This is a genomic window from Burkholderia sp. BCC1998, assembly GCF_905339875.1.
In the GTDB taxonomy this organism is placed as follows: Bacteria; Pseudomonadota; Gammaproteobacteria; order Burkholderiales; family Burkholderiaceae; genus Burkholderia.
Window position 1 is genome coordinate 283,457 of record NZ_CAJPHE010000007.1, and the last position, 57,671, is coordinate 341,127.

The following is a 57,671-nucleotide window of genomic DNA, read 5'->3' on the forward strand; positions in this document are numbered from 1 at the left end:
GCGCGGGCACGTCCGCCTCCGGCACGCCGAACAGGCGCGCGTGCAGCACGAGGTTCTGCCGGACGGTCAGTTCGCCGTAGAGCGAAAACCCTTGCGACATGTAGCCGACGCGCCGGCGCGTGTCGATGTCGTTCGCGGCGACCGGCCGGCCGCACAGCGTTGCGGTGCCTTCGGATGCGGGCAGCAGGCCGGTGAGCATCTTCATGGTCGTCGACTTGCCACAGCCGTTGGAGCCGAGAAAGCCGAAGATTTCGCCGCGGCGGATCTGCAGGCTCACGTGGTCGACCGCGACGAAATCGCCGAACCGCATCGTCAGCCCGTCCGCCTCGATCGCGTAGCCGGCCGCCCGATCGGCCTCGAACGGCGCGATCACGACCGGCTGGTGTCCGTGCCGGCGCGCCTCCGGGAGCAGCGCGATGAACGCGGCTTCCAGCGTGTCGCAACCGGTGCGCTCGAGCAGCTCGCCGGGGCTGCCGGTTGCCAGCACGCGGCCGGCGTCCATCGCGATCAGCCGGTCGAAACGCCGGGCCTCGTCCATGTACGCGGTGGCGACCAGCACGCTCATCGCCGGGCGGGCCGCCCGAATGCGGCCGATCAGCTCCCAGAACTGCGCGCGCGACAACGGATCGACGCCGGTCGTCGGCTCGTCCAGGATCAGCAGGTCGGGATCGTGGATCAACGCGCAGCACAGGCCGAGCTTCTGCTTCATGCCGCCGGACAGCTTGCCGGCCGGGCGGTCCAGGAACGGCTGCAGCCCGGTGCTGCGCGTCAGCGCGTCGATCCGTCGGCGCCGCTCCGCCGCATCGTGGCCGAACAGTCTCGCGAAGAACTGCAGGTTTTCCTCGACCGACAGCGTCGCGTACAGGTTGCGGCCGAGGCCTTGCGGCATGTAGGCGATGCGCCGGCACACGCGCGCGCGATGGCGGCGCGACGACAGGTCGCCGTCGAGCGTCCATACGCGGCCCTGCTGGATCGCGCGCGCGCCGGAAACGAGCGCGAGCAGGCTCGACTTGCCGACGCCGTCCGGCCCGATCAGCCCGATCATGCGGCCGGCCGGGATATCGAGCGTCACGTCGTCGAGCGCGGCCTTGTCGCCGTAGCGCAGCGAGACGCCGGACAGCCGTGCGACCCAGCCCGGATCGGCCGACACCGGCGCAGCGCCGGTCGCGCCGGCATCCGTCTCGACGGGCGGCGCCGCCTTCATTGCGGCACCCTGATCGCGAGACGATCCGGCCAGCCCGCGTGCGGGTCGGTCTTCAGCCACGCCACGCCCGGCAACCCGGTCTTGACGAGCTTCAGGTGGCGCTGCAACAGGTCGCGATCGATGCGTGCCTTCACCCGGAACATCAGCTTCTGCCGCTCGGTGGCCGTTTCGACCGTCTTCGGCGTGAACTGCGCGGTGCTCGACACGTAGGACACGCGGGCCGGAATCACGTATTCCGGTGCCGCATCGAGCACGATCCGCACGTCGGCGCCGAGCGGGACCCGGCCGACGACCGCTTCGGGCAGGAAGAACGTCATGTACACGTCGGACAGGTCGACGACGTTGAGCACCTTGCCGCCTGCCGGCAGGACTTCGCCCGACTCGGCGATCCGGTACTGGACGCGCCCGTCGCGCGGCGAGGTCAGTTCGCTGTCCGAGAGGTCGGCCCGCACGCGTGCCACGGTCGCCTGCGCGGCCGTCACGGCCGAGCGCGCCGCGACGAGCTGGGCCTGCGTGGCGTCGATCGCGGCCTGAGCGGCTTGCACCTGGGCCCGCGCGGCGTTCACGGTCGCGCGCAGGCTGCCGGCGCGCGCGCGATCGTCGTCCAGTTCCTGCATCGACGACGCGCCGTCGCGCGACAGCGTTTCGGACCGCGCGAGCCGCCGCGTGGCCGCGTCCAGCTCGCTTTCCCGCTGCACGACGACGGCCGCGGCCTTGTCGCTGCGGCGCTGCGCGACCTGCGCGTCGATGCTCGCCGCGGTGTTCACCGCCTGCTGCTCGCGCGCCCGTGCCTCGTCGAGCTGCGCCTGCAGGACGACGACGTCCATGCGTGCGAGCGGCTGGCCGGCCGTCACGAAGTCGCCTTCGTCGACGAGCATCGCGGTGACGCGCCCCGGCAGCTTGGTCGCGACGTCGATTTCGGTCGCCTCGATGCGGCCGTTGCCGCTGACGAGCCCCGCGTCCGCCTGGCCGTCGTGCCAGCGCGTCCACCCGTAATACGCGAGGCCGATCGCAAGCACGGCCGCACCGGCACCGATCAGAAGAGGGCGCGGGATGGTTTTCATGGTGTGTTGTCCGAGTCTGTCGAAAGGGGCGCCGTTGCCGCGGCAGTCTTGCCGGTGTCGATCACGCCGCCGCCGAGCGCGCCGTACAGCGCGACGCGGCTCGACAGCAGCGCACGACGGGTCGTGACCAGCTGCTGCTCGGCGTTCATCAGGTCCCGCTGCGCATCGAGCACCTCGAGGAAGCGGGTTGCCCCGCTGTCGTAGCGCAGCTTCGCGAGGCGCGCCCGCTCGGCCTGCGACGCCAGCGTGGCGCGCTCGATGGCGACCTGGTCGGCGAGCCAATGGCGCGCGGCGAGCGCATCCGACACGTCGCGGAACGCGCGCTGCAGCGTCTGCTCGTAGCGGGCGAGCGCTTCTTCGCGTTGGGCGCGCGCCAGTGCGAGATTCGACCGGTTGCGGCCGCCGTCGACGAGCGGCAGCGTGACGTTGGGAATCACCGACCACACGCCGGACCCCGACGACAGCAGGTCGTGCAGCGCGCTGCTTCCCGACCCGATCGCACTCGTCAACGCGATGCGCGGAAAGAATGCCGCGCGCGCCGCGCCGATGTTCGCGCGGCTCGCCTGCAGTTCGCGCTCCGCCGCGATCACGTCCGGGCGCCAGGTCAGCAGCGAGGAGGGCAGGCCGGGGGTTAGCGACGGCAGCACCGCGCCGTCGTCGAGCGCGAGCGGCGTGGCGCCCAGCGCCGGTGGCGCACCGACGAGCAACGCCAGCGCATCGGCCGCCGTCGCGCGGGCCTGCTGCAACTGCACGCCGAGCGATTCCGCCTGCTGCAGCAGGATCTCCGATTGCGTGAGATCGAGGCGCGAGATCGCGCCGGCCGCGTGACGAAGCCGGAAAATCCGCAGCGATTCGCGGCGGGTGTCGATCGTCGCGCGGGTCAGCGCGATGCGTTCGTCGATCTCGCACAGGGTCAGATACGCGTCCGCGACACCGGTGACGACGCTCAGCGTCACCGCCTGCCTGGCCGCGTCGCTCGCGAGGTAGCGCTGAAGCGCTGCTTCCTTCAGGTTGCGCACGCGGCCCCAGAAATCGATCTCCCATTGCGTCTCGGCCAGCTGGACTTGATAGACCTGGCCGATGACGGGCGCCGGAGCGAGAAAGCCGCCCGGCGTGCGAAACCGCGCGTAGGCCGCGCCCGCACCGATGGTCGGCCATTGATCCGCGCCGCGGATGCCGTACACCGCGCGCGCCTGCTCGACGCGGGCAACCGCCGCGCGCAGATCCCGGTTGTCGGCGAACGCCTGGCCGATCAGTGCGCGCAGGCGCGGGTCGACGAAGTAAGCCTGCCAGTCGGGCACGGGCGCCGCGGGTGTCGCGTCGGCGGACGGCTCCGGAAAGGACGCGGGAATCGGTGCGGCGGGACGCTCGTCCGGTGGCGCAAGCGACAGGCAGCCCGACAGCAGCCCGATGCCCGCCGCCAGCGCAATGGCACGCATGCGCCGCACGACGGCAGGATGACAGCGAACGGGAGGCGCGGCAGCGCGCATGGAATGCCTCGTCGAATACGGAAATGCGGGAATTCGGGATGGCGCCGCCCGCGGGGCGTCGCCGCTTCGGATTCACTTATATCCGACGATTACCGGGTTTCCCCTTGATCTGTGTCACTTGGGCGGGGATGCGTTTCGAGGGGCCGCTCGCTTGACGCGCGTGCCCGATCAATGCCCAGTAACCGGCATGCGCCCCATGCACCGCCGGCCCCGCTTCGCGGAATGAACCGGTTAGGTAATTTGGTGCGCCGGCGCGCGCTGCGAGGGCAGCCGCTGGCGCCGGTACCGGCCCACGCACCGAAATGGGGAATGTGGTGCGCCGGAATTTCCGTCGACTGCCGGTACGGCAAGCGTTTCACACCGGTGGCCCGGTTTTTGCTGGAGTACCCGCGGCCGCGCAACGGTTGCGCGCTGCCCTACGACATACCAGACAAGGAAGATTCACCGTGAGCCCGACGACTCGACCGTTCCCCCGACGCACCTGGCTGGCTGCGCTGATCGCCGCCCCCGTGATGGCGCTGTTCGCCGCTGCGCCGGCGCATGCCGACGCGCTCGACACCATCGCGAAAAACGGCGCGCTGCGCGTCGCGGTGCCCGAAGACTATCCGCCGTTCGGCTCGGTCGGCACGGACATGCAGCCGCAGGGCTACGACATCGACATGGCCGAACTCCTCGCCAAGTCGCTCGGCGTGAAACTGAAGCTCGTGCCCGTGAACAGTGCGAACCGGATTCCGTACCTGACGACCAACAAGGTCGACATGGTGATCTCGTCGCTCGGCAGGACGCCGGAGCGCGAGAAGGTCATCGACTTCTCTAGCGCGTACGCACCGTATTTCCAGGGCGTGTTCGGGCCGGCCGACGTGAAGGTGAGCGCGCCCGCCGACCTGAACGGCAAGACGGTCGGCGCCACCCGCGGCGCGCTCGAGGAGATCGCGCTGTCGCAGCTCGCACCGAACGCGACGATCAAGCGCTTCGAGGACAACAACGCGACGATCCAGGCGTTCCTGTCGGGGCAGGTGCAATTGATCGCGGCCGGCAACATCGTCGCGGCGGCGATTCTCGCGAAGAATCCGCCGCGCCGGCCCGAGGTCAAGTTCGTGATCAAGAATTCGCCGTGCTTCGTCGGCGTCAACAAGAACGAACCGCGCCTGCTCGCGAAGATCGACGACACGATCGCCCATGCGAAGCAGGACGGCACGCTGGGCGCGATGTCGAAGAAGTGGCTCGGCCAGCCGTTGCCGGCCGGACTGTGACGAATCGCAGTGTCGCCTGATACATCGCCGCGGCCGGCACCGCCGGCGCGGCGGGTGTCGTTGTCCGAACCCGACTTTACTCCATCGTCATGAGCTACCAGCTTCAATTCGGCGAGCTCGCCGAATACGCCGGCGTGTTCGCGAGCGGCGCGGCGATCACGCTCGCGCTCACCGCGGTCGCGACCGTGCTCGGCGTGGCGCTCGGCGTGCTCGGCGCGGCCGCGTACAGCGCCGACGCGCGCGCGGCCGTGCGGCTGCGCCCGCTGATCGGCGCGTACGTCGAGGCGATCCGCAACACGCCGTTCGTCGTCCAGCTGTTCTTCATCTTCTTCGGCTTGCCGGCGCTCGGCGTGCACATCGACGAATACACGGCCGCGATCCTCGCGATGACGCTCAATCTCGGCGCGTACTCGGTCGAGATCGTGCGCGCGGGCGTCGCCGCCGTCCCGAAAGGGCATCTGGAGGCGGCGTCCGCGCTTGCGATGTCGCGCGCGCAGATGCTGCGCCACGTCGTGCTGCCGCAGGCGCTCGCCAAGGTGTTTCCGGCGCTGTCGAGCCAGATCGTGATCACGATGCTCGGCTCGGCGGTCGTGTCGCAGATCTCGGTGGCCGACCTGACCTATGCGGCCGGCTACATTCAGTCGCGCAACTTCCGCGCGTTCGAGACGTACTTCGTCATCGCGCTCGCGTATCTGGCGATGGCGCTGCTGCTGCGTGCCACGCTCGGCTCGATGGGGCGCCGCCTGTTCTCCCGTCGCGTGCGAGGTGCGCGATGATCGACTTCACGTTCGGGCAGATTCTCGCGAACCTGCTGCTGGCCGCGCGCTGGACGATCGTACTGTCGATCGTGTCGTTCCTGTCCGGCGGCGTCGTCGGCCTCGGGCTGCTCGTGATGCGCGTGTCGAGCTTCACGCTGCTGCGCGGCATCGCGAAGCTGTACATCGAGATATTCCAGGGCACTCCGTTGCTGATGCAACTGTTCATCGTGTTCTTCGGCCTGCCGCTCGTCGGGCTCGACGTGCCGCCGTGGATCGCGGCCACCGCAGGGCTCACGTTCTTCACCAGCGCGTATCTCGCGGAAATCTGGCGCGGCTGCGTCGAGGCGGTGCCGAAAGGGCAGTGGGAGGCGTCGGCGAGCCTGGCCATGAGCTACGTCGAGCAGTTGCGTCACGTGATCCTGCCGCAGGCCGCGCGCATCGCGATCGCACCGACGGTCGGCTTCGGCGTGCAGGCCGTGAAGGATACGGCACTCGTGTCGATCATCGGCTTCACCGAGCTGACGAAGGTCGGCATCGCGATCTCGAACGCGACGTTCCGGCCGTTCGTCGTGTACGGCCTCGTCGCGCTGATCTATTTCGCGCTCTGTTATCCGCTTACCCGTTATGCGCGCACGTTGCAAAGGAGATGGCATGCCGCTCGTTGAAACCCGTGGTCTCGAAAAGAACTTCGGCACCCATCATGTGCTCAAGGGCATCGATTTCTCCGTCGAGCGCGGGCAGGTCGTCTCGATCATCGGCCGCAGCGGCTCGGGCAAGAGCACGCTGCTGCGCACGCTCAACGGACTCGAGAGCATCGACGCGGGCACGATCTCGATCGACGGCGAACGCGTCGATGCGCGGCACGCGGACCTGCGTGCGCTGCGGCTGAAGGTCGGCATGGTGTTCCAGCAGTACAACCTGTTTCCGCACCTGAGCGCCGGGCAGAACGTGATGCTCGCGCAGTCGGTCGTGAAAAAGTCGCATCGCCAGCAGGCGCGCGCGATCGCGGAACTGATGCTCGAGCGCGTCGGCCTCGGCGACAAGTTCGACGCGTTTCCGGAACAGCTGTCGGGCGGTCAGCAGCAGCGCGTCGCGATCGCGCGTGCGCTCGCGATGAAGCCGAGCGTGCTGCTGTGCGACGAGATCACGTCCGCGCTCGATCCCGAGCTCGTCGGCGAGGTGCTGGGCGTCGTCGCGCAGCTTGCGCGCGAGGACATGACGTTGATCATGGTCACCCACGAGATGAACTTCGCGCGGGCGGTGAGCGACCGGATCGTGTTCATGCACCAGGGCAGGGTGTGGGAGAGCGGGACGGCCGAAGAGATTTTCGAGCGGCCGCAGACGGTGGAGCTGACGCGGTTTCTGGGCAGCGTGCGGAACACGGAAGCGGTTGCGCGCTGATTCGCGATGCCCGCGGGGTGCTGACACGGTCGCCCCGATCGTCGACAATCCGGCTCGTGCGCCGCGCCCGCGTGTGCCAAGCCAGCCAGCCGAGAGAGTCTTCCATGTCCGTAATATCCGTCAGGTCTGCCCACCTCGACGATGCGCAGGCGATCGCCGATTTTCACGTCAAGGTCTGGCGGCATACCTATCGCGATCTCGCGCCGGCGCAGGCGCACGCCGTCCTCGACGAGCGCCATCGCGGCAGGACATGGCGGGAAAAGCTGGCGTCGAACGCGGGCGACCAATTGGTGCTCGTGGCGGAAACGGACGGCACGATCGTCGGCATCGGCGCGGCCGGCGCGCCGTCGGAGCCGATCTTCGGCGGCCGTGGCGAGATCAAGTTCCTGTACGTCGATCCCGGGTTCAAGCGTCGCGGCATCGGCCGCACGCTGCTCGCCCGGCTCGCAACGCATCTGCAAACGATGCGGTACCAGGGCGCGGCGTTGAGTGTCGTCAAGGGAAACGACGCCGCGATCGCCTTTTACGCGTCGTTGAACGGCCGGCTGGCCGGCGAGTACGTCGACGCGGGGCCGATCTGGCGATCGCGGAACATCGTGATGGTGTGGGACGACCTGACGAGTCTCGTTTCCTGACTTCCCGCCTCGTCGCAAACACGTGCGCGCATCACGCGACGCGCGCGCGCAGCCACGCCGTGAACGCGGTCACGAGCGGCGCCTCGGTCATCTCGTGACGCGCGACGAGATAGTACGCATGGCGTGACGGCACGGTTTCGCTGAAGGGCCGCACGAGCGTGCCGTCGATCAGGTCGTCGCGCACCGACAGGCTGTCGCCGAGTGCGACGCCCTGGCCATGCACCGCGGCTTCGACACCGATGTGCGCGTTGCCGATCTCGAGGATGCGGATGCCCGGCAGCCGGTCGGCTTTCGCTTCGGCCAACCAGCGCATCCACGAGCCCGCATGCTCGCAGAACAGCGTGCGCCCCGCGAGATCCTGCACCTTGCGGATCGCATCGGGCCCGTTCATCAACGCCGGGCTCACGACCGGGAACAGCGCCGGATGCGCGAGCATCTCGACCGCCCGGTTGCGCCAGTTGCCTTCCCCGTAGCGGATGCAGACGTCGACGTCCGGCGAATAGACCTCGCGATCGTCGTTCGACGGAACCACCTTCAGGTGGATGCCCGGATAACGCTCGACAAAGTCGCCGATATGCCGGGCAAGCCAGCGCGACGTCAGCGACAGCGGCGTCGACACGACGAGATCGCCGGCGGCCACCGGCGAATCGAGCCTGACGGCGGCGTTCGCGATCAGGTCGAACGCGGCGCCGACCGGTTCCAGCAACGCCTCGCCTTGCGGCGTGAGCTTCACGCGGGCCTTTGATCTGACGAATAGCGCGACGCCGAGCGTGCTCTCGAGAATGCGAATCTGGTGGCTGACCGCGCTCGCGGTGACGTGCAGTTCGTCCGCGGCCGCCGACACGCTGCCGCGCCGCGCAGCGGCTTCAAACGCACGAAGAGGGTTCAGCGGCGGCAGGCGATTGCGCATCGGGAAGCTCGTCGGACGCGACGATGCTGAGAAAAATTTCATTAAAGCGGATTCAATTTCTCGCTACAACAAAAAAAATTGAATGCCTACAGTAGGGGCAATCCAACCGAGTCGAGGTCGACCGCAATGAGCCTTACCGAACCGATCGAGCGCCTGTGGGGTGGCCGCTTCCAGTCGAAACCGTCGAACGCGCTGCAGGACCTGTCGCGCTCCGATCCGAGTTTCTTCCGCCTCGTGCCGTACGACCTGGCAGGCTCCCGCGCGCATGCGCGCGAATTGAACCGCGCCGGCATCGTGAACGACGACGAGCTCGCGCAACTGCTGACCGCGATGGACGGCATCGCACGCGACTACGCGGCCGGCGCGATCGCGCCGTCGCTCACCGACGAGGACGTGCACACCTTCCTCGAGCGCGTGCTCACGCAGCGGCTGCCGGCGCTGGGCGGCAAGCTGCGCGCCGGGCGCTCGCGCAACGACCAGGCGGCGAACGACCTGCGCCTCTACCTGCGCGACAAGGCGCGCGCGCTCGTGCGCGGCGTGCTCGATCTGCAGGACGCGCTGGTCGGCCAGGCGAGCCGGCACGTCGACACGGTGACCGCCGGATTCACCCATCTGCAGCCGGCGCAGCCGATCGTGTTCGGCCATCAGTTGCTCGCGCATGCGCAGTCGCTGTACCGCGACGCCGACCGGCTGGTCGACTGGGACCGCCGCACCGCGCGTTCGCCGCTCGGCGCGGCCGCGCTCGCGGGCTCGGCCATCTGCGTGCGGCCCGAGCTGTCCGCGCAGGAGCTCGGTTACGACGCGCCCTGCGAGAACTCGATCGATGCGGTGGCCGCGCGCGATCACGTCGCCGAATTCGTGTTCGTCACGAGCATGCTGGCCGTGAATCTGTCGCGCCTGTCGGAAGAGGTGATCCTGTGGACGTCGCGGCAATTCCGCTGGGTGGAACTCGACGACGGCTACGCAACGGGCAGCTCGATCATGCCGCAGAAGAAGAACCCGGACATCGCGGAACTCACGCGCGGCAAGGCGGGGCGCCTGATCGGCAACCTGACGGGGCTGCTGGCGACGCTGAAGTCGCTGCCGCTCGCGTACAACCGCGATCTCGCGGAAGACAAGATCGCGGCGTTCGATTCGATCGATACGCTCGAGCTCGTGCTGCCCGCGATGGCGGGAATGATCCGCACGATGCGCGTGAACGTCGACGAGATGCGTCGCCAGGCGCCGCTCGGCTTCACGCTCGCGACCGAGGTCGCGGACTGGCTCGCGTTGACGGGCGTACCGTTCAGCGAAGCGCACGAGATCACCGGCACGCTCGTGCGCGCCTGCGAGCGGGACGGCATCGAGCTCGCCGATGCGAGCGCCGAACAGCTGCAGGCCGTCGACACGCGCCTCGCGCCGGCGGTGCGCGCGCATCTGACGCTCGACGCGGCCGTCGCGGCCCGCGGCGGTGCGGGCGGCACGTCTCCCGCGCGCGTGCGCGAGCAGATCGGCCGCCTGAGCGCCGCGATCGAACGCCAGGCCGCGTGGGCCGCCGACTACCGGGGGCCGTCATGCTGAGCGCCTCCGATTCGAGCCGGCTCGACGGCGCATCGGGGCCGGCCGCCCGCGCCGCGGACGACATCACCGGGCTGGTGCGCGTGCGCCGGCGCTACTGGGGCCGCTATGTCGCGTCGATCGCGATCGTTGCCGCGCTCGCCTATGTGGCGTTCGCGTTCGCGCGCGGACAGATCGAATGGCGCGTCGTAGGCCAGTTCCTGACCGCGCGCTCGATCCTGACGGGGCTCGGCAACACGATCGTGATGACCGTCCTCGCGATGACGCTCGGCATCGTGCTCGGCGTCGCGACCGCGGTGATGCGGCTGTCGTCGAACCCGGTGCTCGGCGCGATCGCGCAGGGCTACATCTGGCTGTTTCGCGGCACGCCGGTGATCCTGCAGCTGCTGCTGTGGTTCAACCTCGCGCTGGTGTTCCCGACGCTGGGCATCCCGGGGATCGCGGAATTCCGCACCGTCGACGTGATGACGCCGTTCCTCGCGGCGGTGCTCGGACTCGGCATCAACCAGGGCGCGTATACGTCGGAAGTCGTGCGCGCCGGACTGCTGTCGGTCGACACCGGCCAGTACGAGGCGGCCAAGTCGATCGGCATGGCACGCCTGCAGGCGCTGCGCCGCATCATCCTGCCGCAGGCGATGCGCGTGATCGTGCCGCCGATCGGCAACGAGCTGATCGGCATGGTCAAGCTGACCTCGCTCGCGAGCGTCGTCCAGTACGCGGAGATGCTGCACAACGCGCAGAACATCTACTACGCGAACGCTCGGGTGATCGAGCTGCTGATCGTCGCCGGCATCTGGTATCTCGCGGTCGTCATCGTGCTGTCGCTTGCGCAGGCGCGCGTCGAACGGCGCTTCGCGCGCGGCGCGGGCCGGGCGGCGGGCCGCAAATGAACGACACGATCCAACCCCATCGGGAGAACGTCATGACGAACGCAGTCGTTCGCGCGATAGACGTACGCAAGTCGTACGGCGATTTCCAGGCGCTGCACGGCATCACGCTCGACGTCGTGCAGGGTGAAGTGCTGTGCATCATCGGACCGTCGGGTTCGGGCAAGAGCACCTTCCTGCGCTGCATCAACCAGCTGGAGACGATCAGCGCCGGTGCGCTGTGGGTCAACGGCGAGCTGGCCGGCTACCGGCGTGCCGGCGACCGCCTGCACGAGCTGTCGGAGCGCCAGGTCGCGCGGCAGCGGCTCGCGACCAGCATGGTGTTCCAGCGCTTCAACCTGTTTCCGCACAAGACCGCGCTCGAGAACGTGATCGAGGGCCCGGTACAGGTGCTCAAGCGCCGCCGCGCGCAAGCGCTGGAAGAAGGGCGCGCGCTGCTCGCGCGCGTCGGGCTCGGCCACAAGTGCGACGCGTTCCCCGTCGAGCTGTCGGGCGGCCAGCAGCAGCGCGTCGCCATTGCGCGGGCACTCGCGATGCATCCGCAACTGATCCTGTTCGACGAACCGACGTCGGCGCTCGATCCCGAACTCGTCGGGGAAGTGCTGGCCGTGATGCGCGATCTCGCGAAGAGCGGGATGACGATGATCGTCGTCACGCACGAGCTCGGCTTCGCGCGCGAGGTCGCCGATCGCGTCGTCTTCATGGACGGCGGCCGGATCGTCGAGAGCGGGCCGCCCGACCAGGTGCTGTCCGCGCCGACGCAGGCGCGCACCCGCGACTTCATCTCGGCCGTGATTGCCTGAACGGACCGGGCGCACCGCACCGCGGCGCTCGACCGAGCGAACCGTCGACGAGACGGGCAACGCAGCCCTGCAGTACCCATTACACCACCACGACAAGGCGACATCCCCATGAAAGCATCCGTCCTGACCCGCACGCTGGCCGCTGTCGCATTCGGCGCGCTCGCGCTCCATGCGTCGTTCGCGGTCGCCCAGGCCGCGAACGCGAAGCGCACGCTGAACGTCGCGATCGTGCCGAACTATCCGCCGTTCGAATACAAGGATCCGGCGACCGACAAGCTCGCGGGCTTCGACGTCGATCTCGGCGAGGCGCTCGCCGCGAAGATGGGCGCGAAGCTGAACTGGGTGGAGACGAGCTTCGACCAGATGATGAGCGCGGTCGCGACGCAGCGCGTCGACATGATCCTGTCCGGCATGACCGACCTGCCGACGCGCCGCGACGCGGTGACGTTCGTCGACTACATCGAGACGGGCCCGCAGTTCTACGTGCTGAAGACGCGCGCCGGCGAGTTCGCGCAGATGAACGCGCTGTGCGGCAAGCGCGTCGGGTCGAGCCGGCGCACGTCGTTCCCCGACAACACGACCGCGTGGAGCGCGGAGAACTGCGTGAAGGCCGGCAAGCCGGCGATCGTCGTCGTCGGCACCGACGGTTCGTCGGACGCGCGCATGCAGTTGCGCCAGAACCGCATCGACGCGGCCGTGCAGGGCGGCGAGACGCTGCCGTACCAGAACAGCCTCGAGCAGAACGCGTACGCACCGGTCGGCAAGCCGTTCCTGTCGCAATACACGGGCATCGGCGTCGCGAAGAGCAATACCGCGCTGAGCAGTGCGCTGACGACGGCGCTCAACCAGATGATCGCGGACGGGTCGTATCACAAGCTTCTCGCGAAATGGGGGCTGCAGGAACACGCGGTCGCGAAGGCGACGATCAACGGCACGCACTGAGCGCGCGATGACGGACCTGGCTCCCCGCTGGCCGCACGCGCGGCGCGCGTGTGTCGCGCTCGCGTTCGACCTCGACGGCCCGACCGGCGACGCGATGCTGAACGGATCGATCTGGCGCAACCCCGCGTATTTCACGCTCGGCAGCTACGGGCCGTGGCGCGCGCTCGGCCGGCTGCTCGACGTGCTCGCGTCGTTCGACCTGCCCGCGACGTTCTTCGTGCCCGCATGGATCGCGCGGACGTGGCCCGCGCAATGCGCGGCAATCGTCGAGCGCGGCCACGAGATCGGTTATCACGGTTACCGGCACGAAGCGTTCTGGACGCTCGAACCCGCGCGGCAGCGCGAGATCATGGCACAGTCGGCCGACGTCTTCGCGCGCACGCTCGGGGTGCGGCCGGTCGGATTCCGCACGCCGTCCGGCGACTGGAGCGCGGCGACGCTGGGCGTGCTGCGCGAAGCCGGCGTGCGCTATTCGAGCTCGATGCGCGGCGACGACCGTCCGTACCTGCTGCCCGGCGCCGACGGCGAGCCGCCGCTCGTCGAGATTCCCGGCCGCTGGGAGACCGACGATTACGCGTCGCTCGCGTATCACCGCAACCCCGACTATCCGGCCGGACTCGACCGGATCGCCGGCTACGATGCGACGCTCGACAACTGGACACGCGAATTCGACGGCGTCTATCGCGAAGGGCTGTGCCTGACGACCCTGCTGCATCCGAAAGTCTGCGGCAAGCCGGGGCGCCTCGCGCTACTCGAAGCGTGGTTCGAACACATGCGCGCGCAGGATGGCGTCTGGTTCGCGCGCTGTCGTGACGTGGCCGACTGGTGGCTCGCGCAGCACGCGCACGGCAGGCAAACGACGCAATCGACGCAATCGACGCAACGGAGCAGCCCGTGACGACACTTCCAGCCTGGCCGGACGGCGCGCGCTGCGCGGTCGCGATCACGGTCGACTTCAACGACATACACGGCATCGAGACGCGCGAACCGCGCATCGTCGGCCGCGAGAAATCGCTGTCGGCATGGCGCTACGGCGCGACGCGCGGCGTCGATCGGCTGCTCGCGACCTTCGACGAATTCAGCGTGCCGACGAGCTGGTTCGTGCCCGGCCGCGTCGCGCAAACGCATGGCGCTGCCGTGCGCGCGATCGCGGCCGCCGGGCATGAACTCGGCGTGAGCGGCTATCGCTGCGAAGACTTCGACGTGCTGCCGCTCGCCGCGCAGATCGACGCGTGCCGTATCGGGCGCACGGCGCTCGCGGACACGATCGGCCGCGACGTGGAAGGGTTTCGCTCGTTCACCGGCAACTGGGCCGACGGCTTCGCGGACTGGCTCGTCGCGGAAGGCTTCACGTGGTCGTCGTCGTGGCGCGGCGACGATCTGCCGTACGTGCATCCGCGCGACGAGGATCGCGCGGACGGCGCCCGGCTCGTCGAGCTGCCGCTGCACTACGAGCTCGAGGACGAGCCTTACTTCGAGTTCAACCTGTCGCCACCCGTACCGGCCGGCCAGCCGCGTATCGCCGCGTACCGCGACGTGCTCGACAACTGGCGGCGCGACGTCGACGGGTTTCGCCGCTTCGGGCTCTGCTGCGTGCTGCGCCTGCATCCGGAGGTCATCGGCACCGCGGGGCGCATCGACTTGCTGCGCGCGTTGCTTGCGCATCTGCGTGACGCGGGCGACGTCTGGTTCGCGACCGGGCGCGACATCGCACGCTGGTGGCGTGCCCGGGTGCCCGTCAATCCGCCGGGCCATCCGGTCGACGTATTCGCGCATTGCTTGGCGGAGGCGTCGGCGCGATGAAGACGGTGACGCAAACGCGCGCCACGCGGCTTGCGACGTTCGTCGCGCAGACGGCCGCCGACGCAATGCCGGACGACGTGGTCTCGAAAGCGAAGCGTCATGTGCTCGACACGTTCGGGGCGGCGCTGGCCGGTACGTTCGCCGTCGAGACCTGCAGTGCGCGGGCGCTGACCGGCACGGTCGGGGATGGCGGCGCGACGCTGTGGGGCACCCGGCGGGCCGCGGGCGCGCGCGATGCGGCGTTCGTGAACGGGATCGCCGCACACGCGCTCGAGCTCGACGATTCCGGCGGCTGCGATCATTCGGGCGCGGTCGTGCTGCCGGCCGTGCTGGCCGCGCTGTCGTGCGCGGGCCGCCCGGTGGCCGGCCGGGAATGCGTGGCGGCGGTCGTGCTCGGCTACGACGTCGGCCGGCGCGTGCTCGAGGCGGCCGGCGGGTACTCCGCCCACAACGGTGCCGGCTGGCACTCGACGCTCAGTTGCGGCGTGTTCGGCGCGGCAGCAGCGAGCGCGCGCGTGTTCGGACTCGACGCCGCGCGCACGCGCGACGCGCTCGGCCATGCGGCGAGTTTCTCCGGCGGCTTGTGGGGCTTCATCCACGACGGTTCGCAGACGAAGCGGCTGCATGCCGGGCGGGCGGCGGAGGGCGGCGTGCTCGCGGCGCTGCTCGCGCGCGAAGGCGTGAGCGGCCCCGCGCAGGTGTTCGACGACGTGTGGGGCGGCTTCTTCAGCGCGTTCGCCGCGCAATCGCAGGTGCCCGACGCATTGACCGACGGCCTCGGCGCGCACTGGAAGGTGATGCGCTGCTCGATCAAGCCGCACGCGTCGTGCCGCAGCGCGCACGCCGCGGTCGACGCGGCGCTGCAGCTTGCGGACGGGCGCACCTTCGAAGCCGGCGAGATCGAGCGGGTGGTCGTGCGCGCGAGTGCATTCGTCGCCCGGATGTGCGGCGGCCGCGACCTGTCGACGCTGTCGTCGGCGCAGATGAGCCTCGCGTACGCGGTGGCAGCGGCCCTTGCGTTCGGGGACACGGGGATCGGTGCGTATCGCGATGACAGGCGCAACGATGCGCGCATCACGGCGCTGCTCGCACGCATCGCGATCGAGGTCGATCCGGCGCTCGGCGATCTCGACGAGCCGACCGTGATCCTGCATCGCGCGGACGGACGGCGGGAATCGCGTCACGTGCCGATCGCGCTCGGCGACCCGCGCAATCCGCTGTCCGACGCGGCGCTGCTGGCGAAGTTTCGGGCGCTGGCCGGCATGGCGCTCGAGCAGCGTGCGCAGATCGATGCGTTGAGTGAAACGTGCCTGTCGCTGGAGCGGTTGACGGACGCGCGGGTGTTGAACGCGTTGCTCGCGACGGACGGAGGCGCTTCGGTTGACACGCCGAAATCATCTCCGTCATCGAAGGCATTGCATTCCAGACCAACATCCTGTCGCTGACACGGCGGCCGGCCGTTCTCGAACCGAGATCCGCCTACTTCACGTCCCGCGCCACACGAAACCCGTTTGCCGAATAACGCACGCTGCTGTCGTACTTGAAGCGTGTCGAAACGGGCATGTAGCCTGCACCATCCCGCCACGAGCCGCCGCGGATGACGCGGACCTGGCAATTCGGCTCGTCCCATGAGCGGCCGTCGGCAGGCGCATTCCTGTACGAGTTGTGCCAGCAATCGCTGACCCATTCCCATACGCTGCCGCCCATGTCGTAGAAGCCGAGCGGATTGGCCGCGAACGAGCCGACGTTGTCCGGTGCGTCGGCATGCCAAGGCTGACCGCAGTCCTTGCAGTTGGCGTTGCCCGGGCGCATCTCGTTGCCCCACCAGTAGCGCGTCGCGGTGCCGCCCCGGGCCGCGAATTCCCATTCGGCCTCGGTCGGCAGCCGGTAAGACTTGCCGCTGATTTTCGACAGCCACTTGACGTACAGTTGCGCATCGTCCCAACTCAGGTCGCGCACCGGCGCGTTCGCCGCCGTGTTGCTGTCGTTGGGCAGGCGCGGGCAGGCGCCTGCATCGCGGCACGCGTTCCACTGCGCAACGGTCACGCCGTACTTCGCCAGCGCAAACGCGTGATCGAGCGTCACGCGATGCGCAGGCTTTTCCGACGGATCGCCCGAATTGCTGCCCATCGTGAAAGCCCCCGGACTAACCGCCAGCATGGCGGGGCAGGCAGGGCAATCGTGGATTTCATTGGCGGCCGTCGCGCCGCCTTTCTGCGGCGGTGCCGACGGGGCCGCCGCGGCAGCGGGCGGCGGCGCTTTCGGCGTCGAGCCGGACGTGTGCGCGGGCTGCGCCGGCGCAGGTGCCGGAGCCGGAGCCGGAGCCGAAACGGCGGCGGGGGCCGGCGCGGCGCTCGCCGTCTGCGCGGGCGCGGACGCCGCTGGCGCCTTGGGCGCGGCCGCGCGCAGTCGCGCGAGACGAGCCTGCGCCAACTGCGCGAAGCGGCCGTTCGGGTAGGTCTTCAGATAGGCTTCGTAGTCGCCCGCCTCCTTGCTGTCCTTGATTGACTCCCAGAACGTGATTTCGTACTGTTCGGCGCTGTCTTTCGGCATCACGCCGCGGCTATCGAGCGCCACGACGCCGACGTCGGCCAGCACGTCGGATCGTTGCGCCGTACCGCCGCCGGCATGCGCGTCGCCGGTTCCAGCGCGACGCGCCCCGGTGAACGCCAACGTCGCTGCCGCACCGGACAGGGAAGACGCGATCCACGGCGTCTGCCGATGCCCGGTGGCGCGTTCGACCATCGCGCCGGCACGGTCGAAGACCTGTGCGATCCCGAGCCCCGGCACCGCGAGCGTCTGCAGCAGCGCTGCCGTGTAGACACCATGCGCGGTACCGTCGGCCGCTCCTGCGCCGGGCGCTGCCGCGTATGCGACGAGCGTGTGCGGCGGCGGCTCGCGGGCCGCCACGTGGCCGGCACCGGGAGGCGCGATCAGACAGGAATCCAGAATGATCAGATCAATCCGGTCGCCGCGCGGCCGCGACGTCGCATCGAATACGGTTTGCAGGTCGATACCCGTTCGCGACAGGCGGGCCGGCGCGCCGACGTCGGCATCGACCGGCGCGAGCCATGTCGCTCCGCCGACGCTGGCGCCGTGGCCCGCGAAATAGACCACCCCGGTGCCGCCGGCCGCGCCGTGGCGTTCGAACGCGGCAAGCCCGTCGAGCATCTGCTGCCGGGTCGCATTGCGCAACGTGATGACGTCGAAGCCGAGCGCGCGCAGCGCGTCGCTCATTGCATCGGCGTCGTGAACGGGATTGGCGAGCGGATGATCGCGATAGGCGCCGTTGCCGATCACGAGCGCGACGCGCCGCGGTTCGGCTGACGGGGCGCGCGCGGACGCCGACGGCGGTGCGGGAAAAGCATGCATGTCCTCGCCGGAGCACGTGCTCGATGCCACCGAGATCGACGCAAGCAGGCATGCGGGCAGGAGTATTCGCCACATGTTGAGCCCCCCAGGGTGCGCCGTCGGACCCGATGCCGAAGGCGGAGCGCAGCCATTGCCGGGTGTTCGGTCGCGGCGAGCGCAATGCCGGCTTGCGGCAGGCACGGGCGCGGCCGGGACACATTCAAGATAGCACGTGCGCCTGGCGGCGATCACCGGATCCACCCGCGGGTCTTGCAAAAAACGGACATACGCATCCGCGCATCGCGGCCGGCCCGTTACCCTGGAACATCGTTATGTGCCTTCCTGTCGATTACGTCCTAAGCTGTTAGACACGCTCCACTGTCCGACGCCGCGCGCCGCCATCCACGCGAGGAGCAACACGATGCGAAGAAGGGCTACCTTGTTGGCTTTGGCCGCCACCGTCCTGGCGCCGAGGATCGCGTTCGCCGCCGGGCGTACGACTTCGCCGCCCGGCGCCGAGGCCTACATCATCTGGCCGTCCGACGGCGCAACGATCACGGGCGGCAAGTTCTGGGTGCGCATGGGCCTGCGCAACATGGGCATCTGCCCGAAAGGCATCGAGCGGCCCAACGTGGGCCACCATCATCTGCTCATCGATACCGATCTCCCGCCGCTGGACCAGCCGATACCGTCGGACCGGAATCACCTCCATTACGGTGCCGGTCAAACCGAGGCGCGCATCGAGCTGCCACCCGGCAAGCACACGCTGCAGATGCTGATGGGCGACCACGACCACGTGCCGCACGATCCGCCGGTGTACTCGAAGAAGATCACGATCACGGTCAAGTAGCGCGCCATCCCGCGCCTGCCGCCCGAACCGGGAATTGCCGCCATGAACAAGCTCATCCTCTTCGCCGTTGCCGTGACGCTGCTATGGACGGGGGCGGCGACCGCAGAGACCGGCACGCATCCCCCGAAGGCCGTCGTCTACATCGGCTGGCCCAACGATGGCCAGGTGATGCCGGCCGGACGTCCGTTCCGCGTGTGGTTCGGCTTGCGCGATATGGGTGTCGCGCCGTCGCACGTGCAGTTTCCGAACACGGGCCACCATCACCTGCTGGTCGATACGGACCTGCCGCCGATGGACCAGCCGATTCCGTCCGACCGCAATCACCTGCATTTCGGCGCGGGCGAGACCGAGACCACGCTGGAGCTTCCGCCGGGCAAGCACACGCTGCAGCTCCTGATGGGCGACGCCAACCACGTGCCGCACAATCCCCCCGTCTACTCGAAGAAAATCACGATCTACGTGAAGTGACGTCGCGCACGCCGATCGGCGATCGCTGACGTACGCGCGCTCGCGCTCACGCGAGCAGGTGAGCGGGCGGGCGCCGGACGGCGACGCGGCCGCCCGATGCGCCAAGTGTCGGCGCACACCCGACATCCCGAGCCCGAACTGTCTGCGACGCCCCATCACGCACCGTTGATCCGGGTGCCGCGCGCACGTCGTGCCAATTCCCGTCTTCGTGACCCGGACCCGCGCCGGCAAGCCTGCCGGCACGATTGCCGCCGCCCCCCGCGAGCGGCTGGCACGCCCCATGCGAGATGAGACGCGAGCGTGCCACGCTGCAGCATCGACACCAACACATTCCCCGATCCTGCATCGTCGCCGCGTTCCGCCCAAGGAGTCGATCGTGAACACCTGCCTGTCGCCGACTGCCACGCGCAACTGCCGCGGCCTCATGCGTTCGCTGGCCCGCATCGCCGGTTCCGCCGGCGCATGCGCGGCGTTGCTGTCCGGCTGCATGGACCTGAACGTGCCCGTCTACCAGCGCCCCGAGATGCCGGCAAAGACCACCTGGGCGCATGCGCACGGGCCGGTATCCGCGTCGGACGCGGTCAACGCCGAGTGGTGGAAGAGCTTCGACGATCCGACGCTCGACGCGCTCATCGACAAGGCCATCGCGGGCAACGTCGATATCAAGGTGCTGGCGGCGCGCATCGGCGTGGCCGGCGCGCAGGTCGGCGAAGTCCAGGCGGGCGCGCTGCCGAGCGCCGATCTCGGCGCGGGCGTGGACTTCGAAAAGAACACGCATCAGACGCTGTCGAAGTCCTACAACCTCGGCAGCCAGGTGAACTGGGAGATCGACATCTGGGGCAAGGTCGAGAAAGGCGTGCAGGCGCAGAAGGCCGAATACCGCGCGACCGAGGCCGACTGGCGCGCCGGCTACCTGACGCTCGTCGCCGACGTGTCGAGCACGTATTTCCGGATCCTCCAGTTCGACGACCAGATCGAGCAGGAACAGCGCACGCTCGACAAGAACCGGAAGATCCTCGCGATCTACCAGTCGATGCTGGCGAACGGCATCGCGCCGCAGACCGAAGTGCTGCGGCAGAGCGCGGAGATCAACGGGCTGGCGAACGAACTGATCGAACTGCACCGCTCGCGCGACACGGCCGAGAACGCGCTCGCGACGCTGCTGGGCGTGCCGGCCGGCGAATTCAGGATGCCCGCCGGCCATCTCCGGCAGCGCGTCAAGCTGCCGGACGTGCCGATGGGGCTGCCCGCGCAACTGCTGGCGCGCCGGCCGGATGTCGTCGCCGCGCAGTACCGCGTGCTCGAATCGTATGACGAAGTGGGCGCGGCGAAGCTGGCGCAGCTGCCGTCGATCAGCCTGACCGGGCGTGGCGGCACCGCGGCGTTCGCGCTGTCGGATCTCTTCAAGGCGTTCACGTTCAGCTTCCTGCCGAGCATCAACCTGCCGATGTTCGACCCGGGCGTGCGCGCGCACATCAAGACGACCGAGGCGCAGACCAAGGTCGCCGAGCAGCAGTACCGGCAGACCGTGTTTACCGCGTTCAAGGAGGTGGAAAATGCACTCGTCGATCTCGACGCGCACAAGCAGCAGCGCATACAGCTTCAGCAGCAGAGCGCGCGTCTGCGCACCGTCGCAGCGCAGGTCGAGGCGCAGCTCAAGGAAGGGCTCGTCTCGCAACTCGAGGTGCTCGAATCGGAGCGTTCGGTGGCATCCGCGGAACTCGCGCTGCTCGCCAATCATCAGCAGATTCTGAGCGACACGGTCACGCTCTACAAGGCGATCGGCGGCGGCTGGCGCGCGGTCGAAATCTCGAATGCAGGCAGCGAGCCGACCGGCCACGCGCTGCAATGAACACGCCAGCCCTGCGCAGCCGCGCGATCGGCGCCAGCCGATTGACTACCGCCATCCGTCGCCTAAACTTTTTTCACGATCGTGCCGCCACGTGCGTTGGCGGTGCGGCTTCACTCAGGTGGTTCGAAAGCGCGTCGCGTTGCCTGCGCCGCGTCTCCATTGGCGGGCGCATGTCGATCGTTGGCCGAATCATGGTTCCAGACGCCGCTTCGATTGCCGAGCAACGCGCCGCGCTCGACCGGCAGTTCGACATCGTGCTCAAGCCGGTTTCGCATCCGGAGCTGAGCGAGATCCGGATCGACCACGCGCTGTTCGCCGTCGGGCGGACCAACACGCCGTTCGCGTCTGCCAGGCCCGAACTGGTGGCCGACCTGTCGCGCCGCCATGCGCGCATCTTCTTCGAAGGCAGCGCGGCCTACGTCGCCGATCTCGGCAGCAAGAACGGTACGGCCGTCAACGGTGTCGAGGTCGGCGACAAGCCGCACCTGCTGCGCGACGGCGACGAACTGCGCTTCGCCGGCGCGCTCGCGTACCGCGCCGCGTTCGTGCCGCGCGCGACGCATCGGCAGGCGCGGCCGGCCGTCGTCACGCTGGCGCCGGAGCGCGGCGATCTCGGCCTGCAACCGGTCATCATTACCGCCTTCCCGTTCCTCGTGAGCAAGACCGACGACACGTTCGCCTGCTACCGGAACGCGTATCCGCATCAGGTCAACTACCTGTCGCGGCGTCATGCGCACATCTACGTGCAGGACGGAGAGGTCTTCGTGGAAGACCTCGGCAGCACGAACGGCACGTTCGTCGACGGCCGGCGCCTCGACGAGCATGCGGTGCCGCTCGGCGACGGCGCGCTGCTCGCGTTCGGCGGCGATCATTTCGTCTATCGCGTCCGGGTGCAGCGCGAGCCGGGGCCGGACTCCACCGTGACGGCCGCATCGTCGCCCGGCGCCGCCGCGCATGCGGCCGCCGCGGACCCCGACCGGACCACCTTCGTCGATACCGCGCATTCGTTCCTCGACATCTTCTGCACGGTGCCGGCCGTTCAGCCGGACGACGAGGTCAACCCGCACGCCGCGCATGGCGCCGCCGAAACCGCGCATGACGCGCGCCGCCGGCGCGGCAGGGTCGAAGTCTTCCTGTCGGAGCTGAGCGAGGCGTTCGGCGGCAGCGGGCACGTCAACCTGCGCCGGCTCGGCGGGTGGAGCGGCGCACTGCTCGCGGCGGTCGGCCTGCTGGTCGCGACGCTGTATTTCCAGGACGCGCCGCTGCGCGAGATGCACGCGCTGCTGGCGCGCGGCGACGCCGCGCAGGCGGCGCAACTCGCCGACCGCCATCTGGCGAGCCATCCGGACGACCCGGCGTTCGTCGCGCTGGGCACCGAGGCGCTCGTCCGGTCGAAAGTGCCGGACTGGATCGCCGCGATGAACGCGCGCGCCTTCGACCGCGCCCGTGCCGTCGTGCAGGACATGCGCACGCTGGCGCGCCACAACGCCGACGCGCGCCCGCTCGTCGACGAAGTCGCGTGGATCGGCGAGCTGCAGGCGTTCGTCGCCGGGCGCGGCGGGGCGGAAGCGCCGATCCGCATCTATCGCGACGAAGCGCCGATCAAGGCGCTGACCGGCCGCTGGAACGACGACCCGGGTGCGCATCAGCGGCTGCTCGACCGGATTTCGTCATACGTTCCCGCGTTCGGCGTGCTGTATGCCGACGCGCTCAGTCAGCTGCGCCGGCTGCAAAGCGACAACTCCGTCTACGTGGCCGCGCTCGAGCGGCTGCAGCGCGCGATCGCGTCGGCGCTCGACGACGACCGCCTGGACGGTCTCCCGGCGCTGCTCGCCGACGACGAGCAGCGCTATCCGCGCCTCGGCGGCCTCGACGCGGTGCGGGCCGACCTGCAGCAGTACCTGCAGTTCGAGAGCGACGCGCGGGCCGGCCACGGGCCGGCCGTACTCGATCGCCTCAGGCAGTTCCGCTTCGCGACGCCGCAATTCGCCGCCCATGTCGCGACGCTGGAGCGGCTCGCTTCGTCGGGAGGGCGCAGTGAAGCTCGATAGTCTGCTCAAGCGCGCGCGCCAGGCGCCGCCGCCGGAGCCGCCACGCTCGCTGGGCGAGGCGCTGGAGGATCACAGCGTCGAAGGGATCGCGATCCTGACGGCGCGGCCGTGGCGGCTCACGCAGGCGACCATCATCGCGATGGTCGGGCTCGTCGTGTGCGCGCTGCTGTGGTCGTTCGTCGGCCGCGCCGACGTCATCGTGACGGCGCAGGGCGCGCTCGCGCCGGAGTCCGAGGTGCGCCGCATCTACGCGCCCGTCGACGGCGAGCTGGTGGACATCTACATCGCCGAAGGCCAGCCGGTCGAAAAGAACGACGTGATCGGCCGGATCAACGCGCGCGGCGCGATCGAGGCGGCGACCAACGCGCTCGATGCGCGCCTCAAGCTCGACGACGCGGAGCGCGAATGGAAGCAGTTTCCGGACAAGAAGCAGCTGATGGAGCGCAAGGCCGACGCGCTGAAGCAACAGATCGAGGTCGAGGAGCACCTGCACCAGAACCGCATTGCCGAAGGCACCAGCAAGCTCGCGCAATCGCAGCACGCGCAGATCGACGAAGCGCGCAGCAATATCGACAACGCCCGCCACGCACTCGATCTCGCGAAGGACGAACAGGACAAGTACGCGCGCCTGTTCGCGCTGCCGGGCGGCGGCGGCGTGTCGCAGAGCCAGGTGGAACAGAAGCGCAGCGCCTACCTGCAGGCCCAGGACAGCTACCGCGTCGCGCAGGCGCGGCTCACGCAGCTCGAGGCGCAGCAGAGCCACGAGTTCGCGCAGGCGAAGGCGCAACTCGAAGGCAGCGGCGAGACGCTCGCCGGGCTGCGCATCCAGTACGACGCGACCGTGCGCGACATCGCGAACACCGAAGAGAAGCTGCGTCTGCAGGTGCAGACGGCGCGCCTCGCCGCGGATGCCGCCGCGCGGATCCGCTTCGAGAACATCGACAAGGACAATTTCCTGCTCGTGCTGGCGCCCGTCTCCGGCGTGATCACCGATGTGACCACGACGCAGCCCGGCGACAAGATCCTGGCCAACACGCCGCTCGGCAGCATCGCGCCGTCGGATGCGCGGCCGGTGGTGAAGGTCGCGATCGCGGAGCAGGACCGCGCGTTCCTTCACGAAGGCCTGCCCGTGAAGCTCAAGTTCAATGCGTTTCCGTATCAGCGCTACGGCGTGATCGACGGCACGCTCGAATACATTTCGCCGGCGACGAAGCCGCAGGCGCAGACGAAGGAACCCGTCTACGAGGGCCGGGTGGCGCTCGTGCGCAACGCGTACACGATCGCCGGCACGACCTACCCGCTGCGCTACGGCATGACGGCCACGGCGGAAATCGTGGTGCGCGAGCGCCGCCTGATCGGGTTCGCGCTGGACCCGTTCAGGCAGATCGCGGGCTGACGGGCGCCGCCACGGCGCAGTGGAACGCAGGCAAGCGGTGAGGCGAGGCACCGGCGGCGCATCAGGGCGAACCGCCGCTGACAGGGATCAAGGGGAACGAGATGACGGCAATAGTGCGTATCGACGACGAGGTGATCGGCACCGACGACTTCATCCGCGTGCTGAAGCTCAGCGGGCAGTTCGAGGGCCTCGTCGAACAGCAGGTTCGCGACCGGCTGACGGTGATCGCGGCGAGGAAGATGGGCATGCAGGTCACGCCGGAAGAGATCCAGGAGCGTGCCGACCAGTTTCGCCGCGTGCGCGGGCTGCACCGCGCCGCGGACATGAACCGCTACCTGGACGTGTTCGGCGTCAGTCTCGACGAGTTCGAGCGCTTCATCACCGATACGCTGTACCAGGAAAAGACGCTCGACACGGTGTGCAGCGATGCGGCCGTCGACGCGTACTTCAAGCTCAATTCGCCGAAGTTCGACAGCATCGAGGTCAGTCATATCGTGCTCGACTCGGAAGGCAAGGCGCGCGAGATGATGGCGATCCTCGAGGACGACCCGAGCTGCTTCGGCGACATGGCGCGCGAGCATTCGATCGCCGACACGAGCGAGCGCGGCGGCGTGATCGGCAAGGTGCTGCGCGGCTCGCTGAAGACGGATATCGAGGCCAAGGTGTTCAACGCGCACGTGGGCGATCTGCTCGGGCCGTTCGCGGCGCCCGACGGCGCGTTCTTCGAGATCTTCTCGGTGACCGCGAAACACCCGGCCGCGCTCGACGCCGACGTCGCGTCGGAGGTGCGCCGCCTGCTGCGCGAGGAGTGGCTCGCCGAGCGCGCGCAGGAACACATCATCGAGGCACGCTGATCACGGAGAACCGCATCGATGGACGCACAAGCCCCCGCCCCGGCCAGCACCCCGTCGCTGGCGGCGTTTCTCGCGTCGGTGGAGCCGCTGTCGCTCTTCTCGCACGACGAACTCGATCGCATGGCCGCCCATGCGCAGGTGCGCACCTATGGGTTCGGCGACACCGTCTGCAATCGCGGCGACCTCGCCGAGGGCCTGTATGTGCTGCGCAGCGGGTCCGTGCGCCTGATCGCCGACGAGCGCGGCAAGGAAACCAGCGTCGGCGTGCGCAAGGAACGCGAGGTGTTCGGCGAAATGGCGATGCTGCGCGAGTACTGGCACGAGGTGTCGGTGCGCGCGTCGACGAAGACCGAGGTGCTGTGCATCCCGCGCAGCGCGATCGAGCCGATCCTGCGCGACAACCCGGCCGCGCAGTCGTTCGTGACGAGCTATGTCGCGATCAGCTCGGCCGGCGGTTTCGTGACGCGGCTGTTCGACCTGCGCGGCAAGCTGACGCGCGCCGAGCTCGAGGAATACGTGTCGAGCGTCGGCGTGAAGCGCGTGCCGGCCGGCAAGGAGATCGTCCGGCAGGGCCCGGGCGGCGACCTGCGGCTGTACGTCGTGCGCCAGGGCGAGGTCAGCGTCTCGTGCCGCGAGGACGGCAACGACTATCCGCTCGCGACGCTCGGCGCGGGCGAGATCTTCGGCGAGCGCGCGTGCCTGCTGCGGCAGGAGCAGGCGGCGACCGTCACCGCCGTCACCGATACGCGCCTGCTCGTCATTCCGGAAAAGACCGTGCATTTCATGCTCGAGCGCAACCCGAAATTGCGCGAGGTGCTCGAGGAACGCATCCGCTTCGTCGACCAGGAGCTGCAGCGGCAGAAGAAGCTCGCCGAACGGCGCCGCCATCCGCTGCAGATCGACATCGGCGCCGACGCCGCGTTCGGCGAGCGCATGATCAAGCGTTTCGTGCTGGTCGAGCAGGCGGAGGAAATGGATTGCGGGGCCGCGTGCCTCGCGATGATCTGCCGTCACTACGGCGTCGCGATGACGCTCGGCAAGCTGCGCGATCTGGCGAACGTGACGACCCAGGGCGCGACGCTCGACAGTCTCGCGCGCACCGGCGAGGCGGTCGGCTTCGCGACGCGCGGCGTGCAGTGCACGTACGAGGCGCTGCTCGGGTTCGACCTGCCGTTCATCGTGCACTGGGAGGGCTACCACTACGTCGTCGTGTACGGCGTGTCGAAGTCGTGGGTGCGGATCGCCGATCCGGCGCTCGGCTTCAGGAAGCTGAGCGTCGAGGCGTTCGAGCGCGGCTGGAGCGGCACCTGCCTGCTGTTTACCGCGAGCGGGCCGGCCGCGGCGCCGGCCGAGTCGCGCTCGCCCTGGGTGCGCTTCATCGGCTATCTGCACCCTTACCGGAAGATCCTCGCGCACCTGTTCCTCGCGACGTTCGTGATCCAGATGCTGGGCGTCATACCGCCGCTCATCATCCAGAACATCCTCGACGGGGTCGTCGTGCACCAGAACGTCAGCCTGCTGCACCTGCTGATCGCCGGGCTCGTCGTTTCGCACGTGTTCACCCAGTTGATGACCACGATCCGCGCGCATCTCTCCAACTTCATGGTGCGCAGCCTCGACTTCGCGATGATGTCGCAGTTCTACAAACACACGATGTCGCTGCCGTATTCGTTCTTCGCGCGCCGCAAGAGCGGGGACGTGTTCGCGCGCTTCCAGGAGAACCAGACGATCCGGGCGTTCCTGACGGAGTCCACCGTGACCACCGCGCTCAATCTGCTGATGATCTTCATCTACTTCACGATCATGTTCCTCTACAACGTGAAGATGACGCTGGTGCTGATCGCGTTCGTGATCCCGATCATGGCGCTCACGGCGCTCGCGACGCCGAAGCTGAAAGGCTATGCGCGCGAGGTGTTCGCCGCGTCCACCGATGCGAAGTCGCTGCTGATGGAGACGCTCGGCGGCGTCGAGACCGTGAAGGGCATGGGCATCGAGCGCTCGGTACGGCTGAAGTGGGAGCGCAAGTATGCGAAGGCGCTCGACGTCCAGTACCGCGCGCAGGCATTCAACATCCTGGTCGCGCTGGGCAGCCAGTTGCTGAATGCGGCGACCACCATCGTGATCCTGTGGGTCGGCGCGAACCTCGTGCTCGCCCATGAACTCAGCATCGGGCAACTGATCGCCTTCAATGCGTTCATGGGCAGCGTGCTGGCGCCGCTGATGGGGCTCGTCGGCATGTGGAGCCTGATGAACGACGCGGCGGTGGCGATGGAACGGCTCGGCGACGTCCTCGACCTCGAGCCCGAGCAGCAGCCGTCCGGACTGGCCTCGCGCGTGCTGCTGCCCGACCTGCAGGGCGACATCGGCTTCGAGGGCGTGTATTTCCGCTACGGCGGCAACGAAACGCCTTACGTGCTCGAGAACATCAACTGCACGATCAAGCGCGGCGAGATGGTGGCCATCGTCGGGCGCAGCGGTTCGGGGAAAACCACGCTGGCGAAGCTGCTGGTGGGATTCTATGCGCCCACGGACGGCAAGATCGTGGTCGACGGATACGACATGAGCGCGATCGACAAGGCGTACTACCGCCAGCAGATCGGCTATGTGATGCAGTCCAACCTGGTGTTTTCCGGCTCGATTGCCGAGAACATCGCCTGCGGCGACACGAGCCCCGACTGGCGCCGCATGGAGGAGGTCGCCCGGATGGCCGACGCGCACGCCTTCATCAGCAAATTGCCGCTCGGCTACGAGCAGGTGGTGGGCGAGCGCGGCGTGGGCCTGTCGGGCGGCCAGATCCAGCGGCTCTGCATCGCGCGCGCGCTGTATCACGACCCGCGCCTGCTCGTGTTCGACGAGGCGACGTCGTCGCTCGACACGCAGTCGGAGAGCAACATCCTCGCGAACATGCACGAGATCCTGCAAGGGCGCACGGCGGTGATCATCGCGCACCGCCTCAGCACCATCATGCGGGCCGACAAGATCCTCGTGCTGTACGAAGGCGCGATCGTCGAACAGGGCTCGCACGACGAGCTGGTCGCCCTCCAGGGCATGTATTACCAGCTCGTGCAGAAACAGCTGGGCGCATCATGAAACTCTTCGACCCGCACGGATTCGGCAACTCCGCGGTCTCGTATGCCGGCCTGCTCGAGAAGATCGAGATCCTGCGCTCGATGCTGCGCTGGGCGCCCAAGCTCGAGCGTGTCGACATCGAGAAACTGCTCAATCAGGCGAACGTGCTGCGCGACGAAGTCATGCAGATGTCGCGCAAGGAGCGCTTCGTCGAGGCCGCCGTGGCCGCGCCGCAGGCGCCCGACGCAGCCGATTCGGCCGACGCGCCGGAGGCGCCCGCGCCCGCGGTGCAACGACGGCGGCAGGCGCTGATCGAGCGCAGCTTCATTTTCGAGGGCATTTTCGGCGACAACCCGAAGCTGCTCGCCGCACTCGAAATCGCCGAGAAGGCCGCGCCGACCGATCTGCCGGTGCTGATCGACGGCGAGAGCGGGACCGGCAAGGAGCTGATGGCGAAAGTCATCCACGCGAACGGGGCGCGCGCCGACCGGCCCTACATCTCGGTGAACTGCGGCGCGATTCCCGACAACCTGCTCGAATCCGAGCTGTTCGGGCACCGGCGCGGCGCGTTCACCGGCGCGTCGAACGATCGCAAGGGCAAGTTCGAGAGCGCGCACACCGGCACGATCTTCCTCGACGAAATCGGCGAATTGCCGCTGTCGGGCCAGGTCAAGCTGCTGCGCGTGCTGGAATCGCACGAGATCCAGCGGGTCGGCTCGGACGAGCCGATCAGCGTCGACACGCGCATCGTTGCCGCCACCAACAAGAACTTGCGGCAATTGAGCGAGCAGGGGCTCTTTCGAGAGGACCTGTTCTATCGCCTGAGCGTCATTCATCTGACCTTGCCCGCGCTGCGCGAGCGTCGCGACGAAATCCCGCTCCTGCTCGCGTACTTCGGCGACGAGGCGGCAGGGGCGCTGAAGCGCAGGCCACTCAAGACGACGCCGAAGCTGCGCGACTTCCTGCTGACGTACGCGTATCCGGGCAACATCCGCGAACTGCGCAACCTCGTCTACCGTCTGTCGTGCCTGGCCGGCGAGGTCGCGGATATCGAGCACCTGCCCGAGGACATCCGGCCGAAAACCGGGTCGGCCGCCGTTCGCGCGACCGACGACGGCGCGTTGGGCAGGCCGATGTCGCTCAGCGACGCGAAGCGTGCGGCAAGCGACGAGGCGGAGCGTGCGTTTCTCGAACGCGGGTTGCAGGAGACCGGCGGCACCGTGGCCGAACTGGCGCGCCGTTGCGAGATGAATCGGTCGCACCTGCAGATGCTGCTCAAGAAGCACGGCATCCGTTCGAAAGCGTTCCGTCATCAGGACCCCGCGACGCCCGACAAGGACGCGTAGGCGTCGCGTGATCGTTCAGCGTCGCACGGAAGGATTGGCGAGCGTCCGGTCCGACGCATCGGGATCGGACGCGCGGATCACGACCGCGGTGACGTTGTCCCGGCCGCCCGCGCGCAACGCGAGGGCGACGAGCTCGTCCGTTGCGCGCGCGCAATCGCCGCAGGCGAGGGCGGCCGAGATGTCGGCTTCGTCGAGCTCGTTGCTCAGGCCGTCGCTGCACAGCAGAAACATGTCGCCGTCGCATACGTCGATGCGTCGTTCGTCGAGCTGCAGCTGCTCGGCGGCGCCGACCGCGCGCGTGATCACGTGCTGCGACGGGTGATGGCGCGCCTGCTGTGCGCTCAGGTGGCCCTGCGCCTGCAGTTCCGCGACGTGGCTGTGATCGAGCGTGAGCTGCGTCAGGCGCGCGTCGCGGTACAGGTAGATCCGGCTGTCGCCGGCCCACAGCCAGCCGCATTGGCGGCCGCTCGCGAGCAGCACCGCCACCGTGCTGCCGATCATGCGCACGCCGCGTCGGGCGGCCGATTCGCGCAATTGCGCGTTGACGGCATCGAGCGCGGTACGCGCCGCCGCGATGAAGTCCGCCAGCGTGGCCGGGGCGGCCAGCCGATCCAGCGCCTGCACGATCATCCGGCTCGCGAGGTCGCCGGCCGAATGTCCGCCCATGCCGTCCGCAACGGCCCACAGGCCACGGTGCGGCAACGCGAGGCAATCGTCTTCGTTGATCTCGCGAACCCGGCCCACGTCGGTGCGTGACGCCGAAGTCCATTGCAGTTCTGCGCTCACGGCGCGCCATTCCTTTTCGTTCAGGGCGGGTTCATGCCGATCAGGGCTTGTGAACGCGCGTTGCCGGCCGGCTTGAAACCGGCGCTAGACGAGCCGGTTCCTGCCGTCCGCGCCGACCCCGACCACGATGTTCGCGCCAGGCGCCGAGTTCGCGACGTCGATGTTCTGGATCTGGTTGAGAACCTGGTTCGCGTAGAACGTGTTGTACGTCTGATAGAGGTTGACGACCGGCCCGAACGCAGGCGCCGGCGGCGTGTACGGCTGGATCCAGCCGAATACCCACGGCGCGCCTGCGCCGCGGATGAACGACATCGTCTTGCGGTCGATGTCGCGCTGCATGTGAAGGTCGGTAATTGCGAGCGTGGTCATGATGCGTCTCCGAATGGGGCTTGCCGACGAACCGGGTACCCGATACGTGCAAACCTCGTGCCATGCGTGACACGACCCGCGTGCGTGGCCCGGGCGCGGGCGTCGATCCGCCCGGGCACCACGCGCGGCAAGGCAAGGCGCGATCGACACGCGTTGCTTGCATCCTAGTGCGTCGCGGCCTCGTCCCGCAATGGTTGTACGCGAGCCAACAGTCGGGGCCACGAACGTGGCCGCGAAACCGACACGTGCTCCGGCACATGCAGACGGCGGTCGGGCGCGCCAACTGGTGCTGTCGCACCAACAAAATCCCCGGTAAACGGTTGGCCGCGCGGCGACAGCGCGGTGCGCGGTTCGCCGGGCGTTTCCCGCCAGGCCTTGCACGGCGGGCGCCGCGAAGAGTGGCACGCTTGATGCAGGTTAGTTGGCAACCGGCTGACCCATGAGCAACACGGGCGGCCGCCAACCTGCAGACGGAGCCCGTCATGGAACGCGACCTTCAACCAGTGAACAGCATTGCGGACGCAAGCGCGCAGGCAGCTTCGCTGTCCGGCGGCGTCGATGCACTTCCGCTCGGCGCGCACCTGGTTTCCGATCGCGGCGCCTACAGCCATCACGGCATCTACGTCGGCGACGGGCGCGTCGTCCACTACGCGGGGCTGTGCACGTCGCTGCATCGCGGCCCGATCGAGGAAGTCACGCTCGAACGCTTCGCCGCCGGTCACGCGGTGCGCGTCGTGCCGCATCCGTACGCCGCCTATGCGGGACGCACCGCGGTGCTGCGCGCGCGTTCGCGTCTGGGCGAAAACCGCTATCGCCTGCTCACGAACAACTGCGAGCACTTCTGCACGTGGTGCGTGGAAGGGACGGGCCACAGCGAGCAGGTTCGCACCTGCGTCATGCATCCGCGGACGGCCGTCCGGTTCGCGCTGTCCGTCTGCCGCGCGCTGCTCGCGGCGCGGCGCGCGAGCGGACGAGGCGCCGCGGCCGCCATCGCCGCCGCATGAGCGACGTCCCGGCGCGTTCGACATCGTCATCAGGGGGCTCAAATGAACGGAACCGAATCCTCGCTGCGCATGCAGGTCGACAAGTGGCTCGCGCCGAGCGCGCGCGTGCCGGCGCGCATCGTGCGCTTCAGCCGCCTGCCGGCGCAACGGCGGCGCTTCGTCTGCGTCGAGGCCGTGCATCCGGCCGGCACGATCGCGATCTTCTTCTTTCGTCACGACGATGGCTCGTGGTGCGTGTTCCCGCCGGCCGATCGGCGGCCCGCGATGATGTCGCAGGCGGCCTGACCGTGCATGCGCGGCCGGGTGGTGTGCCGTCAGCGCAACAGGGTCGGGCGCGCCGGGGACGCCGCCGCTTCGGCCGCCGGTGCATGCTTCAACGCAACCCCGCGGGCGTCGGTGTGCAGATAGGGGAAAGGCTGCGGCGCGAGCATCGTCTGATGCGCACGGACCCGCGCGCCACCGCTGATGGCGGCCATCGCCTGGCGGTCGAGGTCGACGCTTTCGGGAAGATCGTTGATGACGAGCACGCCCATGGTTGACTCCGCGAAATCGGATGGAATAGGGGCAGCCATGCAGCATCGCGCGATGTGCCGACGTACCGGGAATCTGTCCAGTATAGGTTCGCCGCACGACCGCGCGCGCTGGAAAATCGACCGGGCAGCGCGGGCGCGCGTGGACGGCGAAAACCTGCAGCCGGTTCGTGATCGATCGACGTGAATTCTAGTTCCGGCACCGATTGCACAGGGCGTGACCGCAGACTAGTATGATTTGTTAGACGTCCTGTCAGAAGGCCTGTGGCCGGTGCGGCGCGCAGCCGGATTCGTCTGACGATGACGTGGCGGCGCGTGCAGCTTCGATGGTGTCCGGTGCATCACCGGCATGTCGCGCTGCACGGGTACGTCATCGACGGTCCTTGCCCTGGCGGCGCCGCGGGACGCCGAAGCGGGTCGGCAAGCTGAAGCTGAGTAGACGGCATACGAATGATGAGCTTTGCGCAGCTGATTCAGACATTCCAGAGCGGGACGCTGTCGCAGGAAGCGTTCTTCTCGGAGATCGACCGTGTGCTGGCGACCGATCAGGTCGATTGCGCGCGGTTGCGCGAAGTGCTCGACCAGACGCAAACCACGCAGCCGTTGTCGGACGATATCTATGCGGAAGTGCTGAAACGCCTCGAGCGGTGTCGCGACAGAACGGCATCCGCGGGCGACGCGACCCGGATCCAGGAGAGCCCGCTTCGGCCGGACGCGCGTCCGGCCATCGCGCCCGGGCCGTCGGGCGACGCACTGTCCGTCGACGGCGAGCGCGTGAAAGGCATCGGCGATACGCTGAACGGGCGCTTCGTGCTGGAGGAGTGCCTGGGCGTCGGCGGCATGGGTACCGTGTACAAGGCGCTCGACCTGCGCAAGCTGGAGGCGTCGGATCGCAAGCCGCACATCGCGATCAAGGTGCTCAATGTGCAGTTTCGCGGCCAGCCGACGTCGCTGATCGCGCTTCAGCGTGAGGCCCGCAAGGCGCAGACGCTCGCCCATCGCAACATCGTCACCGTCTACGACTTCGATCGCGACGGTCCGCTCGTCTACCTCACGATGGAGTATCTGTCGGGCCGGCCGCTCAGCAAGGTGCTGCGCGCGCCGGACTTCAAGGGCATGCCGCTCGATGCCGCGTTGCCGATCATCGCCGGCATGGGCCAGGCGCTCGCCTACGCGCACGAGCGCGGCTTCGTTCACTGCGATTTCAAGCCCGCCAACGTGTTCCTGACCGACCGCGGTGACGTGAAGGTGATCGACTTCGGGATTGCACGCGCATTCCAGCGCCGCGACGAGGATCCCGACGTGACCGTGTTCGACCCGGCGAGCCTTGGCGGCATCACGCCGGCCTATGCGAGCCCGGAGATGTTCGAGCATCTCGAGCCGGATCCGCGCGACGACGTCTACGCGCTCGCCTGCGTCACCTACGAATTGCTGACCGGGCACCATCCGTTCAATCGGCTGTCGGCCACCCAGGCGCGTCACGACCACTTGCGGCCCGAGCGTCATCCCGGTCTCGATCGCACGCAATGGCGAACCTTGAGCGCCGCGTTGTCGTTCGACCGCGCGGCGCGCACGCCCAGCGTCAACCAGTTCCTGGAAGGCATGGGCGTGCTCAAGCAACCCGCCCGGGCATCGGGCGTACGCGTGGGGGTGGCCGTGGGCGCTTGCACGGCGGCGGCGATCGCCGTGCTCTGGTACGGCTACCAGGCGCTTTCGCGCAGCGGTGACGGGCGCTCCGCCGCGGATACGGTCGCGCATGCGACTGCCGGCGGCGGGAATGGCGCGACGGCGAGCGCCGGTGCCGGCAGCGCGCCCGCGGCCGCCGCGAACGCCGTGCCCGCTGCTGCCAGCGCGCCGCCGCCGGCAGCGGTACCCGCACCCGCACCTGCGATCTCGCTGGCGGCCGTGACGGCTGTGCTGGCGCGCGTACCGTGTTCGGCGCTGGTTGCATCGGTGCAGGATCGCGTGCTGCAGGTGCGCGGTTATACGGAAGCCGGTGTCGGCATCGGCCGCGTGCGCAGCGCACTCGGCGGCCTGGCGGGCGGGCAGGCGGCGAGGCTCGACGTGCGTCCGGTCGATGCCCGCGATTGCGAAGTCGTGAGCGCGCTGGCCCCGTACTGGCGATCGAATCAGGCATCGTCACACGCCGCGTCGCTCCGTACGCGAGCGCCGGACGCGCATCTCGCGGAAGGCAGCCCGCTGGTCATCGACATCACGACACCCGCTTACGAGTCGTATGTGAACGTCGATTACTACGTGCTGAACGGCAGCGTCGTGCATCTCGTGCCGAGCAGCCGCGAACGCGACAACCAGGCGCCGCCGAATTACGCCGCGACGATCGGCAGCATGGGCGAGTGGGTGATCGGGCCGCCGTTCGGCACCGAGATGATCGTGCTCCTCGTCACGCCCGCACCGCTGTTCGACGGATTACGGCCTTCATCCGAGCCGCGCGCCGCCTATCTCGCGGCAATCGAGCGGCAATTGAAGCTGTTCGAGGCCAAATACGGCGAGGGGCGCATTGCCGCCGATTTCATCCAGATCACGACGCATGCCAACGGCCACTGAGCGGGCCGATGCGCCGGTCAGCGGCCCAGCGCTTGCGCCGCCTGGTGAATGGCGCGGCGGATGCGGGGAAACGTGCCGCACCGGCATGCGATGTTCTTCATGGCTTCGTCGATCTGGTGGTCGTCGGGGCGAGGGCAGCGCATCAGCAGCGCGGTGGCGGCAATCAGCTGGGCGCTCTGGCAATAGCCGCATTGCACGACGTCGACCGCAATCCACGCGTTCTTCAGCGCCCGCGCTTCGACGCCGTCCAGCCCTTCGATGGTGGTGATGCGCGCGCCGTTCAGCGTACCGACCGGCAGTTGGCAGGCGGGCACGGCCTGATCGTTCAGGAGCACCGTGCACGCACCGCAGACGCCGACACCGCAGCCGAACTTCGTGCCGGTCAGCTTCCGTTCGCACCGAATCACCCAGAGCAGCGGCGTGTCGGGCTCGGTATCGAGGTCAGCGGTTTCCGCGTTGATACGGACTGACACCATCGGTCGTCTCCTTGCCCGGGCGGGCTCGGCTTGATGAGCGGCAGGGTGCGATGACGCACACCCGTGAGCGCATACAGCGCATTCGCCACGGCCGCCGCGATCGGCGGCGTGCCCGCTTCGCCGACGCCGTGCGGCTCGGTCCCGCCGGCCAGGACTTGCGTGACGATCTCGGGGCAAGTCTCCATGTTGACCAGCGGATAGCTGTCGAAATACTGCTGCGCGACTTGCCCGTTCTCGATCGTGATCGCCTGCTCCAGCGCGGCCGACAATCCGAAGATGATCCCGCTCTCCATCTGCTGCTCGACCAGGTTCGGATTCACGGCCAGCCCGCAGTCGATCACGCAGAACACGCGCGTCACGCGAAAGCCGTCACCGTCCTGCCGGACTTCGGCGACTTGCGCGACCACGCTGCCGAACGATTCGTGCATCGCGACGCCGCGTGCGCGCCGCGCACCGGTCTCGTCACGCCACGCCAGTGGCGAACGCCAGCCGGATAGCGCGACGAGCGCCCGCAACACGGCCACGTGGCGCTGGTGCGCCGGCTGCTTCAGCATGTCGAGCCGAAACTGGATCGGGTCCTTGCGTGCCAGCACCGCCATCTCGTCGATGAAGCTCTCGACGAAGAATGCCTGATGCGAGTGTCCGACGGAGCGCCAGTAGCCAACCGGAACCGGGAGCGTCACCGTATTGTGCTGGACGAGAATGTTCGCGCATTCATAGGGCAGGTCGAATGCGCCTTCCGCCGCGGTGGCGTCGGGCAGCCATTTCGCGGCGAGGCCCGGCATGCCGAAGGTGCGCGGCATCGCCTGCGCGCTGATCGACTGGCTCGCCGACACGCCTTTCCAGGCAACCAGCCTGCCGCTCGCATCGACGGCGCCGCTGTATCTCGCCACGCAGGCCGGGCGGTAGAAGTCGTGCGTCATGTCCTGCGGGCGCGACCAGATCGTCTGGACGGGCCGCCCCTTCGCATGAAGCGCGATGGCGGCCGCCTGCGTGATGAAGTCGACCTCGAGCCGCCTGCCGAAGGCCCCGCCGATCAATTGCTGGTTCACGACCACCTTGTCTTCGTCCAGGCCCAGCAGCGCCGCGACGGCCCGGCGTGCCACCATCGGAACCTGCGTGCCGCACCAGATCGTTGCCGCGTCGTCGTCGACCCGCACCGTGCAATTCATCGGTTCCAGCGGCCCGTGAGCCAGGTAGGGCACTTCGTACTGCGCGACGAACGGCTTCGCGTGGCCCAGCGCCGCATCGGCGTCGCCGGCCGCGTAGAACACGTGGCGCCCGTCGTCGCCGTCGAGGGCGCGCGTCAACGCCGCGCGGACGTCCGCGGTATTGACGCCCGCAGCCGGCCCGTGATCCCACGTGACCGGCAACCCGCACAACGTCCGCATGGCGATGAAGGGATTGTCGGCAATGACGGCAACGCCTCCCGTTCCGCCGTGGTATGGCGCGATCGTGAAGACGCCGGTCACGCCCTTCAGGCCGCCGACCCTGGACCGGTCGACCGCCAGCGCCGTTCCGCCGAGTGTCGGGCACATCGTGACGCTCGCATACAGGAGCTTGTCCGGAAGCACGTCGATGCCATAGCGCGCGCTGCCGTCGAGCTTCGCGTGCGCCTCGATGCGGCCCAGCCGTTTCCCGACCAGCATGAAAGTCTTCGGGTCCTTCAGAGCGACATGTGCCGGGCGCGGCACATCCCGCGCGCGCTCGACAAGTTCGCCGTACGTCGCCGAGCGCCCCGACCGATGCAGCACCGCGCCGGCTTTCGTCTCGCATTCGGCGACGGGCACCTGCCAAAGCTGCGCCGCGGCGCTGCGCAACATGATGCGGGCCGTGGCGCCCGCTTCGCGCATGGGCCCCCACAGATCGATCATGCTCGTCGATCCGCCCGTTACCATCGAACCCAGATAGCGTGCGCCGTGGCGCACCAGGGCCGCCGCGCCGCGCGCGAGCAGGCTGTCGTCATCGGGACGAAACGGCAGGCCGTCGGCCAGTGATTCGCGGTCCTTGTAGATCGTGTCGAGCGGGGACATGACGATGCGCACGCGCGACCAGTCCGCATCCAGCTCTTCGGCCAGCAACATGGCCGCGCCGGTATGTATCCCCTGGCCCATTTCGGATTTGCTCATGACGATCGTCACGTCGTTAGCGGAACTGATCATCACCCAGCCGTTCAGCGGCACATCGACGCGCGACATCGCCAGCTGCGCGGGTATGGCCAGCCGGTCGTCGCGGCGCCACCACGCCCAGCCGATCACCAGCGTGCCCGCCACGCCCGCACTGCCCAGCACGAAGGTTCTGCGCGTCAACATGAGGTGGCCGCCGACATGTGTTGATCGAGTCACGGCGCCGCCGGCGAATCACGCCACGCGCCTCCGGCATTCAATGTTTCGAACACAATCCGACATTTCATTGCAGCTGCAATCACCTATATTAGTCACTGATCTCGGCAACCGAGAACCTGAATGTGAGGTTCGTTTGAAACAAGCGCTGAAGAGGCGGCCTGCAGCGACCGGATCGACATGCGTGGGGTTCCGGGACGCGAAGCGCATCGAGCCGGCCGCTTCGAACGCACCACCGCCGGAGGCCGTCGATGCTCGTCGATGAGGTTCACGCGTTGCTGCTCGGGTTGCCGGCGCCGTGGCGAGCAGCGTTCGAACGTCACGGTCTCGACCTGTCCGATTCGGGCACGCCCGAGGAGACGGCGAAGCGACTGAGCCGGCCGCTGCCGATCGACTGGGACGATCCGCGCATTCACGATCTCTGCCCGGACACCACGCGGGCGATCGAGCCCGGCGACCCGGCACGCAGCCTCGTCTATCACATGCTTGCGCTGTCCACGTGCCCGGCGCCGGATGCCGGCGTGCGCCTCGAGGCAATCGACTTGCTGGAGAATTACATCGATTCGCTGGCGCCGTTGCCGCCCGACTGGCAGACGCTGGACATCGCGGTGCTGGCTTACCAGTACCGGCCCGCGCGCCGTACCGGACATCAGCAGCATGCGGACCTCGTGTTCTCGCGACTCGGCATTGCCCGCAACGGCGACGTCGACGCAAGCTATGACGAGCAGACCCGCAGCTTCGTGCCGCACGTGCCGGACGGGATCGAGCATGTCCGCGCGATGCCGGCGCGCTATGGCGCGTTTCTCGTGCGCCGGGTCACCGGCGCCGGCACGCTCGCGCTGATCGAGGGCAGGCAAGCGGGCGACGATCGGCGCACCTTCATCGAACCGGTGCGCAAGCTGTTTCCCGATGAATGCCTGCCCGGACGCCGGTTGACGTTGCAATATGGCCATTGCCATCGCGGCGAGAAGCTGAAGCGGGCCGTCGAGGCGCGCTGGGGCGTGCGGCCGTCGCCATCCGGCGATCTGGGCGGCGCACCGTATGCGATCTGCTCCGAGGACGCCGGCACGGCACCGCCTGCCGGCGCGAGCACCCCGGCAGTCGCACTGAAGCGTTCGGGCGCGGCCGTACTCCTGATCCCGGCCGCGCGGCCGCTGATCGAGCCGGTGAACGCCGCCAACTTCGGCGTGCACGGCTTCGGCGTGCCGGCTCGATGGCGGCTGGCCCCGCTCGCCAACCGGCGCTTCACGACGATGAGAATCATCACGAATCTGTGGAAGCTGGTGCTGGCCGCCGTCGACGACGTGCGGCAGCACTATTTTCCGCATTTCGCACCCGCCTGGCTTCGATTTCCCGAACCGCGCAATGCACCGGAGTTCATCAACATCCGGCACAAGGCGCATGAGGACGGCTCCTGCACGGATATGCGCGCGCATCCCGTCGACCGACAGGCATTCCTCGGGGAAGTCGGCAAAGGCGGCTATCGCGCGCAACTGTTTCTGGATCACTGCAGCGAAGGCGTCGTGACGATCCGTATCGCCGAGCTGGCGGGGCACGCGATACACCCGGCCTATTCGGTCGTTGCCGCGCCGGATTTCTACCCGTACGCCGACCAGGCGGAATTGCAGCGCTGGTTCAAGGACCGGCGGATCGATCCGAAGTCGCAGTTCAGGAGCGGCTCGCCGATATCGCTCAGCGCCGAGCGCCTGCCGGCCAATCCCCATCACGTCGATCCGTTCAGCCATACGCAGGCGTTTTCGCCGCGTGACGAGACGGTCGCCGTCGCGTTCAGCCGGGCGGCACGCTCGGCGCGGCGGCGGGACCGGGACGTGCAGATGCCGCGCATGACCTCGTTTCTGTCGGACGCGTCTTCGGGCGTGTTTGCGCCCGGCTGGGACGTCACCTATGCGGGCAACCGGCGCGGCATCTTCCTCGCCACCTTCGGGCTGGGCAGCCCGTTCGCCGAGGATATCAAGCTGTGCGCGGCCTCCAACAGCTTCTGGCCCGCAGTGAGTCCTGATGCGTCCAGAACCTTCAACCGGAGCGACGCGCCGACCGCGATCCCGATGCTCGACTATGAACTCGGCCTGCATCCATGTCATCCGCTGGTCACGCGCGGCGACGAGTCGAACACGCGGCGCGGATGGGACGGCGAATACGGCCCGTACCTGACGCCCGACGGCAGTGTGGATTACGCGGACATCGAACGCTCGGACTACGTCGCGAACGCGCTGCACGGCGAGATGCTGTACGGCGCGTTCGAGCATGTCGATTCGGCCGAGCTGGTCCGGCGCATCGGTGCGTTGCGCCATGCCGTCGCCGCATGCGACCACGGGCAAACGCCGTCTCATACGAAGCTGTGGCTGGTATCCGCGCGGGCACTTCGCGAAGCCGACGCTGCGGACGCGCCGGGCGTTGCCGCGCGCTATCGCTTTCTTTTCGTTCTGCCTGCTGCCGATGCGACGCCGGCGCAGCACATGCCGGGACGGCTGCGCGTGCGCTACGGTGAGGCGATCCGTTGCGATGCGACCGAGGCCCGGGTGATCGGGCACGTGCTGCGGTGCGCACCGGGGCCGGACGCGCTCGGGCTTTACTGAAGGGAACCGCGATGAATGCGATCGACGTGCTCGTGGTCGGCGACGGGCCTGCCGGATGCGCTGCCGCGATCGCGGCGGCGAGAGCGGGCGGCACCGTGTGGATGCTGGGCCGCGGGCGTTCGCGGGCGGCCCCGGAATGCGTGTCCGGCGCCGCGCTCGCGCTGCTCGATCGACTGGCGCCGAGCCTCGCGCGGCAACCGCATACATGGCTCGATGATGTGGCCGATGCGCAGCGGGGACGTGCGGTCATCCGCAGCCGGCTCGACGACGGCCTGCGTGCCGAAGCGCTGGCTGCCGGCGTTCGCTATTCACGTGCGCCCGCCGGCGGGCTTCTCGCGCGTGTCGAACACGGCGCGGTCGTGGGCATCACGCACGGCGACGGCGATGTCGGCGCAAGCACCGTGATCGATGCAACCGGCGTCAACGGGTGGCTGCGTCGCGCGATGCGGCTCGATGTGACGACCGACTCTTCGCTGTTCTGGCTTCGCCGCGGCTACGCGCGCGGACCCGGCACGCACCCCGGCACATACTGGAACATCGCGCGTGGCGGCTGGCTGTGGATGAGGGCGACGTCCACGTTCCGGATCTGGACGTCGCTATCGACGCTGCGCGATGGCGAGATCGCGTGGCCGGCGGACACGACACCCGTCGGACCGGTGTGGCGCGAGGGCAGGCGCTGGCAGTGCGTGCGCCGGACCGCGGGCCCGGGCTATATCGTGTGCGGCGATGCGGCGGGTTATCTCGACCCCGCGACAGGAGACGGTTTGCGTTTCGCCATCGCTTCCGGCCTGCGCGCGGGCGCAATGGCCGTCGACGTTTCGCGTCATCCCGGTCGGGCAAGCGTGCTGGCCGCGCTGTACTGCGACTGGGTGACAGACAGCTACGAGCGCAGCAGAGCCGTGTTGGCACGGAGTTACGCGCGTGCGGGGCTCGATCTCGGATGGCGCGACGCAGTCCGCTGCGCGGCAGTGGATGCGGCATGAAGGCCGGTTGCGCTTTCGACCATGCAAAGAAGCCCGCCAGCGGGACCTGGCGGGCTTGAAACGCCGCGGGACGAACCCGCGGCGGGCTGAGGAACTTCGGTACGACTCGATCGAAACACTGCTTCGACTGCAAGCAAGCATCGCGAAACTTACAAGCCCAGCTTCGCGATGACCTGGCCGCCGAGGTTGTTGATCGAGTTGGTCACGCTGGTGAGATCCTGGTGGGTCGACGCATCGACCTGCGTCACCGGCGCCGTGATGGTATTGGCGCTGGCGAACGAGAATCCGCCGCCGGTCACGATGTTGTTGATACCTGCGTTCTGGAACACGCTACCCCCGCTGACGGAAGCCATTTCCTTGCGGCTGAGTTCGTGGGCGTGGGACAGATCGTTGATCATCAGTGCGGACATGGTCAATCTCCTTGAGTGTGCTGCGGTTTGGAAAGAGCACGTTTCGTTGCGCTCGCAGCTACCAATGCACGGCGCGTGCCAGGCTCTGCTCATGCGCGCGGGAAACACATCCAACCTCATGAAAACAAACGCAATTCAATCCACTCGACGCGATTTCACCGGGTTCGCCGGGCAAGATCGGAGCACGGCGGTGTCGGGTTCTTCCAGACGGTTTCCGCGGCTCCTGTTCTATCCCGGCCAACAGGAACGGGACATGACGCTTGCGATTCGCGTCGAAGGCATCGACGGGCAGCCGCAGCGTGTGAGCGCCTGCGCAGGAAAGCCCTCGACGCGATGCTGCGCCGACGGTCGGCGGCAACCGGCATTGGCGCAAAGATCGTCACGAGGTACTTCGGATCACTGAATTTATCGCGTACCATCCGGAATGGCACAACGCATCGGGACTGCCGCGCCGACGGCCAACGGGGCATCGATGCGATCACGCGGCACCATGACTGGCGCCGCGGCGCCATCCGCCTCGACGAGGCGAAGCGGATCCGCATGCAGGGAAGGGAGGTCGAGGGCGCGGCGGGATCAGCCCGGCCGCTGATGGGCGCGGTCGGTGCTGCTGACGGGGCGTCGGCCCGTCTGCCCGTTCATGCCGGCTTCGTTTTTATCATGCAGGGAAGCCCGCCAGGGAACACGGCCTGGCGGGCTTTGAACGCCGCGAGGACAACCCCGCGGCGGGCTGGAGCGTTTCGGTCGACGCTGTCGGACACGGTTGCCGCTGAGCGGACATCCGGCGCAGCTTAGAGGCCCAGCTTGCCGACGACCAGGCCGCCGAGGTTGTTGATCGAGTTGGTCACGCTGGTGAGATCCAGGTGGGTCGATGCATCGACCTGGGTGACCGGGGCCGTGATGGTATTGGGGCTCGCGAACGAGAAGCCGCCGCCGGTTGCGATGTTGTTGATTCCGTAGTTCTGGAACACGCTACCGCCGCGGACGGAAGCCATTTCCTTGCGGCTGAGTTCGTGGGCGCGGGACAGGTCGCTGATCATCAGTGCGGACATGATAAATCTCCTAAGTTTGCTGCGGTTTTGGAAGAGAGCACGTTTTCGTTGCGCTCGCAGCTACAAATGCATGGGGCGTGCCAGCCCGCATCACGCCTGCGCGATTGGCGCTTAACCCAATGAAAACAAAGGACATTTCATCCAGCTTCCGATAATTCGCCGCGTGCGCCGGGCAAGCTCGCGGAAAGACGATGTCGGGTGTTGCCAAACAATTTGCCGGGCAACTGTTTCGTGTCATCCAACACGAAGGCGGCCTGGCTGCCCGCATCGGCTTCGCTCGGTCCGGCCTCGCGATGCCGCCGGAAATCCGCGGATGCTTCGGGTCGTGCGTATCGGAACCGTGGCGCACCTGCGTCAGGAGATCGTCGTCATGAGCGCGCTTGAATACGATGTCGTCGTGGTCGGCAGTGGCTTCGGGGGCGCGGTGGCGGCCTGCCGACTCGCGGAAGCGGGATGGAGGGTGCTGGTGCTGGAGCGTGGCCGGCGCTGGACGCCGAACACGTATCCGCGCGACGAGACCGACCCGTGGCTCTGGAACCAGCAGAACCCGCAACGCTTCCACGGCTGGGCCGACCTGCGTGTTTTTTCCGACATGTCGGTGGTGACTGCCGCGGGCGTCGGCGGCGGGTCGCTGATCTACGCCAACGTCTCGGTCGAGGCAAAACCCGACGCGTTCGAGCATGGCTGGCCGCCGGAGATCACGTACGACGCGCTCGAGCCTTATTACCAGCGCGTGGGCTGGATGCTGTCGGTCCAGGAGGTGCCCGACAACCAGATCAGCGAACGCACCCGCTTGTTGCGCGACGCGGCCGACGCCTGCGGCTGGGGCGATCGGTATCGCAAGTTGCCGCTCGCCGTGTCGTTTTCGTCGACTTACGATCCGTCCTTGCCCGACGCGCGCGACGACCGGCATTCCGTCAGGCACGTCAACGTGCACGGGGTATCGCAAGGCACGTGCGTACACTGCGGCAATTGCGACATCGGATGCCAGGTGTCGGCGAAGAACACGCTCGATCTCAACTATCTGGCCGTGGCCGAGCGCCATGGCGCAACGATCCTGCCGCTGCACGTCGTGCACAAGCTCGAGCCGCTCGGCCAGGGATGGCGCGTGCATTTCAACGTCATCGATCCGGCTGCGGGCAGTTTCATGCCCGGATCCGTCACGGCGACCAGGGTGATCGTCAGCGCCGGATCGATCGGCAGCACCGAGCTGCTGCTGCGCTGTCGCGACGCGCATCGCACGCTGCCGAATCTATCGCCGCGGCTCGGCTGGGGCTGGGCCTTCAACGGCGACTTCGTGACGCCCGCCTTCTACGGCAGCCGGAAGATTTCGCCGTCGCACGGCGTCACCATTTCCGCCGCGATCGACCTGCTCGACGGGGCTGCCGACGAAGGTCAGCCCTTGTTCGTCGAGGATGGCGGCGTGCCCAATCTTGCGCATGATTTCGTGCGCCGCCACCTGCAGCGCTCGCACGGCACGGCAATGCGCACGTTCTGGCGAGCCTTCGCGCGCCATTTCGATTGCGACGACCCGGTCGAGAACATGATGCCCTGGTTCGGCCAGGCGATCGATCCGGGAGACGGGCGCATGCGTCTCGGTCGCTGCTGGTTTGCGCCGTGGCGTCGCGTGTTGCGGCTCGACTGGTCGTACACGCGATCGCAGGCGGTGGTCGATGCGATGGTCGACACGCACCGGCGCCTGTCGGCGGCCACGGGCGGCGAACCCTTCGTCCCTCCGACGTGGAGCGACTTCCACAGGCTGATCACCCCGCATCCGCTCGGTGGTTGCAACATGGGGATCACGCGCGCGGACGGCGTGGTAAACGCGGACGGACAAGTATTCGGTTACGACGGGCTCTACGTGATGGACGGTGCGACGATCCCGCGTGCGCTCGGGCTGAATCCGTCGCGCACGATCGCCGCATTGGCCGAGCGCAACGTCGCCGTGTTGCTTGGCCGGCGTTAAGCGAAGGTGTCCCGGCTCGGCGACGGTTGACGGGGCATCCTGATCGTCACAATGGATCGCGTGGAAACGCGCGCCGAACGCATCGCGATCGGACCGAATATCGATATGATTTCCACGCGCGTACCGTTGGGCGGTCCTGCCTTTGCGAATCGGCAGGTATTGCAGGAGGCAAACACCTATTGTTCGTTGCAAGACGGAGCGATATTGCTTCATCACGAGCAACCGGGTAAATCTGTGCTGCACGGTGGCTGCGGCGAGGCGGAGATTGCGTTTGATCGTCTGCAGGCAGGAGAACCTATGCTCAAGCGCCCGGCATCGAGGGCGATGCGACAAATGGCGTTGTGTCGAACCAAGTCGAGGTCACCAAGGTCAGGGAGAGTCCAAATGGGACAGTGCCGTCGCAACTATGCGCGCTTCGTCGTCGCCAGCTCGATCGCCGGTCTGGTCATTCTGGCAGGCGCGGGCCACGCGCACGCCGAGGACAATCCTGCGAGCTCGCCGGCCGGCTTCAAGCCAGCGGAAAGAAAGATCGATGTCTATGCGGTGTATGGCGACGGACGCGCGACCGAGGGTGGCGACATGCATTGGCGTGCGTACGAAGTCGGCTTCGGCGACGTCCTGAACGACTACTTCTCCGTCTATCTCGCGTATCTGAACGAGGGCCATCCGCTGAATCACCACCGCGATGGCTTCGCCGCGCTGGGTTCGTTTCGTTGGCCGCTCGGCAATCGCTTCGCGCTCGAATTGTCGGCCGGGCCGTATTTCAGCATGGACACGACACACGTCGACAATGAGCCGCGCAACGACAAGCGATGGGGGGTGCGTGCGTCTGCAGCGGTGCGGTATTACGTCGTTCCCGACCGCTTCTTCCTCAAGGTGCAGTACAACCACGTGCAGATGATCGGCGGATTCAACTCCGATGCGGTGCTCTTCGGCATCGGCGCGGATTTTGGCGGCGATCCGGGACCGGCGTTTTCGGACGGCAAGACGCAGGTCGGCGTGTGGGCCGGGACGTCGCAGACGAACCGTCCGCAAGTGCCGATCGAAAAGGGCTACATGGTCGAAGTCAAGCGGCCGCTCGGCAATGCGTGGGCCTATTCGGCGAGCTTCATCTACGAGGGCAACAACGGCGTCGCCGGCCGCAGAGGCGTGGCAGCGCAAATCTGGTACGTCGCGCCGATCAGGAGCAAATGGACGCTTTCGGCAGGCGTAGGTCCGTACCTGTCGCGTGACCGGGACGAGGCCTCGAGCACAACGAGGCTCAACGCGTTGCTCAGCGCACAGGTGACGTATCAGGTCACGCCCGATTGGGCGGCGAGCTTGCGCTTCAATCGCGTCGCAACCGGCAACGACAAGGATCAGGACATGTTCATGGTCGGCGTGGCACGCAATTTCTAGCGCTTGTTTTCAAGCGCAGGCGCATTCTGTTCAGAAAGCCCTGCTCGACGAGGCACAGGACCCGGCGGTCAGCGAATCGTACGGCGGCACGGGCAGCGCGCTCGAGCACGGGTGGCGCCTCGACGTTCCCGCGATGCGAATCGAGACGCATGCCCATGCGCGGGCCGGTGCGGCCGTCACCCATATCGTGGACGCAGGCGGCGCTGCGTTGCGATCAGAACTCACCATTGCGCATGACTTTCACACCGTCCACCGATCCCAAGTCGATCGGCTGTCCCTGTCGCCGCGTTTGCCTTCAGGGAGATAAGGCTCCGGAAATTCGAGTATCGCGGCGCAACGGGACGACCGGCGAATGAATTCGGGGTCAGGATGCCGGCTCATCGCTCGATCGCCGCGTACAATACGCACGAGCGCCCGTGCAAGGTCTCGCGAGCACGAATAGGCTGCCGAATATTCATCAGGCGCTGGGACGAAACCGGCTTCACCGGTCGATATCGCGAGTCCGTGCGGTCGCCTTCGAGCGCGCTCCCGATAGCCGGCTGCCAACCTGATAGAGTGCATGGCCACGAACAGGCCCGGCCCGCTGCGGAACTGCGCCCCGATCCATGTGACGCCCCAACGATTGGCGCCCGACAGGCGACGTCCAGCTACAGCATCAGGAGAAAATCAATGTCACGGCAAGAGCCGACCCATCAGGAGCAGCCACACCCGTCCACCACGGTGAAGAGCGATCTGCCGTTTCCGGTTGTGGGCATCGGGGCATCCGCTGGCGGCACGACGGCCTTGCAGACCTTCTTCGAGAGCGCGCCGACGGGCATGGACATGGCGTTCGTGGTCATCGTCCATTTGGCACGAGAACAAGTCAGCCATATGGACAACGTCCTGCAGCACACGACGGGTATGCCGGTGCATCAGGTGACGACCACGGTAGCGATCGAAAAAAACCATATCTACGTGATCGCGCCCGGCATGCAGCTGGAGATGTCCGACGGTTGCCTTCGCTGTAGCCCGCTGAGCTCCGCCGAAGGTGCCGCGCTCTCGATCGACCACTTTTTCCGGACGCTGGCGGACGCGCACGACTCGCGCGCGATCGGCATCGTGCTGTCCGGTACCGGCTCGGACGGCGCGGCGGGCTTGAGCCGTATCAAGGAGGCGGGCGGCATCACGCTCGCCCAGACGCCGGACGATGCGGAGTACGCGGAGATGCCGCAGCATGCGATCTCGACGGCGCGCGTCGATATCGTGCTGCCGGCGGCCGAGATGCCGCAAAAATTGCTGGACCTCTGGGCGAATGCGCGGCGCATCGAGCAACAGACCCTCGAGCTCACGCAGATGCAGCAAATCGGCGATCGGCCCGGCGCCAATGATCCCGAACGGGCGCTGTCGGACATCCTGATGCACCTGCGGGTACGCACCGGCCACGATTTCAGGCTGTACAAGCGGGCGACGGTGCTGCGACGTATCGAGCGGCGCATGCAGGTAAACGGCCAGCGCGACATGCTGGCGTACCGCGACTTCCTGCGGACCGCGCCGGACGAGGCCAACGCGCTGCTGGCCGACATGCTGATCGGCGTGACCCAGTTTTTCCGCGATCGCGAGGCCTTCGACTTCCTCGAACGCGAGGTGATCTCCCAGTTGTTCGCGCCGGAATCCGCCGAGGAGCAGGTGCGGGTCTGGGTAGCCGGATGCGCGACGGGGGAAGAGGCGTATTCGATCTCGCTGCTGCTCGCGCGGGCACGCGAGGCGTCGATGTCGAGCCAGGCGATCCAGGTATTTGCTACCGATATCGACGAAGCCGCGATCGTCCGCGCACGCACGGGCTCCTACCCGCTGTCGATCGCGACGGACGTGCCTGCGCCGCTGCTGCAGCGCTACTTCACGCGCGAGGGCGCGCACTACGTGATTGCCAAGGCCGTGCGCGAGCGCATCCTGTTCGCCGCCCACAGCCTGCTGCGCGATCCGCCGTTCTCGCACCTCGACCTGATCTCGTGCCGCAACGTGCTGATCTACCTGGAGCGCGCGGTGCAGCGGCAGATCCTCGAGTTGTTTCATTTCGCGTTGCGTCCGAACGGCTATCTGTTCCTCGGCACCGCGGAATCGGCCGACGCAGCCGACGATCTGTTTACGGTCGTCGACAAGAAGCGGCGGATCTACCAGGCGCGCGTCGTCACGCATCGCGCGAAACCGGTCACCGGCTTCCCGCCGCTTTTCCAGGTCGAATCCGGCGGGGACGAGCGCTCCGCGCCTCAACCGCCGATGCGGGTTCCGGCCAGCCCGGCCCAGCGCAACTTCTCCTATTCGGAGCTTCATCAGCGTGCGCTGGAAACGTATTCACCGCCGAGCGTCATCATCGACAAGGAATCCAACGTGGTTCACCTGTCGGACAACGCCGGGCGATTCCTGCGGCATGTCGGCGGGGAGCTGTCCAGCAACATCATGACGCTGGTGCTGCCGGACCTGCGGCTCGACTTGCGCACGGCCATTTTCCGCGCGCTGCAAACGGGCACGAGCGTCGAGGCGCGGCGCGTCAAGTGGACGCACGAGGCCCGCGTGTCGTGGATCAACATGACGGTCAGGCCGTTTCACGACAAGGTCGCCAATTCGGAATTCCTGCTGATCGTGTTCGACGAGGTGGCCGGCCGCATGACCGAGGAGGATCAGGCGGAAGCGAGCGGACAGGATCCGGTGCTCGCGCAGCTCGAACAGGAGTTGCAGCACAGCCGCGAGCAACTGGCGACGATCATCGAGCAGTATGAAACGTCGGTCGAGGAGCTGAAGGCGTCGAACGAGGAGCTGCAGGCGATCAACGAGGAACTGCGCTCGACGAGCGAGGAGCTCGAAAGCAGCAAGGAAGAACTGCAGTCGGTCAACGAAGAGCTGACCACGGCGAACGCCGAAATGCAGGCGCGCATCGAGGACACCGCAAAGGCGAACGACGACCTTCACAACATCATCGCGTCGAGCGAAATCGCCACCGTCTTCGTCGACAAGGAGATCCGCGTCAAGCGCTTCACGCCGAACGCGACGGCAATCTTCAACCTGATCGATACGGACCTCGGCCGGTCGCTGTTCCATATTACGCACGCGCTGCGATATCCGACGCTCGCGGACGACGTCCGCCAGTCGTTCCAGTCGCTGCGCCTGATCGAACGCGAAATCGAGAGCGAGACGGGACGGTGGTACCTGATGCGGCTGCTGCCTTATCGCACCGCGGACGATCACATCGACGGCGCCGTGATCACGCTCATCGACATCACCGACCGGCATCACGCGGAAGAAGCGGCACGCGCGGGCGAGCAACGCCTGCGGCTGGTCGCGCAGTCGACCAAGGACTACGCGATCATCATCCAGGACAACAACGGATCGATCGTCAGCTGGAATGCCGGCGCCGAACGCATCTTCGGCTATACGGAAGACGAGATGATCGGTCAGGACGTGGAGCTGATCTACGAACCGAACGACCGGCAGGCGCTCGTGCCGGCGCGCGAGCGCGACATCGCGACCCGGGAAGGGCGCGCGGACGACGAGCGCTGGCACCGCACCAAGGACGGACGCCGCATCTTCTGCAGCGGCGTCGTCACGCCGATTTCGGACACCTCGTTCAGCGGGTTCGCGAAGATCGTCCGCGATCTGACGTCGCGCAAGCAGAGCGAGGATGCGAACCGGGAAGCGCTCGCGCGGGAACAGGCCGCACGCGAGCAGGCCCTGAGCTCGAACCAGCTGAAGGACGAGTTCATCGCGGTGCTGTCGCACGAGCTGCGACATCCGCTCAACCTGATCGGCGTCAAGTCGGAGATGCTGCCGCGCCTTCCCGAGACGCGCGACATTCCCGCCGTGCGCGAGGCGGCCGATTCGATCCGCCAGGCCGTACGCGCGCAGGCCCAGATCATCGACGACCTGCTCGACCTGTCGCGCATCCAGACCGGAAAGCTGGCACTCGACGTATCGCGGGTCGACCTGACGGCCATCTTGCGCACGATCGCGGATACCTGCGAGGCCGACGCGCACGCGCGCGGGCTGGTTCTGAAAACGGAGTTGCCGGCCGGTCCGGCCATCGCGCTCGCCGATCCGGTGAGATGCGAGCAGATATTCTGGAACCTGATGTCCAATGCGCTGAAGTTCACGCCGCCGCATGGGCAGATCGTGGTGCAGTTGACGCACGAAGGGCGGATGCTGCGTGTCGACGTCGTCGACAACGGCCAGGGCATCGATCGCGAGATGCTTCCGCATGTATTCGACATGTTTCGGCAGGCGCCGCGCGACAGGGCTCGCGGTGGCCTCGGTATCGGCCTGGCGCTCGTGCGGCAACTCGTCGAGATGCACGGCGGCCGGATTTCGGCGGCTTCCGATGGTCAGGGGCAAGGCACGCGGATGACGGTATGGCTGCCGGCCGCGGCGGACGAGCGCGCGGTGGCGACCACCGGCGGTGACGTGTCGGAGCGGAGCATCGCCGGCCTGCGCGTGCTGCTCGTCGAGGATGACCAGGAGACGGCGCTGTCGCTCACTGCGCTGCTGGAGTTGGCGGGCGCGGTGGTCAGCACCGCCGAAACTGCCGCCTCGGCGCTCGAGATCCTGCCGACGACACCGATCGACGCGATCGTGTCCGACATCGGGCTACCGGACATGGACGGCTACGAGTTGCTTCGCCGGGTCAAGGCCGACCCCCGGTGGGCGAACCTGAAGGCCGTCGCGTTGACCGGCCGTAACCGCCAGGACGACGTCGACGCTGCCGCAGACGCCGGATTCGATGCGCATCTCGCCAAACCGCTGGATTTCGGGATGCTGCTTGCCGCATTGACCGACCTTCAGTGAAGTCGCGCGCCTGTTCAATGCGCGTGTGACGGGATGGCAGCGGACGACGGTCCGCTGTCGTCCATCTGCATGCATTCGTCCCCGCGTCGAGGTCGTCTATTCGAGCGTCGGTCGGCGCTTCGTACCGCCTGCTCGTACGTGGTTCATTCGGCGGCATCCCGTATCGGGCACTAATCTTGCTGCACCATCCGCATAGGAGGTGCCATGAACCACCGAGACATTGTTGTCATCGCCTCGTCCCGCGGTGGCCTCTCGGTACTCCGGACGCTGGTGGCGGGCGTTGCCGCGGATCTCCCGGTGCCGATTTGCATCGTGCAGCACATCGGCCGGCATCGGACGATCCTGCCGGAGCTGCTGACGCGATGGGGTCCCTTGCTGGCAAGCCAGGCGATGCATGGGGAACGCCCCCAGCAGGGAAGGATTTACATCGCGCCGCCGGATCGGCACATGATTCTACGCGGCGGGATCTTCTTGTTGCTCGATACCGCTGCCGAAAACTACACCCGTCCGGCCGCCGATCCGCTGTTTCGATCGGCGGCACGTGAATACGGCGCCGGGGTGGTCGGCGTGGTGCTCAGCGGCGATCTGGACGACGGCGCAGCCGGACTTGCCGCAATCCGGGCCCGCGACGGCTACGGGATCGTTCAGGACCCCGATGAGTGCGACGCGCCTTCCATGCCGCGCAGCGCGCTTGCCGCGGCGGGCGCCGATGCGATCGCCCGGGCCGATGAACTGCCGCAGACCATCCATGCAGCGGTCTACGGTGCACGTGTGGAGGAGAAGGACAAGATGGCAGAGTTGCGCGATCTGGACGAAGAGGCCCGGCTTGCGGAGCGCGGCCTCGTGACGCCACAGCTACTTGATGCGATCGGCGAACGCTCCGCGCTCACATGCCCCAGTTGCCACGGCGTGTTGTGGCGCATGAGCGACGATCGCCCGTTGCGCTATCGGTGCCATACCGGGCACGCGTTCTCCGTGCTTTCGCTGGAGGACGCGCAGGCGCAGAAAGCGGAAGACACGATATGGGCGGCGATCCGGGCGGTTCACGAGCGAATGATCTTTGCGCTCGAGCGCCAGAAATGGGCCCGACAGAGCGGCAACGCCGAGGACGTTGCAATCGAGCAGGCCCGCATCGATGAGAACCAGCAACTCGCGGAGGTCCTGCGCAATGCCGTGGGGGCGACGATGCACCGGAGCGAAACGCAGTAAGCGGACGCTGATTGGAAACGCGGCAGACGACGTATGTTTCAGGGTGGCCTTGATTTCCGTTCAGTTTTCCGATGAGAGCGATCTCGACCGCATGCGGTCTTGCGAACTGCCCCAATAGACATCGGTTTTAGATCAAACGGTTGTTGTCTGGATGGCAACGCGTGGGCAAGGACAACGTGTCGTCAGGCGATATCCACGTGAAGACGCGCCACGGCGACCTCGTGCTGACGGGCAGTGTGCCGGACCTGCAGCAGCGCACGCTCGCCGTCAATACGGTGAAGCAGGTCGATGGCGTGCAGCACGCCCACGACCAGCTCACGATCCGGCCCAGATGACGGCGCACGTTTCCATGCTGCTCTCCTGCGACGATGCAACCGCCGCGTGTCAGCGCTGGCATCCGTCGTGCCCAGGAACATTTGGCGCCAGCTGATCTTCAGGCATATCGGACCCGAACTCGTCATCGACGCTCCAGTGAGGCACGCTGCTGTAGTAGTCGCGGATCGGTCCGGCCCATTGCGGATCGGCCAGAGCCGGCCAGTGGTCCTTGTCGAATCCCGGTGCGCTGCGAACCTGTTCGATTGACACCGACAACACGAAGCACTTGTGTGCAGCGTCAAGCGTGAGCTCATTCCATGGAATTGCGAGCAGCTTGTCGCCAATCCCGAGCAGGCCGCCGCTCGACAGCACCGCATAGGCGACTCGACCGGAGCCGACATCGAGCATGATCGCCTTGATCCTGCCGGCGTGGTCGCCGTCCGCGGTGAGCACTTTGTCGCCTTCGAGCGTACTGGCGGCCATGAAGTCGGGGCCAGGGCCGCGCGCAGTTTCACGTTCCTTGCGAATGATGCGGGTTCCGTGGTGGTCGGTGGTGTTCATGGTGATCCTACTGGCTGGCGCGAATGTCGACTCTGTCGGGCAGCGTTTCGCGCGGGTGAGTTTCCAAATCGGCGGGACGCGTCGCGCATCGTCGACATGCTGCTCCGAACGATACGCATGCGTGCCGCCGTGATACGCCTGCGGCGGCGTCGAATGTACGGCGCGCCGGCCCAGGGTCAACGCGTCGTCGCCGGCGTGGTGGGGTTTGGTCGTGTCGGATGCTCCTTCGGGGCACGCGTTCGCCAGCGCAACGGACGTTCCCGCGGCGGCGTGGCTATGCCGCTTGCGGCAGCCACTCCCGTCACATCACGACGCTAGCGCGGCGGCCGGGCGGAGGAGCGAGCCTGCGGGCCGCGACATGGCAACGCCGTGCAACCCCCGCAACGGCGGCGTCGACAATGCAGGAGGGCGCTACGACTTGGCCGAAACCGACACATCCGGTCCACTACGAAGTCAACGTTCGCGGCGGTGGATTCGATACGGCGAGGGACCGTTTTCAGGTTTGGAAGCACGAGCCGCCGGTTTCGCGGCCCGACAGGCTGATGTTCGAGGGCAAGAGGGAGGTGCGGTGGCTCGGGAATGCCGGCTTCAACGATACCGAAGCCGTGCGTCGGGCGTTGCAGTCGGCGAGCCATCCGCAGGACGATTTCGCACTCGCCGCGCGGGAAAAACAGCTGGACAATCGTGGTTTTTCAACCGGAACAATCGACAAGTCAAACAGGCACGCTCGATCGAATCCGACGCCGACGAGCGCGCGTGAAGCCCCGCAGATGCCCGCAAATGCACAGTCGATCCGGGCGTGGTCCGCGATGGAAAATGTCCGCTTGGTCGAGTGATGTGCGGCGACAGGCTGCGGCACTGCCGGCCAAATTATCGTTTCGCCGCGCGCTGCTCCTGCTCGATCGCGCGCCTGGCGTTCTTCGACACCGCGGCCGCCGCCACATCGACGGTGCTTTGCGCGACTTCGACCGCCTGCTGCCCGGTTTTCCCTAGCGTCTGATAAAACTCGTTGGTGGCATCGATCGCGGAGTTCAAGGCAGCCACGGCCGCCTCGGAGCCGCTCGGCGCGTGTTTCGTCGCGTTTTCCACGAAGGTCTGGACACGACGAACATACGCGTCGCTTCCCGCCTGCGCGGCCTCGAGCATCGACGTCTGAGCGGACGACATGATTCCCCAGAACTCGCTGCTGTAGGACTGAACGTTCTCGGCCATCGGCGCGACGGTCGCACTCTGGATCGCCAACCAGTCTTGCGGCTTGACGATCGCGTTCTGTCCGATCTCCAGCGCGCTCTTCAGCGTCGACCGCGTGAAGCGCGCGTTGAGTTCAGCCAGTTTCCCGACACCATCGACCATCGTGCCGGCCAGATCGAAAAAAGTGTCGAGATTGGCGCGCTGCGCGCCGGAAACCAATTCATGGGTTTGCATGATCGACAATCTCCTGAATTGAATGAACTACCGTGGATGTTCACCTGCTCGGCGCGCGGACGTTGGCCACGTCACGGCTTTTCGCCTGTCGCGCCTGGCCGCCATGACCCGGTCGGTCAGCGAAGGCTGGTCAATGTGCCCGCATCACTGCCCGAAGGAGTAATTCGCCGTCATCCGTCACCGAGGGACGCCGCACGCCGGAAGCGAGCCGCTCGAGTATGACGAGTTGCTGCTCGAGCAGCGTATCGAGTTCCTCGCGTTCCATGTCGATCTGGTCTGGCGACGACTTGATCAGCATGAGCGCCGCCAATTCGTGAGGGCTCAGCATTTTTGTCTCCTGGAATTTGAAATAGGCGTTTTTACCGATCCACTGAGTGTCGGTCGTGACGACCGCAAACCGGGACTACGTCGCGCGCTTTGGCGCGATCATTTTCGCCTGGAGCACGTGACGTGATCCGTGACATCTCCGGCCAGCGTCAGCCGCGGACCTGAGCGTACGCGTGCGAATGGACCGACCGCGTCGCGTGCGCCGCCCGTCCCCGATGCAGGCTCGGCTCCGGGATTCGAGATCACCGTCAAATGAAACGGCGCGACTCTCATTTCGAGATGCGGGTCGCCGAGCATGGCGGCGAGGTCGGCGATGCGCATCGGATGGGCGCCGATAACATCGACCGTCATCGATTCCATGCGGGTCGTCCGATCGACTTCAACTCTCCAACGACACACTTTCATGCCGTTTTTTGCGAGGCATTGCCAGATCGCGATGACCTTCAGCTTGCCGAAGTCAGCACGAATCGAAAGCCTTTGAACAACCATCGCGATTTCCCTGTAAGGAGCTCGTCCGAGCCGGGATGGGACCGTACGTAGCATAGGCCAGGGACGATCGCGAGTACACGACGTAAACATGTCCGTATGTTGAGCATTACGGACAGCTGCGCCGATTGCAGGCAAGAGCGATTTCTCGCTCGTCGATACGTTCGAGCGTGAGAATGCGACGCCTTCGGTTGTCGATAGCGAACAAGGAGAGACGCGGCGGGGCCGGCACCTTGTCGCGACCCAATGGTCGGCGAGATCGCGCACTGAGCGTGCGGCGCGAAAACTGCGCGTGCTCCCTGTTGTCGCCAACGACGTGGATGTGCGAAGCCCGAATCCAATGGATACGTTTCCATCAGGCACATTCATGACCGATTTTCGTTGCGATATCCCGCGCATCGGAGATTTCAGTTTCGGCAACTGTCTGCGCAGCTGTTTCGGTTATGTGAGATGTATGACGATCGATGTGTCGGGCGTACCGCGGAAAAAAATACTTGGCGGGGCGGTGCGGCGACCCTGCGTCGCGGCAGGGGGAAGAGGCGGGCGGCGGCCCGGCGCGCGCGGCATGGCGGCATGCGGCAAAAATCTTGCAGTCGCTGCTTCTCGAAGGATAATGGAAGTTTACTGCGCATCTTGGTGCAAGCGGGCCAGGAGCCTGCCTGACCCTGGCCGCGAATACCTATTCTTCCGAAGGATCAGCAGCGATGTCGAAAAGACGCGGCCACACTCTCCCGAGCCAGGCAAATCATCCGATCGTCGGTATCGGCGCATCGGCGGGCGGGTTGAGTGCGCTCCTTGAATTTTTCGAAGCGCTGCCGGCGCGCACGTCGATGGCGTTTGTCGTGGTTGTGCATTTGGCGCCTGATCACGAAAGCAACATGGCTTCGCTGCTGCAGAAGGCAACCAGCATGCCCGTGCTCCAGGTGACGAGCGCCACGCCCATTCAGCCGGATCACGTCTATCTGATCGCACCCTCGCTCGCGCTGACGATGGTCGACGACTATTTGCGCGTCGCCCCCAATCAGCCTGAGGAAGGGGGGCGCAAGGCCGCGATCGATCTGTTTTTCCGGACACTGGCGGAAGCCCACCGCGAACGCGCAATCGGCATCGTGCTGTCCGGCGCCGGCTCGGACGGGTCCGTCGGGCTGTCCAGAGTCAAGGAGATGGGCGGCATCACGCTTGCCCAGGACCCGGCGGAAGCGGAATACGACAGCATGCCGTGCAGCGCGATTGCGACCGGCATGGTCGACTTCGTGACCACTGCGGCGGAGATGCCGCAGCGGCTAATGGACCTGTGGCTGACTGCAAAGGAAATACATCTGCCGGCGGTCGAAAACGAGGAACACCTCTACGATCTGGGCAACGAGGCGGCAGAACGGGCGCTGCGCGAGATCATGATCATCCTGCGCACGCGCACCGCGCACGATTTTCGCCATTACAAGCGGGCGACCGTTCTGCGACGGATCGAGCGCCGCATGCAGGTCAACGGCATCACCGATCTGCAGGCGTACCGCGACCACCTCCACCTGCACCCGGAGGAAACCCAGGCGCTGCTGCAGGACATGCTGATCAGCGTCACGAACTTCTTCCGCGACAAGGAGGCGTTCGACGTGCTGGAGCGGGATGTCCTGCCCGGTATCTTCGATAGGCGAGACGAGCAGGACCGCGTCCGCGTATGGTCGGTCGGATGCGCCACCGGCGAAGAAGCCTATTCGCTGGCGATGCTGCTGCAGGACCGATCGCTGAAGTCGCCCGAGGGCAATTCGTTCCAGGTCTTCGCGACCGATATCGACGAGCGGGCAATCTCCTTCGCGCGTGCCGGCCTCTATCCCGATTCGATTCTCGCCGACGTGACGCCGGGCCGCGTACGCCAGTTCTTTACAAGAGACGCCGCGCACTATCGGGTCAAGAAGGAACTGCGCGAGCACATGCTGTTTGCGCATCACAACGTGTTGAGCGATCCACCGTTCTCGCGGCTCGATCTGATTTGCTGCCGTAACTTGCTGATTTATCTGGATCGGGAAGCCCAGATTGAAATTCTGAAGATGTTTCATTTCGCGCTACGTCCGGGCGGCGTGCTGTTTCTCGGCAGCTCCGAATCGGCCGACAGCGTCAGT

47 protein-coding genes and 2 pseudogenes (2 of these 49 running past the window's edge) are annotated in these 57,671 nt (G+C 67.3%); 32 read left to right on the plus strand and 17 right to left on the minus strand.

Features of this window, described 5'->3' with window-relative positions:
* The 3 genes in view from rbbA to U5A56_RS15650 are tightly spaced (each overlapping or abutting the next) and all read right to left on the minus strand, a layout consistent with a single transcriptional unit that may run on beyond the window.
* A protein-coding gene (gene rbbA, locus U5A56_RS15640; RefSeq protein WP_321923239.1) for a ribosome-associated ATPase/putative transporter RbbA crosses the window boundary here: on the minus strand, positions 1 to 1,204 show its beginning. The gene continues 1,610 nt to the left of window position 1, outside the view; 1,204 of the gene's 2,814 nt are visible here — the first part of the coding sequence; the start codon lies at positions 1,202 to 1,204; the stop codon falls past the left edge of the window.
* A complete protein-coding gene (locus tag U5A56_RS15645) occupies positions 1,201 to 2,268 on the minus strand; it encodes an HlyD family secretion protein (RefSeq protein ID WP_321923241.1) in 1,068 nt (355 codons plus the stop codon). The genes rbbA and U5A56_RS15645 overlap by 4 nt, the downstream gene beginning before the upstream one ends.
* Complete coding sequence (locus U5A56_RS15650; protein ID WP_415749146.1) at positions 2,265 to 3,758, minus strand: efflux transporter outer membrane subunit; 1,494 nt, start codon at positions 3,756 to 3,758, stop codon at positions 2,265 to 2,267. Before U5A56_RS15650 ends, U5A56_RS15645 begins: the two co-directional genes overlap by 4 nt.
* A 446-nt stretch (positions 3,759 to 4,204) precedes the next feature.
* On the opposite strand from U5A56_RS15650, the gene U5A56_RS15655 reads away from it, so the two are divergent.
* The 5 genes from U5A56_RS15655 to U5A56_RS15675 all read left to right on the plus strand — a co-directional run bounded on the left by U5A56_RS15655 (position 4,205) and on the right by U5A56_RS15675 (position 7,805).
* Positions 4,205 to 5,011 carry a transporter substrate-binding domain-containing protein gene (locus tag U5A56_RS15655; protein WP_044846546.1) on the plus strand — a complete coding sequence of 269 codons (807 nt, stop codon included), beginning with the start codon at positions 4,205 to 4,207 and terminating at the stop codon, positions 5,009 to 5,011.
* Between the two features lie 89 nt (positions 5,012 to 5,100).
* Positions 5,101 to 5,787 (plus strand): amino acid ABC transporter permease, encoded by a 687-nt coding sequence (locus tag U5A56_RS15660; RefSeq protein ID WP_044846547.1) that lies wholly within the window; start codon positions 5,101 to 5,103, stop codon positions 5,785 to 5,787.
* Positions 5,784 to 6,434, plus strand: coding sequence for an amino acid ABC transporter permease (locus U5A56_RS15665; RefSeq protein WP_321923245.1), 651 nt, complete (start codon positions 5,784 to 5,786; stop codon positions 6,432 to 6,434). Before U5A56_RS15660 ends, U5A56_RS15665 begins: the two co-directional genes overlap by 4 nt.
* Positions 6,421 to 7,170 (plus strand): amino acid ABC transporter ATP-binding protein, encoded by a 750-nt coding sequence (locus U5A56_RS15670; protein WP_044846549.1) that lies wholly within the window; start codon positions 6,421 to 6,423, stop codon positions 7,168 to 7,170. Before U5A56_RS15665 ends, U5A56_RS15670 begins: the two co-directional genes overlap by 14 nt.
* A 56-nt stretch (positions 7,171 to 7,226) precedes the next feature.
* Positions 7,227 to 7,805 (plus strand): GNAT family N-acetyltransferase, encoded by a 579-nt coding sequence (locus U5A56_RS15675; RefSeq protein ID WP_321923247.1) that lies wholly within the window; start codon positions 7,227 to 7,229, stop codon positions 7,803 to 7,805.
* Between the two features lie 31 nt (positions 7,806 to 7,836).
* Here the strand turns inward: U5A56_RS15675 and U5A56_RS15680 are convergent, their stop codons facing one another.
* Complete coding sequence (locus tag U5A56_RS15680; RefSeq protein WP_321923249.1) at positions 7,837 to 8,715, minus strand: LysR substrate-binding domain-containing protein; 879 nt, start codon at positions 8,713 to 8,715, stop codon at positions 7,837 to 7,839.
* Between the two features lie 126 nt (positions 8,716 to 8,841).
* On the opposite strand from U5A56_RS15680, the gene argH reads away from it, so the two are divergent.
* The 7 genes from argH (at position 8,842) to U5A56_RS15715 (ending at position 16,152) form a co-directional block, all read left to right on the plus strand.
* Positions 8,842 to 10,275 (plus strand): argininosuccinate lyase, encoded by a 1,434-nt coding sequence (gene argH / locus U5A56_RS15685; protein ID WP_124485911.1) that lies wholly within the window; start codon positions 8,842 to 8,844, stop codon positions 10,273 to 10,275.
* Positions 10,269 to 11,162, plus strand: coding sequence for an amino acid ABC transporter permease (locus tag U5A56_RS15690; RefSeq protein ID WP_321923251.1), 894 nt, complete (start codon positions 10,269 to 10,271; stop codon positions 11,160 to 11,162). The genes argH and U5A56_RS15690 overlap by 7 nt, the downstream gene beginning before the upstream one ends.
* Positions 11,159 to 11,962, plus strand: coding sequence for an amino acid ABC transporter ATP-binding protein (locus U5A56_RS15695; protein ID WP_415749147.1), 804 nt, complete (start codon positions 11,159 to 11,161; stop codon positions 11,960 to 11,962). The genes U5A56_RS15690 and U5A56_RS15695 overlap by 4 nt, the downstream gene beginning before the upstream one ends.
* 108 nt (positions 11,963 to 12,070) lie before the next feature.
* Complete coding sequence (locus U5A56_RS15700) at positions 12,071 to 12,904, plus strand: ABC transporter substrate-binding protein (RefSeq protein ID WP_124485914.1); 834 nt, start codon at positions 12,071 to 12,073, stop codon at positions 12,902 to 12,904.
* Positions 12,905 to 12,911: 7 nt separating this feature from the next.
* Positions 12,912 to 13,802, plus strand: coding sequence for a polysaccharide deacetylase (locus tag U5A56_RS15705; RefSeq protein ID WP_321797197.1), 891 nt, complete (start codon positions 12,912 to 12,914; stop codon positions 13,800 to 13,802).
* Entirely contained in the window at positions 13,799 to 14,707 is a 909-nt protein-coding gene (locus U5A56_RS15710) for a polysaccharide deacetylase family protein (protein WP_321923254.1), read from the plus strand. The genes U5A56_RS15705 and U5A56_RS15710 overlap by 4 nt, the downstream gene beginning before the upstream one ends.
* Positions 14,704 to 16,152: an MmgE/PrpD family protein gene (locus U5A56_RS15715; RefSeq protein ID WP_321923256.1), complete on the plus strand. Its 1,449-nt coding sequence runs from the start codon at positions 14,704 to 14,706 to the stop codon at positions 16,150 to 16,152. The genes U5A56_RS15710 and U5A56_RS15715 overlap by 4 nt, the downstream gene beginning before the upstream one ends.
* Positions 16,153 to 16,186: 34 nt before the next feature.
* Here U5A56_RS15715 and U5A56_RS15720 read toward each other — a convergent pair whose 3' ends face one another.
* Together U5A56_RS15720 and U5A56_RS15725 are read right to left on the minus strand one after the other, a co-directional pair.
* Positions 16,187 to 17,452, minus strand: a complete 1,266-nt coding sequence (locus U5A56_RS15720) for a formylglycine-generating enzyme family protein (RefSeq protein WP_321923302.1) — start codon at positions 17,450 to 17,452, stop codon at positions 16,187 to 16,189.
* Between the two features lie 3 nt (positions 17,453 to 17,455).
* Positions 17,456 to 18,154 (minus strand): annotated as a pseudogene (locus U5A56_RS15725) (caspase family protein); the annotation flags it as partial.
* A 325-nt stretch (positions 18,155 to 18,479) separates the two neighbouring features.
* Here U5A56_RS15725 and U5A56_RS15730 point away from each other — a divergent pair.
* From U5A56_RS15730 to U5A56_RS15765, 8 genes are all read left to right on the plus strand, one after another.
* The gene (locus U5A56_RS15730; RefSeq protein ID WP_257772328.1) at positions 18,480 to 18,908 is read left to right on the plus strand and encodes a DUF4399 domain-containing protein; all 429 of its coding nucleotides are present in this window, start codon (positions 18,480 to 18,482) and stop codon (positions 18,906 to 18,908) included.
* Between the two features lie 42 nt (positions 18,909 to 18,950).
* On the plus strand, positions 18,951 to 19,376 hold the full coding sequence (locus U5A56_RS15735; protein ID WP_124485920.1) for a DUF4399 domain-containing protein: 426 nt from the start codon (positions 18,951 to 18,953) through the stop codon (positions 19,374 to 19,376).
* 424 nt (positions 19,377 to 19,800) lie between these two features.
* Positions 19,801 to 21,228: an efflux transporter outer membrane subunit gene (locus tag U5A56_RS15740; protein WP_321923304.1), complete on the plus strand. Its 1,428-nt coding sequence runs from the start codon at positions 19,801 to 19,803 to the stop codon at positions 21,226 to 21,228.
* 191 nt (positions 21,229 to 21,419) lie between these two features.
* Positions 21,420 to 23,279 (plus strand): FHA domain-containing protein, encoded by a 1,860-nt coding sequence (locus U5A56_RS15745; RefSeq protein WP_321923258.1) that lies wholly within the window; start codon positions 21,420 to 21,422, stop codon positions 23,277 to 23,279.
* Entirely contained in the window at positions 23,266 to 24,675 is a 1,410-nt protein-coding gene (locus tag U5A56_RS15750; protein WP_124485922.1) for an HlyD family efflux transporter periplasmic adaptor subunit, read from the plus strand. The genes U5A56_RS15745 and U5A56_RS15750 overlap by 14 nt, the downstream gene beginning before the upstream one ends.
* Positions 24,676 to 24,776: 101 nt before the next feature.
* Positions 24,777 to 25,529, plus strand: a complete 753-nt coding sequence (locus tag U5A56_RS15755) for a peptidylprolyl isomerase (protein ID WP_044846561.1) — start codon at positions 24,777 to 24,779, stop codon at positions 25,527 to 25,529.
* Positions 25,530 to 25,547: 18 nt separating this feature from the next.
* Positions 25,548 to 28,619 carry a peptidase domain-containing ABC transporter gene (locus tag U5A56_RS15760; RefSeq protein WP_321923260.1) on the plus strand — a complete coding sequence of 1,024 codons (3,072 nt, stop codon included), beginning with the start codon at positions 25,548 to 25,550 and terminating at the stop codon, positions 28,617 to 28,619.
* Positions 28,616 to 29,944 carry a sigma-54 dependent transcriptional regulator gene (locus U5A56_RS15765; RefSeq protein WP_321923261.1) on the plus strand — a complete coding sequence of 443 codons (1,329 nt, stop codon included), beginning with the start codon at positions 28,616 to 28,618 and terminating at the stop codon, positions 29,942 to 29,944. The genes U5A56_RS15760 and U5A56_RS15765 overlap by 4 nt, the downstream gene beginning before the upstream one ends.
* A 15-nt stretch (positions 29,945 to 29,959) precedes the next feature.
* Here U5A56_RS15765 and U5A56_RS15770 read toward each other — a convergent pair whose 3' ends face one another.
* Positions 29,960 to 30,730, minus strand: a complete 771-nt coding sequence (locus U5A56_RS15770) for a PP2C family protein-serine/threonine phosphatase (protein ID WP_044846564.1) — start codon at positions 30,728 to 30,730, stop codon at positions 29,960 to 29,962.
* An 84-nt stretch (positions 30,731 to 30,814) separates the two neighbouring features.
* Entirely contained in the window at positions 30,815 to 31,099 is a 285-nt protein-coding gene (locus U5A56_RS15775; protein WP_044846565.1) for a hypothetical protein, read from the minus strand.
* Positions 31,100 to 31,581: 482 nt separating this feature from the next.
* Here U5A56_RS15775 and U5A56_RS15780 point away from each other — a divergent pair, with 482 nt between their 5' ends.
* Positions 31,582 to 32,103 (plus strand): lecithin retinol acyltransferase family protein, encoded by a 522-nt coding sequence (locus tag U5A56_RS15780; RefSeq protein WP_321923263.1) that lies wholly within the window; start codon positions 31,582 to 31,584, stop codon positions 32,101 to 32,103.
* A 42-nt stretch (positions 32,104 to 32,145) separates the two neighbouring features.
* Positions 32,146 to 32,388 (plus strand): hypothetical protein, encoded by a 243-nt coding sequence (locus tag U5A56_RS15785; RefSeq protein WP_044846567.1) that lies wholly within the window; start codon positions 32,146 to 32,148, stop codon positions 32,386 to 32,388.
* A gap of 29 nt (positions 32,389 to 32,417) precedes the next feature.
* Here U5A56_RS15785 and U5A56_RS15790 read toward each other — a convergent pair whose 3' ends face one another.
* Positions 32,418 to 32,636, minus strand: a complete 219-nt coding sequence (locus U5A56_RS15790; RefSeq protein ID WP_321923265.1) for a hypothetical protein — start codon at positions 32,634 to 32,636, stop codon at positions 32,418 to 32,420.
* Positions 32,637 to 33,083: 447 nt separating this feature from the next.
* Between U5A56_RS15790 and U5A56_RS15795 the strand changes: the two genes are divergently transcribed.
* Positions 33,084 to 35,198, plus strand: coding sequence for a serine/threonine protein kinase (locus U5A56_RS15795; RefSeq protein WP_321923267.1), 2,115 nt, complete (start codon positions 33,084 to 33,086; stop codon positions 35,196 to 35,198).
* A gap of 17 nt (positions 35,199 to 35,215) precedes the next feature.
* On the opposite strand, the gene U5A56_RS15800 is transcribed toward U5A56_RS15795, so the two are convergent.
* Positions 35,216 to 35,674 carry a (2Fe-2S)-binding protein gene (locus tag U5A56_RS15800; protein WP_321923269.1) on the minus strand — a complete coding sequence of 153 codons (459 nt, stop codon included), beginning with the start codon at positions 35,672 to 35,674 and terminating at the stop codon, positions 35,216 to 35,218.
* Positions 35,602 to 37,986 carry a xanthine dehydrogenase family protein molybdopterin-binding subunit gene (locus tag U5A56_RS15805; protein ID WP_321923271.1) on the minus strand — a complete coding sequence of 795 codons (2,385 nt, stop codon included), beginning with the start codon at positions 37,984 to 37,986 and terminating at the stop codon, positions 35,602 to 35,604. Before U5A56_RS15805 ends, U5A56_RS15800 begins: the two co-directional genes overlap by 73 nt.
* Before the next feature lie 281 nt (positions 37,987 to 38,267).
* On the opposite strand from U5A56_RS15805, the gene U5A56_RS15810 reads away from it, so the two are divergent.
* Together U5A56_RS15810 and U5A56_RS15815 are read left to right on the plus strand one after the other, a co-directional pair.
* On the plus strand, positions 38,268 to 40,613 hold the full coding sequence (locus U5A56_RS15810) for a hypothetical protein (RefSeq protein WP_321923273.1): 2,346 nt from the start codon (positions 38,268 to 38,270) through the stop codon (positions 40,611 to 40,613).
* An 11-nt stretch (positions 40,614 to 40,624) separates the two neighbouring features.
* Positions 40,625 to 41,596, plus strand: coding sequence for an NAD(P)/FAD-dependent oxidoreductase (locus tag U5A56_RS15815; RefSeq protein WP_321923275.1), 972 nt, complete (start codon positions 40,625 to 40,627; stop codon positions 41,594 to 41,596).
* A gap of 149 nt (positions 41,597 to 41,745) precedes the next feature.
* Here the strand turns inward: U5A56_RS15815 and U5A56_RS15820 are convergent, their stop codons facing one another.
* On the minus strand, positions 41,746 to 42,006 hold the full coding sequence (locus U5A56_RS15820; protein WP_044848682.1) for a hypothetical protein: 261 nt from the start codon (positions 42,004 to 42,006) through the stop codon (positions 41,746 to 41,748).
* A 788-nt stretch (positions 42,007 to 42,794) separates the two neighbouring features.
* Positions 42,795 to 43,055: a hypothetical protein gene (locus tag U5A56_RS15825; RefSeq protein ID WP_044848681.1), complete on the minus strand. Its 261-nt coding sequence runs from the start codon at positions 43,053 to 43,055 to the stop codon at positions 42,795 to 42,797.
* 370 nt (positions 43,056 to 43,425) lie between these two features.
* On the opposite strand from U5A56_RS15825, the gene U5A56_RS15830 reads away from it, so the two are divergent.
* The 5 genes and pseudogenes from U5A56_RS15830 to U5A56_RS15850 form a co-directional block, all read left to right on the plus strand.
* Entirely contained in the window at positions 43,426 to 45,021 is a 1,596-nt protein-coding gene (locus tag U5A56_RS15830; RefSeq protein WP_321923277.1) for a GMC oxidoreductase, read from the plus strand.
* Positions 45,022 to 45,405: 384 nt separating this feature from the next.
* Positions 45,406 to 46,419, plus strand: coding sequence for a hypothetical protein (locus U5A56_RS15835; RefSeq protein WP_321923306.1), 1,014 nt, complete (start codon positions 45,406 to 45,408; stop codon positions 46,417 to 46,419).
* 669 nt (positions 46,420 to 47,088) lie between these two features.
* Positions 47,089 to 51,231 carry a CheR family methyltransferase gene (locus U5A56_RS15840; protein WP_321923279.1) on the plus strand — a complete coding sequence of 1,381 codons (4,143 nt, stop codon included), beginning with the start codon at positions 47,089 to 47,091 and terminating at the stop codon, positions 51,229 to 51,231.
* A gap of 204 nt (positions 51,232 to 51,435) precedes the next feature.
* Complete coding sequence (locus U5A56_RS15845; RefSeq protein ID WP_321923281.1) at positions 51,436 to 52,440, plus strand: chemotaxis protein CheB; 1,005 nt, start codon at positions 51,436 to 51,438, stop codon at positions 52,438 to 52,440.
* A gap of 161 nt (positions 52,441 to 52,601) precedes the next feature.
* A pseudogene (locus U5A56_RS15850) lies at positions 52,602 to 52,775 on the plus strand (BON domain-containing protein); the annotation flags it as partial.
* Positions 52,776 to 52,824: 49 nt separating this feature from the next.
* Here the strand turns inward: U5A56_RS15850 and U5A56_RS15855 are convergent.
* On the minus strand, positions 52,825 to 53,316 hold the full coding sequence (locus tag U5A56_RS15855; protein ID WP_321923283.1) for a PRC-barrel domain-containing protein: 492 nt from the start codon (positions 53,314 to 53,316) through the stop codon (positions 52,825 to 52,827).
* Positions 53,317 to 53,858: 542 nt separating this feature from the next.
* Between U5A56_RS15855 and U5A56_RS37185 the strand changes: the two genes are divergently transcribed.
* Positions 53,859 to 54,152: a hypothetical protein gene (locus U5A56_RS37185; RefSeq protein WP_415749149.1), complete on the plus strand. Its 294-nt coding sequence runs from the start codon at positions 53,859 to 53,861 to the stop codon at positions 54,150 to 54,152.
* Between the two features lie 34 nt (positions 54,153 to 54,186).
* Here U5A56_RS37185 and U5A56_RS15865 read toward each other — a convergent pair whose 3' ends face one another.
* The 3 genes from U5A56_RS15865 to U5A56_RS15875 all read right to left on the minus strand — a co-directional run bounded on the left by U5A56_RS15865 (position 54,187) and on the right by U5A56_RS15875 (position 55,557).
* Positions 54,187 to 54,741 carry a phasin family protein gene (locus U5A56_RS15865; RefSeq protein ID WP_124485937.1) on the minus strand — a complete coding sequence of 185 codons (555 nt, stop codon included), beginning with the start codon at positions 54,739 to 54,741 and terminating at the stop codon, positions 54,187 to 54,189.
* Positions 54,742 to 54,871: 130 nt separating this feature from the next.
* Complete coding sequence (locus U5A56_RS15870) at positions 54,872 to 55,069, minus strand: hypothetical protein (RefSeq protein ID WP_044848675.1); 198 nt, start codon at positions 55,067 to 55,069, stop codon at positions 54,872 to 54,874.
* A gap of 98 nt (positions 55,070 to 55,167) precedes the next feature.
* The gene (locus U5A56_RS15875) at positions 55,168 to 55,557 is read right to left on the minus strand and encodes a hypothetical protein (protein WP_321923285.1); all 390 of its coding nucleotides are present in this window, start codon (positions 55,555 to 55,557) and stop codon (positions 55,168 to 55,170) included.
* 701 nt (positions 55,558 to 56,258) lie between these two features.
* Between U5A56_RS15875 and U5A56_RS15880 the strand changes: the two genes are divergently transcribed.
* Positions 56,259 to 57,671: the 5' end (the start) of a CheR family methyltransferase gene (locus tag U5A56_RS15880; protein ID WP_321923287.1), read on the plus strand. 2,673 nt of this gene lie beyond the right edge of the window; the window shows 1,413 of its 4,086 coding nt (coding positions 1-1,413); its start codon is at positions 56,259 to 56,261; its stop codon lies beyond the right edge, outside the window.

Coding starts and splice junctions, on each gene's coding strand:
- U5A56_RS15735 (WP_124485920.1), top strand. CDS start 18,951: ATGAACAAGCTCATCCTCTTCGCCGTTGCCGTGACGCTGCTATGGACG.
- U5A56_RS37185 (WP_415749149.1), top strand. CDS start 53,859: ATGTTCGAGGGCAAGAGGGAGGTGCGGTGGCTCGGGAATGCCGGCTTC.
- U5A56_RS15665 (WP_321923245.1), top strand. CDS start 5,784: ATGATCGACTTCACGTTCGGGCAGATTCTCGCGAACCTGCTGCTGGCC.
- U5A56_RS15835 (WP_321923306.1), top strand. CDS start 45,406: ATGGGACAGTGCCGTCGCAACTATGCGCGCTTCGTCGTCGCCAGCTCG.
- U5A56_RS15810 (WP_321923273.1), top strand. CDS start 38,268: ATGCTCGTCGATGAGGTTCACGCGTTGCTGCTCGGGTTGCCGGCGCCG.
- U5A56_RS15785 (WP_044846567.1), top strand. CDS start 32,146: ATGAACGGAACCGAATCCTCGCTGCGCATGCAGGTCGACAAGTGGCTC.
- U5A56_RS15830 (WP_321923277.1), top strand. CDS start 43,426: ATGAGCGCGCTTGAATACGATGTCGTCGTGGTCGGCAGTGGCTTCGGG.
- U5A56_RS15760 (WP_321923260.1), top strand. CDS start 25,548: ATGGACGCACAAGCCCCCGCCCCGGCCAGCACCCCGTCGCTGGCGGCG.
- U5A56_RS15865 (WP_124485937.1), bottom strand. CDS start 54,741: ATGCAAACCCATGAATTGGTTTCCGGCGCGCAGCGCGCCAATCTCGAC.
- U5A56_RS15875 (WP_321923285.1), bottom strand. CDS start 55,557: ATGGTTGTTCAAAGGCTTTCGATTCGTGCTGACTTCGGCAAGCTGAAG.
- U5A56_RS15855 (WP_321923283.1), bottom strand. CDS start 53,316: ATGAACACCACCGACCACCACGGAACCCGCATCATTCGCAAGGAACGT.
- U5A56_RS15720 (WP_321923302.1), bottom strand. CDS start 17,452: ATGGTCGAACGCGCCACCGGGCATCGGCAGACGCCGTGGATCGCGTCT.
- U5A56_RS15840 (WP_321923279.1), top strand. CDS start 47,089: ATGTCACGGCAAGAGCCGACCCATCAGGAGCAGCCACACCCGTCCACC.
- U5A56_RS15660 (WP_044846547.1), top strand. CDS start 5,101: ATGAGCTACCAGCTTCAATTCGGCGAGCTCGCCGAATACGCCGGCGTG.
- argH (WP_124485911.1), top strand. CDS start 8,842: ATGAGCCTTACCGAACCGATCGAGCGCCTGTGGGGTGGCCGCTTCCAG.
- U5A56_RS15680 (WP_321923249.1), bottom strand. CDS start 8,715: ATGCGCAATCGCCTGCCGCCGCTGAACCCTCTTCGTGCGTTTGAAGCC.
- U5A56_RS15700 (WP_124485914.1), top strand. CDS start 12,071: ATGAAAGCATCCGTCCTGACCCGCACGCTGGCCGCTGTCGCATTCGGC.
- U5A56_RS15800 (WP_321923269.1), bottom strand. CDS start 35,674: ATGGTGTCAGTCCGTATCAACGCGGAAACCGCTGACCTCGATACCGAG.
- U5A56_RS15690 (WP_321923251.1), top strand. CDS start 10,269: ATGCTGAGCGCCTCCGATTCGAGCCGGCTCGACGGCGCATCGGGGCCG.
- U5A56_RS15765 (WP_321923261.1), top strand. CDS start 28,616: ATGAAACTCTTCGACCCGCACGGATTCGGCAACTCCGCGGTCTCGTAT.
- U5A56_RS15695 (WP_415749147.1), top strand. CDS start 11,159: ATGAACGACACGATCCAACCCCATCGGGAGAACGTCATGACGAACGCA.
- U5A56_RS15705 (WP_321797197.1), top strand. CDS start 12,912: ATGACGGACCTGGCTCCCCGCTGGCCGCACGCGCGGCGCGCGTGTGTC.
- U5A56_RS15805 (WP_321923271.1), bottom strand. CDS start 37,986: ATGTTGACGCGCAGAACCTTCGTGCTGGGCAGTGCGGGCGTGGCGGGC.
- U5A56_RS15715 (WP_321923256.1), top strand. CDS start 14,704: ATGAAGACGGTGACGCAAACGCGCGCCACGCGGCTTGCGACGTTCGTC.
- U5A56_RS15820 (WP_044848682.1), bottom strand. CDS start 42,006: ATGTCCGCACTGATGATCAACGATCTGTCCCACGCCCACGAACTCAGC.
- U5A56_RS15745 (WP_321923258.1), top strand. CDS start 21,420: ATGGTTCCAGACGCCGCTTCGATTGCCGAGCAACGCGCCGCGCTCGAC.
- U5A56_RS15740 (WP_321923304.1), top strand. CDS start 19,801: ATGCGTTCGCTGGCCCGCATCGCCGGTTCCGCCGGCGCATGCGCGGCG.
- U5A56_RS15780 (WP_321923263.1), top strand. CDS start 31,582: ATGGAACGCGACCTTCAACCAGTGAACAGCATTGCGGACGCAAGCGCG.
- U5A56_RS15775 (WP_044846565.1), bottom strand. CDS start 31,099: ATGACCACGCTCGCAATTACCGACCTTCACATGCAGCGCGACATCGAC.
- U5A56_RS15870 (WP_044848675.1), bottom strand. CDS start 55,069: ATGCTGAGCCCTCACGAATTGGCGGCGCTCATGCTGATCAAGTCGTCG.
- U5A56_RS15825 (WP_044848681.1), bottom strand. CDS start 43,055: ATGTCCGCACTGATGATCAGCGACCTGTCCCGCGCCCACGAACTCAGC.
- U5A56_RS15845 (WP_321923281.1), top strand. CDS start 51,436: ATGAACCACCGAGACATTGTTGTCATCGCCTCGTCCCGCGGTGGCCTC.
- U5A56_RS15645 (WP_321923241.1), bottom strand. CDS start 2,268: ATGAAAACCATCCCGCGCCCTCTTCTGATCGGTGCCGGTGCGGCCGTG.
- U5A56_RS15795 (WP_321923267.1), top strand. CDS start 33,084: ATGATGAGCTTTGCGCAGCTGATTCAGACATTCCAGAGCGGGACGCTG.
- U5A56_RS15730 (WP_257772328.1), top strand. CDS start 18,480: ATGCGAAGAAGGGCTACCTTGTTGGCTTTGGCCGCCACCGTCCTGGCG.
- U5A56_RS15790 (WP_321923265.1), bottom strand. CDS start 32,636: ATGGGCGTGCTCGTCATCAACGATCTTCCCGAAAGCGTCGACCTCGAC.
- U5A56_RS15755 (WP_044846561.1), top strand. CDS start 24,777: ATGACGGCAATAGTGCGTATCGACGACGAGGTGATCGGCACCGACGAC.
- U5A56_RS15650 (WP_415749146.1), bottom strand. CDS start 3,758: ATGCGCGCTGCCGCGCCTCCCGTTCGCTGTCATCCTGCCGTCGTGCGG.
- U5A56_RS15815 (WP_321923275.1), top strand. CDS start 40,625: ATGAATGCGATCGACGTGCTCGTGGTCGGCGACGGGCCTGCCGGATGC.
- U5A56_RS15670 (WP_044846549.1), top strand. CDS start 6,421: ATGCCGCTCGTTGAAACCCGTGGTCTCGAAAAGAACTTCGGCACCCAT.